Source organism: Shimia sagamensis (assembly GCF_900182745.1).
Classification (GTDB): domain Bacteria; phylum Pseudomonadota; class Alphaproteobacteria; order Rhodobacterales; family Rhodobacteraceae; genus Shimia; species Shimia sagamensis.
Genome location: NZ_FXTY01000002.1, coordinates 452,169 through 506,906, shown reverse-complemented (window position 1 = coordinate 506,906; position 54,738 = coordinate 452,169). Strand labels below are relative to the sequence as shown.

At 57.2% G+C, this 54,738-nt stretch carries 60 protein-coding genes and 1 tRNA gene (2 of these 61 running past the window's edge); 27 read left to right on the top strand and 34 right to left on the bottom strand.

What is annotated here, in order from left to right; translation table 11 throughout:
- From QOL67_RS06955 to QOL67_RS06925, 6 genes are all read right to left on the bottom strand, one after another.
- Positions 1-433 carry the 5' portion of a DUF4167 domain-containing protein gene (locus QOL67_RS06955; protein WP_283425238.1) on the bottom strand. It extends 236 nt beyond the left edge of the window, so the window shows 433 of its 669 coding nt (coding positions 1-433); its start codon is at positions 431-433; the stop codon falls past the left edge of the window.
- A gap of 222 nt (positions 434-655) precedes the next feature.
- The gene (gene prmC / locus QOL67_RS06950; protein ID WP_283425237.1) at positions 656-1,489 is read right to left on the bottom strand and encodes a peptide chain release factor N(5)-glutamine methyltransferase; all 834 of its coding nucleotides are present in this window, start codon (positions 1,487-1,489) and stop codon (positions 656-658) included.
- Positions 1,486-2,535 carry a peptide chain release factor 1 gene (gene prfA / locus QOL67_RS06945; RefSeq protein WP_283425236.1) on the bottom strand — a complete coding sequence of 350 codons (1,050 nt, stop codon included), beginning with the start codon at positions 2,533-2,535 and terminating at the stop codon, positions 1,486-1,488. The genes prmC and prfA overlap by 4 nt, the downstream gene beginning before the upstream one ends.
- A 304-nt stretch (positions 2,536-2,839) precedes the next feature.
- Positions 2,840-3,235, bottom strand: coding sequence for a DUF1499 domain-containing protein (locus QOL67_RS06935; RefSeq protein ID WP_283425234.1), 396 nt, complete (start codon positions 3,233-3,235; stop codon positions 2,840-2,842).
- A gap of 98 nt (positions 3,236-3,333) precedes the next feature.
- Positions 3,334-4,293, bottom strand: a complete 960-nt coding sequence (gene speB, locus QOL67_RS06930; RefSeq protein ID WP_283425233.1) for an agmatinase — start codon at positions 4,291-4,293, stop codon at positions 3,334-3,336.
- Between the two features lie 110 nt (positions 4,294-4,403).
- A complete protein-coding gene (locus QOL67_RS06925) occupies positions 4,404-5,564 on the bottom strand; it encodes a M20 aminoacylase family protein (RefSeq protein WP_283425232.1) in 1,161 nt (386 codons plus the stop codon).
- A gap of 63 nt (positions 5,565-5,627) precedes the next feature.
- Between QOL67_RS06925 and mazG the strand changes: the two genes are divergently transcribed.
- Together mazG and QOL67_RS06915 are read left to right on the top strand one after the other, a co-directional pair.
- Positions 5,628-6,461 carry a nucleoside triphosphate pyrophosphohydrolase gene (gene mazG / locus QOL67_RS06920; RefSeq protein ID WP_283425231.1) on the top strand — a complete coding sequence of 278 codons (834 nt, stop codon included), beginning with the start codon at positions 5,628-5,630 and terminating at the stop codon, positions 6,459-6,461.
- Positions 6,462-6,538: 77 nt separating this feature from the next.
- Positions 6,539-7,552: a Fe(3+) ABC transporter substrate-binding protein gene (locus QOL67_RS06915; RefSeq protein WP_283425230.1), complete on the top strand. Its 1,014-nt coding sequence runs from the start codon at positions 6,539-6,541 to the stop codon at positions 7,550-7,552.
- Positions 7,553-7,708: 156 nt separating this feature from the next.
- On the opposite strand, the gene QOL67_RS06910 is transcribed toward QOL67_RS06915, so the two are convergent.
- Positions 7,709-8,254, bottom strand: coding sequence for a hypothetical protein (locus QOL67_RS06910; protein WP_283425229.1), 546 nt, complete (start codon positions 8,252-8,254; stop codon positions 7,709-7,711).
- Positions 8,255-8,525: 271 nt separating this feature from the next.
- Positions 8,526-9,713, bottom strand: coding sequence for a dipeptidase (locus QOL67_RS06905; RefSeq protein WP_283425228.1), 1,188 nt, complete (start codon positions 9,711-9,713; stop codon positions 8,526-8,528).
- A 168-nt stretch (positions 9,714-9,881) separates the two neighbouring features.
- On the opposite strand from QOL67_RS06905, the gene QOL67_RS06900 reads away from it, so the two are divergent.
- Positions 9,882-10,247, top strand: coding sequence for a hypothetical protein (locus tag QOL67_RS06900; protein WP_283425227.1), 366 nt, complete (start codon positions 9,882-9,884; stop codon positions 10,245-10,247).
- Positions 10,248-10,265: 18 nt separating this feature from the next.
- Here QOL67_RS06900 and QOL67_RS06895 read toward each other — a convergent pair whose 3' ends face one another.
- Positions 10,266-10,706: a DUF2147 domain-containing protein gene (locus QOL67_RS06895; RefSeq protein ID WP_283425226.1), complete on the bottom strand. Its 441-nt coding sequence runs from the start codon at positions 10,704-10,706 to the stop codon at positions 10,266-10,268.
- Positions 10,707-10,863: 157 nt separating this feature from the next.
- Between QOL67_RS06895 and QOL67_RS06890 the strand changes: the two genes are divergently transcribed.
- Entirely contained in the window at positions 10,864-11,349 is a 486-nt protein-coding gene (locus QOL67_RS06890; protein ID WP_283425225.1) for a flavodoxin family protein, read from the top strand.
- A 3-nt stretch (positions 11,350-11,352) separates the two neighbouring features.
- Here QOL67_RS06890 and QOL67_RS06885 read toward each other — a convergent pair whose 3' ends face one another.
- The gene (locus QOL67_RS06885; RefSeq protein ID WP_283425224.1) at positions 11,353-11,925 is read right to left on the bottom strand and encodes an MAPEG family protein; all 573 of its coding nucleotides are present in this window, start codon (positions 11,923-11,925) and stop codon (positions 11,353-11,355) included.
- 88 nt (positions 11,926-12,013) lie between these two features.
- Positions 12,014-12,436, bottom strand: coding sequence for a winged helix-turn-helix transcriptional regulator (locus tag QOL67_RS06880; protein WP_283425223.1), 423 nt, complete (start codon positions 12,434-12,436; stop codon positions 12,014-12,016).
- A gap of 83 nt (positions 12,437-12,519) precedes the next feature.
- On the opposite strand from QOL67_RS06880, the gene QOL67_RS06875 reads away from it, so the two are divergent.
- A complete protein-coding gene (locus QOL67_RS06875) occupies positions 12,520-13,419 on the top strand; it encodes an SDR family oxidoreductase (RefSeq protein ID WP_283425222.1) in 900 nt (299 codons plus the stop codon).
- A 59-nt stretch (positions 13,420-13,478) separates the two neighbouring features.
- On the opposite strand, the gene QOL67_RS06870 is transcribed toward QOL67_RS06875, so the two are convergent.
- Positions 13,479-15,308 (bottom strand): M3 family oligoendopeptidase, encoded by a 1,830-nt coding sequence (locus tag QOL67_RS06870; RefSeq protein ID WP_283425221.1) that lies wholly within the window; start codon positions 15,306-15,308, stop codon positions 13,479-13,481.
- Between the two features lie 127 nt (positions 15,309-15,435).
- Between QOL67_RS06870 and QOL67_RS06865 the strand changes: the two genes are divergently transcribed.
- The gene (locus QOL67_RS06865) at positions 15,436-16,266 is read left to right on the top strand and encodes a fumarylacetoacetate hydrolase family protein (RefSeq protein WP_283425470.1); all 831 of its coding nucleotides are present in this window, start codon (positions 15,436-15,438) and stop codon (positions 16,264-16,266) included.
- Between the two features lie 70 nt (positions 16,267-16,336).
- On the opposite strand, the gene QOL67_RS06860 is transcribed toward QOL67_RS06865, so the two are convergent.
- Positions 16,337-17,290, bottom strand: coding sequence for an alpha/beta hydrolase (locus QOL67_RS06860; protein ID WP_283425220.1), 954 nt, complete (start codon positions 17,288-17,290; stop codon positions 16,337-16,339).
- Positions 17,290-17,580, bottom strand: a complete 291-nt coding sequence (locus QOL67_RS06855) for an SCP2 sterol-binding domain-containing protein (RefSeq protein WP_164641874.1) — start codon at positions 17,578-17,580, stop codon at positions 17,290-17,292. The genes QOL67_RS06860 and QOL67_RS06855 overlap by 1 nt, the downstream gene beginning before the upstream one ends.
- 70 nt (positions 17,581-17,650) lie before the next feature.
- Here QOL67_RS06855 and QOL67_RS06850 point away from each other — a divergent pair, with 70 nt between their 5' ends.
- From QOL67_RS06850 to QOL67_RS06825, 6 genes are all read left to right on the top strand, one after another.
- Entirely contained in the window at positions 17,651-18,244 is a 594-nt protein-coding gene (locus QOL67_RS06850; protein ID WP_283425219.1) for a tetratricopeptide repeat protein, read from the top strand.
- Positions 18,245-18,275: 31 nt separating this feature from the next.
- Positions 18,276-21,146: a helicase-related protein gene (locus tag QOL67_RS06845; protein ID WP_283425218.1), complete on the top strand. Its 2,871-nt coding sequence runs from the start codon at positions 18,276-18,278 to the stop codon at positions 21,144-21,146.
- Positions 21,147-21,150: 4 nt separating this feature from the next.
- Complete coding sequence (locus QOL67_RS06840; RefSeq protein ID WP_283425217.1) at positions 21,151-21,543, top strand: RNA-binding S4 domain-containing protein; 393 nt, start codon at positions 21,151-21,153, stop codon at positions 21,541-21,543.
- Between the two features lie 50 nt (positions 21,544-21,593).
- Complete coding sequence (gene fdxA, locus QOL67_RS06835; protein ID WP_164641880.1) at positions 21,594-21,932, top strand: ferredoxin FdxA; 339 nt, start codon at positions 21,594-21,596, stop codon at positions 21,930-21,932.
- A 297-nt stretch (positions 21,933-22,229) separates the two neighbouring features.
- Positions 22,230-22,748 (top strand): CarD family transcriptional regulator, encoded by a 519-nt coding sequence (locus tag QOL67_RS06830; protein WP_283425216.1) that lies wholly within the window; start codon positions 22,230-22,232, stop codon positions 22,746-22,748.
- A 119-nt stretch (positions 22,749-22,867) separates the two neighbouring features.
- Positions 22,868-23,638 (top strand): potassium channel family protein, encoded by a 771-nt coding sequence (locus QOL67_RS06825; protein WP_283425215.1) that lies wholly within the window; start codon positions 22,868-22,870, stop codon positions 23,636-23,638.
- On the opposite strand, the gene cobS is transcribed toward QOL67_RS06825, so the two are convergent.
- Positions 23,635-24,399, bottom strand: a complete 765-nt coding sequence (gene cobS, locus QOL67_RS06820) for an adenosylcobinamide-GDP ribazoletransferase (RefSeq protein ID WP_283425214.1) — start codon at positions 24,397-24,399, stop codon at positions 23,635-23,637. The two genes, QOL67_RS06825 and cobS, sit on opposite strands and share 4 nt — an antisense overlap.
- Positions 24,400-24,482: 83 nt before the next feature.
- On the opposite strand from cobS, the gene cobT reads away from it, so the two are divergent.
- Entirely contained in the window at positions 24,483-25,493 is a 1,011-nt protein-coding gene (gene cobT, locus QOL67_RS06815) for a nicotinate-nucleotide--dimethylbenzimidazole phosphoribosyltransferase (RefSeq protein WP_283425213.1), read from the top strand.
- A gap of 21 nt (positions 25,494-25,514) precedes the next feature.
- Here the strand turns inward: cobT and QOL67_RS06810 are convergent, their stop codons facing one another.
- Positions 25,515-27,395 carry a cation:proton antiporter domain-containing protein gene (locus QOL67_RS06810; protein WP_283425212.1) on the bottom strand — a complete coding sequence of 627 codons (1,881 nt, stop codon included), beginning with the start codon at positions 27,393-27,395 and terminating at the stop codon, positions 25,515-25,517.
- A 29-nt stretch (positions 27,396-27,424) separates the two neighbouring features.
- Positions 27,425-27,880, bottom strand: a complete 456-nt coding sequence (locus QOL67_RS06805) for an Lrp/AsnC family transcriptional regulator (protein WP_283425211.1) — start codon at positions 27,878-27,880, stop codon at positions 27,425-27,427.
- 155 nt (positions 27,881-28,035) lie between these two features.
- On the opposite strand from QOL67_RS06805, the gene hppD reads away from it, so the two are divergent.
- A complete protein-coding gene (gene hppD, locus QOL67_RS06800) occupies positions 28,036-29,133 on the top strand; it encodes a 4-hydroxyphenylpyruvate dioxygenase (RefSeq protein ID WP_283425210.1) in 1,098 nt (365 codons plus the stop codon).
- 155 nt (positions 29,134-29,288) lie between these two features.
- On the top strand, positions 29,289-31,013 hold the full coding sequence (locus tag QOL67_RS06795; RefSeq protein ID WP_283425209.1) for an amidohydrolase: 1,725 nt from the start codon (positions 29,289-29,291) through the stop codon (positions 31,011-31,013).
- 3 nt (positions 31,014-31,016) lie between these two features.
- Here the strand turns inward: QOL67_RS06795 and QOL67_RS06790 are convergent, their stop codons facing one another.
- The 3 genes from QOL67_RS06790 to QOL67_RS06780 all read right to left on the bottom strand — a co-directional run bounded on the left by QOL67_RS06790 (position 31,017) and on the right by QOL67_RS06780 (position 36,315).
- A complete protein-coding gene (locus QOL67_RS06790) occupies positions 31,017-33,626 on the bottom strand; it encodes a hypothetical protein (protein ID WP_283425208.1) in 2,610 nt (869 codons plus the stop codon).
- Between the two features lie 214 nt (positions 33,627-33,840).
- On the bottom strand, positions 33,841-35,130 hold the full coding sequence (locus QOL67_RS06785) for an O-acetylhomoserine aminocarboxypropyltransferase/cysteine synthase family protein (RefSeq protein WP_283425207.1): 1,290 nt from the start codon (positions 35,128-35,130) through the stop codon (positions 33,841-33,843).
- Between the two features lie 180 nt (positions 35,131-35,310).
- Positions 35,311-36,315: a hypothetical protein gene (locus tag QOL67_RS06780; RefSeq protein ID WP_283425206.1), complete on the bottom strand. Its 1,005-nt coding sequence runs from the start codon at positions 36,313-36,315 to the stop codon at positions 35,311-35,313.
- A gap of 104 nt (positions 36,316-36,419) precedes the next feature.
- Here QOL67_RS06780 and QOL67_RS06775 point away from each other — a divergent pair, with 104 nt between their 5' ends.
- Positions 36,420-36,863: a hypothetical protein gene (locus QOL67_RS06775; protein WP_283425205.1), complete on the top strand. Its 444-nt coding sequence runs from the start codon at positions 36,420-36,422 to the stop codon at positions 36,861-36,863.
- Here QOL67_RS06775 and QOL67_RS06770 read toward each other — a convergent pair.
- The gene (locus QOL67_RS06770; RefSeq protein ID WP_283425204.1) at positions 36,860-37,468 is read right to left on the bottom strand and encodes a TetR/AcrR family transcriptional regulator; all 609 of its coding nucleotides are present in this window, start codon (positions 37,466-37,468) and stop codon (positions 36,860-36,862) included. The two genes, QOL67_RS06775 and QOL67_RS06770, sit on opposite strands and share 4 nt — an antisense overlap.
- Positions 37,469-37,610: 142 nt before the next feature.
- Here QOL67_RS06770 and QOL67_RS06765 point away from each other — a divergent pair, with 142 nt between their 5' ends.
- From QOL67_RS06765 to QOL67_RS06750, 4 genes are read left to right on the top strand one after another with little or no spacing between them, the layout of a single operon-like run.
- Positions 37,611-38,924 (top strand): flavin-containing monooxygenase, encoded by a 1,314-nt coding sequence (locus tag QOL67_RS06765; RefSeq protein WP_283425203.1) that lies wholly within the window; start codon positions 37,611-37,613, stop codon positions 38,922-38,924.
- Positions 38,924-39,832: a bile acid:sodium symporter family protein gene (locus QOL67_RS06760; RefSeq protein ID WP_283425202.1), complete on the top strand. Its 909-nt coding sequence runs from the start codon at positions 38,924-38,926 to the stop codon at positions 39,830-39,832. The genes QOL67_RS06765 and QOL67_RS06760 overlap by 1 nt, the downstream gene beginning before the upstream one ends.
- Positions 39,829-40,767, top strand: a complete 939-nt coding sequence (locus tag QOL67_RS06755; RefSeq protein ID WP_283425201.1) for an SDR family oxidoreductase — start codon at positions 39,829-39,831, stop codon at positions 40,765-40,767. The genes QOL67_RS06760 and QOL67_RS06755 overlap by 4 nt, the downstream gene beginning before the upstream one ends.
- The gene (locus QOL67_RS06750; protein WP_283425200.1) at positions 40,764-41,558 is read left to right on the top strand and encodes an SDR family NAD(P)-dependent oxidoreductase; all 795 of its coding nucleotides are present in this window, start codon (positions 40,764-40,766) and stop codon (positions 41,556-41,558) included. Before QOL67_RS06755 ends, QOL67_RS06750 begins: the two co-directional genes overlap by 4 nt.
- Before the next feature lie 104 nt (positions 41,559-41,662).
- On the opposite strand, the gene QOL67_RS06745 is transcribed toward QOL67_RS06750, so the two are convergent.
- Positions 41,663-41,746: transfer RNA gene (locus QOL67_RS06745), tRNA-Tyr, on the bottom strand.
- Positions 41,747-41,883: 137 nt separating this feature from the next.
- Here QOL67_RS06745 and rlmB point away from each other — a divergent pair.
- From rlmB to QOL67_RS06730, 3 genes are all read left to right on the top strand, one after another.
- A complete protein-coding gene (rlmB, locus tag QOL67_RS06740) occupies positions 41,884-42,669 on the top strand; it encodes a 23S rRNA (guanosine(2251)-2'-O)-methyltransferase RlmB (RefSeq protein ID WP_283425199.1) in 786 nt (261 codons plus the stop codon).
- A 304-nt stretch (positions 42,670-42,973) separates the two neighbouring features.
- Positions 42,974-43,129, top strand: a complete 156-nt coding sequence (locus QOL67_RS06735; protein ID WP_283425198.1) for a hypothetical protein — start codon at positions 42,974-42,976, stop codon at positions 43,127-43,129.
- A 248-nt stretch (positions 43,130-43,377) separates the two neighbouring features.
- Positions 43,378-43,845 carry a CoA-binding protein gene (locus QOL67_RS06730; protein ID WP_283425197.1) on the top strand — a complete coding sequence of 156 codons (468 nt, stop codon included), beginning with the start codon at positions 43,378-43,380 and terminating at the stop codon, positions 43,843-43,845.
- On the opposite strand, the gene QOL67_RS06725 is transcribed toward QOL67_RS06730, so the two are convergent.
- The 7 genes from QOL67_RS06725 to hisA form a co-directional block, all read right to left on the bottom strand.
- Positions 43,842-45,575, bottom strand: a complete 1,734-nt coding sequence (locus QOL67_RS06725) for an ATP-binding protein (RefSeq protein ID WP_283425196.1) — start codon at positions 45,573-45,575, stop codon at positions 43,842-43,844. The two genes, QOL67_RS06730 and QOL67_RS06725, sit on opposite strands and share 4 nt — an antisense overlap.
- A gap of 107 nt (positions 45,576-45,682) precedes the next feature.
- On the bottom strand, positions 45,683-46,219 hold the full coding sequence (locus QOL67_RS06720) for a hypothetical protein (RefSeq protein WP_283425195.1): 537 nt from the start codon (positions 46,217-46,219) through the stop codon (positions 45,683-45,685).
- Positions 46,220-46,286: 67 nt separating this feature from the next.
- On the bottom strand, positions 46,287-46,604 hold the full coding sequence (locus QOL67_RS06715; protein WP_283425194.1) for a phosphoribosyl-ATP diphosphatase: 318 nt from the start codon (positions 46,602-46,604) through the stop codon (positions 46,287-46,289).
- The gene (gene hisF / locus QOL67_RS06710; protein WP_283425193.1) at positions 46,601-47,398 is read right to left on the bottom strand and encodes an imidazole glycerol phosphate synthase subunit HisF; all 798 of its coding nucleotides are present in this window, start codon (positions 47,396-47,398) and stop codon (positions 46,601-46,603) included. Before hisF ends, QOL67_RS06715 begins: the two co-directional genes overlap by 4 nt.
- 77 nt (positions 47,399-47,475) lie before the next feature.
- Entirely contained in the window at positions 47,476-47,943 is a 468-nt protein-coding gene (locus QOL67_RS06705) for a DUF2867 domain-containing protein (RefSeq protein WP_283425192.1), read from the bottom strand.
- A 69-nt stretch (positions 47,944-48,012) separates the two neighbouring features.
- Positions 48,013-48,324 carry a hypothetical protein gene (locus QOL67_RS06700; protein ID WP_283425191.1) on the bottom strand — a complete coding sequence of 104 codons (312 nt, stop codon included), beginning with the start codon at positions 48,322-48,324 and terminating at the stop codon, positions 48,013-48,015.
- Entirely contained in the window at positions 48,321-49,043 is a 723-nt protein-coding gene (gene hisA / locus QOL67_RS06695) for a 1-(5-phosphoribosyl)-5-[(5-phosphoribosylamino)methylideneamino]imidazole-4-carboxamide isomerase (protein ID WP_283425190.1), read from the bottom strand. Before hisA ends, QOL67_RS06700 begins: the two co-directional genes overlap by 4 nt.
- 171 nt (positions 49,044-49,214) lie before the next feature.
- Here hisA and QOL67_RS06690 point away from each other — a divergent pair, with 171 nt between their 5' ends.
- Positions 49,215-49,607, top strand: a complete 393-nt coding sequence (locus tag QOL67_RS06690) for a DUF2147 domain-containing protein (protein WP_283425189.1) — start codon at positions 49,215-49,217, stop codon at positions 49,605-49,607.
- A 71-nt stretch (positions 49,608-49,678) separates the two neighbouring features.
- Here the strand turns inward: QOL67_RS06690 and QOL67_RS06685 are convergent, their stop codons facing one another.
- Entirely contained in the window at positions 49,679-50,215 is a 537-nt protein-coding gene (locus QOL67_RS06685) for a peroxiredoxin-like family protein (RefSeq protein WP_283425188.1), read from the bottom strand.
- Between the two features lie 93 nt (positions 50,216-50,308).
- Here QOL67_RS06685 and QOL67_RS06680 point away from each other — a divergent pair, with 93 nt between their 5' ends.
- On the top strand, positions 50,309-51,034 hold the full coding sequence (locus tag QOL67_RS06680) for an AraC family transcriptional regulator (RefSeq protein ID WP_283425187.1): 726 nt from the start codon (positions 50,309-50,311) through the stop codon (positions 51,032-51,034).
- Positions 51,035-51,116: 82 nt separating this feature from the next.
- Here QOL67_RS06680 and hisH read toward each other — a convergent pair whose 3' ends face one another.
- Together hisH and QOL67_RS06670 are read right to left on the bottom strand one after the other, a co-directional pair.
- Positions 51,117-51,755 (bottom strand): imidazole glycerol phosphate synthase subunit HisH, encoded by a 639-nt coding sequence (gene hisH, locus QOL67_RS06675; protein WP_283425186.1) that lies wholly within the window; start codon positions 51,753-51,755, stop codon positions 51,117-51,119.
- Positions 51,756-51,838: 83 nt separating this feature from the next.
- Entirely contained in the window at positions 51,839-52,444 is a 606-nt protein-coding gene (locus QOL67_RS06670; RefSeq protein ID WP_283425185.1) for a TetR/AcrR family transcriptional regulator, read from the bottom strand.
- Positions 52,445-52,541: 97 nt separating this feature from the next.
- On the opposite strand from QOL67_RS06670, the gene QOL67_RS06665 reads away from it, so the two are divergent.
- Entirely contained in the window at positions 52,542-53,174 is a 633-nt protein-coding gene (locus QOL67_RS06665) for a DUF2306 domain-containing protein (RefSeq protein ID WP_283425184.1), read from the top strand.
- A gap of 54 nt (positions 53,175-53,228) precedes the next feature.
- Here the strand turns inward: QOL67_RS06665 and hisB are convergent, their stop codons facing one another.
- Positions 53,229-53,816, bottom strand: coding sequence for an imidazoleglycerol-phosphate dehydratase HisB (gene hisB / locus QOL67_RS06660; RefSeq protein WP_283425183.1), 588 nt, complete (start codon positions 53,814-53,816; stop codon positions 53,229-53,231).
- Positions 53,817-53,947: 131 nt separating this feature from the next.
- Between hisB and QOL67_RS06655 the strand changes: the two genes are divergently transcribed.
- Complete coding sequence (locus tag QOL67_RS06655; protein ID WP_164641951.1) at positions 53,948-54,187, top strand: Lrp/AsnC ligand binding domain-containing protein; 240 nt, start codon at positions 53,948-53,950, stop codon at positions 54,185-54,187.
- 6 nt (positions 54,188-54,193) lie between these two features.
- On the opposite strand, the gene guaD is transcribed toward QOL67_RS06655, so the two are convergent.
- A protein-coding gene (gene guaD / locus QOL67_RS06650) for a guanine deaminase (RefSeq protein WP_283425182.1) crosses the window boundary here: on the bottom strand, positions 54,194-54,738 show its final stretch. The gene runs 742 nt beyond the window's last position; only the last 545 of its 1,287 coding nucleotides appear in the window; its start codon lies beyond the right edge, outside the window — the gene reads right to left on this strand; it ends in the stop codon at positions 54,194-54,196.

Genomic DNA, 54,738 nt, shown 5'->3' with positions numbered 1-54,738 from the left:
GATCCGCCTCTGAGAGGTCCACTGGCGCATCAGGGGTGTTTTGCGGGGCAGGGGCTTTGTCGCGGTTGCCACCACCACTGTTGCCTTCGCGCTCCTGACGTTCCATGCGTTCGCGACGTTCGCGGTCCCGCTCGGCCTGGCGTTCGCGGTTCTGGCGGTCTTGTTCCTCGCGCCGCGCATCTTGTTCGCGCTGCGCTTCGTTCAACATGCGCTGATAGTGTTCGGCGTGCTGCTGGAAGTTTTCGGTGGCAACGCGGTCATTGCCCAGCTGGCTGTCGCGTGCGAGCTGATTATATTTGTCGATCACCTGTTGAGGGGTGCCGCGCACTTTGCCTTCAGGACCAGAGCTGTCAAACACACGGTTGACAATATTGCCCGATGTTGGGCGATTGCGGTTTGACTTATTCCGCGAGCGTGACTTCGAAGATCTCATTTTATCTGCAATCCAGCCTTAAATAACTGCGGTCGCTCGTCCCGTTTCACGCCTCTTGCGATCAGTATTCCGGGGGCGACAATTTGTGGCTTGATGTCCAGTCGGGACCGCCCGCAGAGCGGGCATCCACCAATAGGACAAGAACTTGATATTGTGCCTTTGGCATTCGCACAAGTGCTATTATCGCGCAAAAGCTTGCAAAAAGGAAAATTTGCGTGGGATTTAGCCCTTTTGGCCAATCACGACACGGTCGCGGTGGTCCAGATCGTCGTGAATGGCGACATTCTGGAAACCGGCCTTGTGGAAGAGGGATTCTACAGCCGGTCCTTGTTTCCAGCCAATTTCAACCATCAACCAGCCATCTGAGCTGAGATGAGCCGCGGCGCCGTCGATGATTGTACGGTAGGCGGACAGGCCGTCACCTTCATCGGTGAGCGCCATGCGTGGCTCATAAGACAGTTCACGACCGAGATAAGGCATCTCGTCGAGTGCGATATATGGTGGATTGGACACGATCAGATCAAAAGTGCGGGTGACAGCGGTGTACCAGTCGCTTTCAAGCAGGGTCAGCCGATCGGTCAGGCCAATTTGGTCTGCATTCTGATGGGCGACACCCAACGCGGCGGGGGACAGATCGGTCGCCACGCCTGTTGCCTCAGGCCGTTCAGCAAGCAGGGAAAGGATGATTGCGCCCGTGCCTGTGCCCAAATCGAGCACGGTTGAAAATCGCGCTCCAAGCGCCTGCAGGACAAGCGCCTCTGTGTCGGGGCGCGGGTCCAAGGCATCCGGAGTGACAATAAATTCGTGATTAAAGAAGGCGCGTTTGCCAAGCATATGGGAAACAGGCTCGTGGGCGGTGCGCCGTGTGAGAAGGGTCTCCAGTGCCGCTTCCTGCGCCGCTGTGGCAGCTTCGCGCAACTCCAGCGTCAATCGACCCACGGGAATGCCGGTTGCATGGCTTACCAACAGGCGTGCCTCGCCGACTGGATTGTCGACGGGGATGTCCTGCAACACGGTTACGGCGCGCTTCACCAATGCTGCGATGGTGCCTTTCACCCGTTCATCTCCGCCAGGGCTGTGGCCTGCGCATCCGCAGTGAGCGCGTCGATGATCTCATCAAGGTCACCCTGCATGATCTGATCCAGTTTATAGAGCGTCAGGTTGATGCGGTGGTCGCTCATGCGGCCTTGAGGGAAGTTGTAAGTACGGATGCGTTCGGACCGGTCACCTGAGCCCACTTGGCCGGCGCGGTCGGCGGCGCGTTCATCGTCAATCCGCTGGCGTTCCAGATCAAAAAGGCGGGTTTTCAGAACCTGCATCGCGATCTCGCGGTTGCGGTGTTGGGATTTTTCCGAGCTGACCACAATGATGCCGGTGGGCAAGTGGGTGATGCGCACGGCGGAGTCGGTGGTGTTCACGTGCTGACCGCCGGAGCCTGAGGCGCGCATGGTGTCGATGCGGATGTCACCCGCGTCGATTTTCACGTCCACGTCTTCGGCTTCGGGCAACACAGCCACGGTGGCAGCGGATGTGTGAATGCGCCCGCCGCTTTCGGTGGTGGGCACGCGCTGCACACGATGCACACCGGATTCGTATTTCATGCGAGCAAAGACGTTTTCACCTTTGATATGAGCCACCACCTCTTTGATGCCGCCCAGTTCGGTGGCGTTTTCTTCGAGGATGTCGAGCTTCCAGCCGCGGTTTTCGGCGTAGCGCTGATACATGCGGAGGAGATCACCGGCAAACAGGGCTGCTTCGTCGCCACCCGTGCCGGGGCGGATTTCCAAAATGGCGGGGCGGGCGTCGGCGGCGTCTTTGGGCAACAACGACAGCTGCAAGGCGTGTTCCGCTTCGGGCAGAGCCGCGCGCAACTCTGGCAGCTCTTCTTCGGCCAAATCTTTCATGTCCGGGTCGGACAGCATTTCTTCGGCGTCTTCGATGTCACTCAGAAGCCTTTGATAGGCGAGAACCTGCTCCACCACAGGCTTGAGGTCGGAGTATTCCTTGGCGAGCGCAGCAATGTCGCCGCTGCCTTCGGCCATTTGTGCCTCAAGGAACTCAAAACGTTGGGTGATCTGATGCAGTCGTTCTATTGGTACCATGCTGCTAAGTGAGACAATACGCGGGTTTGGTCAAGGGCGCGGTTTGCGCTATACTAGGGCCATGCGACACCTAACCTTGATATTTGCTCTGATTGCATCCTCAGCGGCGGCTGATGGGATGATGAATGGCGTGCCTGTGGATTGTTATTGCACCGACAAACAAGGCCAGCGCATTGAGGTGGGTGAGACCATCTGTTTGCAGGTCGATGGGCGCATGTTCATGGCGCAGTGCCAGATGTCGCTGAATGTGCCGATGTGGCGAGAGGTCTCGCCTGGTTGCCTGAGTTCCAGCTTGAATGCGCCGTTACAGAGCGTCGATCCAACCATCGACGCGGGCGCCGTTTACACCAAAATCCCTGCGCCCAAATCGTGATCGGCCGTAGACTTTGAGCATGTCTCCGTCCTGATAGGCGGTGGTGTAGTCGGGGTAGGCCATTGTTTTGGAACGCGTCACATAGGTGACCATGCCCGCCTCTACGGAGCCAGCAAGCGCCGTGGTGCGAGGGGTGCCAACGGCCACCTGATGAAAGCGGGCAAGGCCGTCGCGGCCAGACATAACAAGACGGCGTGCGGAGTTTTCGGTGTCGCTGTCATGGGCAATCTGAGGTTCCTTGTGCCAGCGGGCTGGATCGCTGGGTGCCAAACGCACGTAAAGCACAAAGCCGATGGCCAATATTGGAACGAGCCAAAGAAAATTCATTTTCCACACACCTGAAATCATCCGCTAGAGTTCGCCGGAAGATCGCCCGACGCCTGCAACTTATGCGGTGGTTTGGCCATTTTCCAGAGGGGGGCGAACTAACGCCGCGTCCACCCCCACAAACAAATCAATTCCAGGGCAATGTGAGCCCCTGCAATGGCAGTGGCACCGGTGGTGTCAAAGGGTGGGGAGACCTCTACCACGTCACCGCCGACAAGATTGATGCCGGCGATGTCGCGCAGGATGATGCTGGCTTGACCACTGGTGAGACCGCCCCAGACAGGTGTGCCGGTGCCGGCCGCAAAGGCCGGGTCCAGACCGTCGATGTCAAAGGTCAGATAAGTCGGATGATCGCCCAGGATGTCGCGGATTTTCTGCGCCACCGCCACAGGACCGGTCTCATGCACTTCGCGCGCGTCAATGATGTTGAAACCCAGCGTGTCCGGGTTTTCGGTGCGAATGCCAACCTGAACAGAGCGTTTGGGATCAATCAGACCATCTTTCACGGCCTTATAGAACATGGTGCCATGGTCGATGCGGTTGGGTTCATCGTCAGCCCAGGTGTCTGTGTGGGCGTCAAATTGTAATAGGCTCAGCGGGCCAAACTTCTCAGCATATGCTTTGAGGATCGGGTAGGTGATATAGTGATCGCCGCCCAGAGCGATGCTGGCTGCACCACCGGCAAGAATGCTGCGAATGTGGTTGGTCAGTGCTTCGGGAAAGTCAGCCACGCGCGCATAGTCAAAGGCAACGTCACCATAATCCACAATACTGAATTCGCTCATGGGATCGTAGCCCCAGCCATAGGGCGGATCAAACGCCTGAATGGCACTGGCCTCGCGGATGGCGCGGGGGCCAAGGCGGGTGCCGGGGCGGTTGGTCACGGCCTGATCAAAGGGGATGCCGGTGACGGCGATGTCCACGCCGGTGAGATCCTTGGAATAGCGGCGGCGCAGGAAAGAGGTGGCCCCGCCAAAGGTGTTTTCAAAGCTCAAACCGCGTGGGTTGTCACGGGTGAAGGCCATATCAACTTGGGTTTTTGCGTCTTCTAGAGCCACGGGTACGTTCCTTCCTGTAGAATTTGATCAAATTTCGCAAATCCCACAGAAAGGTCAAGCCTGAAGACGACATGCGGGCGATCTGTTTTGTCAGACCGCCCGAAATGTGCTTACAGCGGTTGGGCCGTTTCCACCAAACGCGCAAAGAATGAGGCGCCGATGGGTGAGATGTCGTCGTTAAAATCAAACGCAGGGTGGTGCAGACCTGCGCCTTCGCCCGCGCCCAAGAACAGGTAGGCGCCGGGGCGCGCCTCCAACATGTAGGAGAAGTCTTCCGCCCCCATTTCCATGCCTTGATCTGCGTTCACTGCCACGTCGCCGGCAATGTCACGCGCCACATCAGCAGCAAAGGCGGTTTGTGTCTCGTGGTTTATTGTGGCGGGATAGCCGATGTCGATGTCGAGGTCTGCGGTGAGGCCATAGGCGGCGGCTGTGCCGGTGGTGATCTCTTTCAAACGTTGGTGGATCATGGCCTGCACGTCTTTGTCAAAGGTGCGGATGGTGCCGTTGATGAAGCCGCCATCGGGGATCACGTTGTCGGCCGAGCCGGCGTGAATTTGCGTGACAGAGACAACACATTCGTTGCGGGTGTCGTGGTTGCGGCTGACGATGGTTTGGATGGCGTTGACCATGGCGACCGCGGCCACCACCGGGTCGACGGTGTCCTGCGGGTAGGCACCGTGGCCACCTTTGCCCTGTAGCTTAATCGTAAAGCTGTCCACGGCGGCCATGATCGGACCAGGCGTCGTGTGAAACTCGCCAAGTGGCAGGCCGGGGACGTTGTGGATGGCGTAGATGTCTTTCACGTCAAAGCGCTCCATCGCCCCTTCTTCGACCATCACACCTGCGCCGCCGCCGTCTTCTTCGGCGGGCTGGAAGAACAGCGCGACACGGCCGGAAAACTTGCGGGTCTCAGCGAGGTATTTGGCGGCGCCAAGCAGCATGGTGGTGTGGCCGTCATGCCCACAGGCGTGCATCTTGCCGTCTACGGTGCTGGCGTGGTCCAGTCCGGTGATTTCGTCCATTGGCAATGCGTCCATATCGGCGCGCAGGCCCATGGTGGGGCCGTCGCCCTGACCGGTGATGATCGCGACAACACCGGATGTGGCGATGCCCTCGTGGATTTCATCCACGCCAAACTCTTTCAGACGCTGCACAACAAAGGCGGCGGTCTCGTGGCAATTGAACTCCAACTCCGGGTTGGCGTGCAGGTGACGCCGCCAGCCCTTCATTTCGTCGGCAAAATCGGCAATACGGTTTACAACAGGCATGGGTGGACACCTTTCTGAATATTTGTTCACCGCCATCCAAAGCAAATTCCGGAGCACGACGCAATGGCCGAAGATCCCCTTATCCTCAATCCCAACGGCGGATTGCCGCGTCTTTTGGAGATCATGCGGCGTCTGCGCGATCCGGAGACTGGCTGTCCCTGGGATATTGAGCAGGATTTTGCCACCATCGCGCCATATACCATCGAAGAGGCCTATGAGGTGGCCGATGCCATTGAGCGGGAAGCTTGGGATGAGTTGAAAGGCGAGTTGGGCGATTTGCTGTTTCAGTCGGTGTTTCACGCGCAGATGGCCTCCGAGCGGGGCTTGTTCACCTTTGACGAGGTGGCAGACACCATGTCGGACAAAATGGTGGCGCGGCATCCGCATGTGTTTGGCGATGAAAGCCGGGACAAATCCGCAGAGCAGCAAACCCGCGATTGGGAAGCCGTGAAAGCGGCGGAACGGGCAGGGAAGGCGCAGCAAGGCACGCTGGATGGCGTGGCTTTGGGATTGCCAGCGTTGTTGCGGGCAGTGAAGCTGCAAAACCGCGCCGCGCGCGTGGGGTTTGACTGGCCGGACATTTCGCAGGTGGTGGACAAGATTGTCGAAGAGGCGGGCGAGCTGGCCGAGGCCCGAGACAAGCTGACGCAGGCAGAGGTTGAGGAAGAGTTCGGCGACATGCTGTTTGTGATTGCCAATTTGGCGCGGCATCTCAAGATCGAACCCGAAGCGGCACTGCGGGCCACAAACGCCAAGTTTGTCAGGCGCTTTGAGGGGGTCGAAGCAAAACTCAAGCAACGCGGAAAGACCCCAAACGAGAGTAATCTGGAAGAGATGGATGCACTGTGGGATGAGGTGAAAGTTGAGGAAAAAGCACGGAAAGATAATCCTGAATAAATCATTCAGGTATTGACCTGATTAAAAAACTCGGATTAAAGCGGCGTCATCGAAACCGTTCCACCGTGAGTGATGACATGACCAAATTTCTTTCCACGTCGATCTTCTTTGCCGCCGCTGCAGCCGTTGCTGCGCCTGTTCTGGCTGACGAAGTCAACGTATACTCCTATCGCCAGCCTGAGCTGATCAAGCCGCTGACCGATGCATTCACCGCCGAAACCGGCATCAAAGTGAACGTGGCTTACCTGAAAAAAGGTATGATCGAGCGTTTGGAAGCGGAAGGCGACCGTTCCCCTGCAGACATGGTTCTGACCGTGGACATCTCCCGTCTGGCCGGTGTTGTGAACGCAGGCCTGACCCAACCGGTTGTCAGCGACAGCATCAATGAAAACGTGCCTGCACAGTACCGCGACCCAGAGAACCACTGGTTTGGCCTGACCACCCGTGCGCGCATTGTATACGCCTCCAAAGACCGTGTGGCAGACGGTGAAGTCACCACCTACGAAGATCTGGCTGACCCTAAGTGGAAAGGCCGTATCTGCACCCGTTCCGGCACCAACGCATATAACGTGGCACTGACCTCCGCCATGATCGAGCACCACGGTGAAGAAGGCGCAAAAACTTGGCTGGAAGGCGTGAAAGCCAACCTCGCACGCAAGCCACAGGGCAATGACCGCGCACAGGTAAAAGCGATCTGGGCTGGCGAATGTGACATCTCCGTAGGCAACACCTACTACATGGGCAAAATGCTGTCTGACGAAGAGCAGAAAGAATGGGCGGACAGCGTGCGCATCGTGTTCCCAACCTTTGAAAACGCAGGCACCCACGTGAACGTGTCTGGTGTGGCGCTGACCAAAGCCGCCCCGAACAAAGAAAACGCTATCAAGATGATGGAGTTCCTGACCTCGCCAAAAGCACAGGAAATCTATGCCAAAGCCAACTTCGAGTACCCCGTTGCTCCGGGCACCGAAGCCGACGCTTTGGTGTCTGGTTGGGGTGAATTCACAGCGGACGACGTGAACCTGATGACGCTGGCAGGCAACCGCTCCCAAGCGCTGAAAATCACCGAGCAGGTTGATTTCGACGGCTAAACTGGCTGTTGAGAGAGACGAAGAAGGCGGCCTTTGGGCCGCCTTTTTTTGTGAGAGAAGGCCGCGGGAAAGGCTTGAGCGAAAATGTCTGAGACCGCACGACATTGCACTTTGCTTGCGCAGGTCCAAGTCATTGAGTTCCCGAAAATACTGTAATTACTCGGAGCGAGAATGTCTGGGGAAGTCGATTATGATGCCGAGACTCTCACGTGCTGAATTCTTGCAGCTCGGACAGATGGTGTGACTTTTCGGGAAGAAGGCTTCTTCGGGGGTGGCGAAAGGATCTATCCATTCGTTTCCGACCTTGAAGTGACAGCACATGGAGCAACGGTTGAAGCAGCGATGGTGCTCAAGTACCGCGAGTTTCCCCGCTGGTTGTGGCTCAAACTGCCGCAACAGTTCGTGATCTACTCTGACGCCTCCATCTGCGATCGGGCTTACCGCCATTGAGAACAGGCGTTGACTGTCGCTGCTATCACATCGGTATTTTGTTTCGAACATAGCACCTGATCGTCGAACAAAGAAAAAGACCGCATTTAGGAAACTCTGAACTTCAAAGCCAACCGTGAAGTTCCAAATTGAATGTCCAACGACCTTGTCCTCTATTGCTTCCGCTCCATCGTTTTGCAACGCAAATTCATCCCACGGACCTTCAGTCCGGCAAATTTGGTTTTCTGGGTTCAGTATGTATGCCGTCTGCATTCTGGGAACCTTGGGAGAACCTTTAGAAATCCTGGCGTGGCTAGTTTCAAAACGACTAGAGTAAGAAGGTATGCTCTAGAATTATCTTGATTTTGGCTTCAAAAGTCCACTTTTTCTTGGTGCTCACAATGCCTTGGCAGTCGCCGCGAACGTCAGCCCTCAAAAAGAGCTTCGCTTTCGTAGCTTGATGTGCACCGCAGCGGTGTGGGAGGAAACCTGTTGCCGAAACACTTTGGAAGGGTTCCGACAACATTGGGTGGCAATTTTTCAATCACTCCAACCGCGCCCGCAGTACCCTCAACATATTCTCGCCCATGACCTTGCGGATTTGCGTCTCGCTCAATTCCGCGTCCATCAGCGCTTGCGTCAAAGCCGCCAGTTCTGAGGTGTCAAACGCTGTACCAACGGAGCCGTCAAAATCAGAGCCCAGCGACACGTGGTTTTCCCCCAGCAGGTCCACCGCCGCTTTCACGGTTTTGGCCACGCCTGTCGGGCTGTCGTCACAGGTCACATCGGACCAATAGCCGATGCCAACCACGCCGCCGCCTTGGCCCATGCCGTTCTGCACAATCGCCTGCATCAGCGCGTCTTCGTAGTTCCGCTTCACCGGGCAGTTTCCGTAGATGCCGGTGTGGCTGACGATCATCGGCATGTTGGTCATGTCGATCACGTCACGCGCGACCTGCGGACTGGAGTGGGCCACGTCGATCACCAGATTGCGCGCTTCTACCGCTTTCACCACCTCGCGGCCAAACTCGGTCAGGCCTTTGTTGCCAATGCCATGCAGCGAGCCGCCAAGTGCGTTGTCAAAGAAGTGTTGTAGGCCGATCACGCGGTAGCCGACGTCTTGCAGCTTTTGCAAGTTGTCGAGGTTGCCTTCCAGCGGATGCGCACCTTCGATGCCCAACATACCCGCCACCACGGTTTTGCCTGCGGCGCGGTCTGCCAGCACGGCGTCCAACTCGGCCTTATTACGCACGATGCGCAGTTTGCCATCAGACTCCGCTACGGCCTTGTGCAGGCGTTCGGCTTGATAGACAGCGCGTTCAAAAATCGAATTCCAGGTGCGGGGTGGCCACATCTGGCCCACTGCCAGCAATGTGATGTTGTCGCGCGCGTCCGCCGTGTTGCTGTCGTAGTTCTGGCCCGCCGGGGATTTGGTCACGGCGGTGAAAACCTGCACCGCGACGTTGCCCTCGATCAGGCGGGGCAGATCGACCTGGCCGCGATTGGCGAATTCCAGTGGGTCACGTTTCCACAGCAGCGTGTCGGCGTGCCAGTCGCCCACGATCAAGCTGGCGTGCAAATCTTGAGCTGCATCGCTGACCTCATAGGGGGCGTGGTCTTTCACTGTGTTGCGTGATTTTTCCACGTGTCCCGGCGCGACAATCAAAAAGGCCGCCACGGCGACCCCAACAATCAGCAGCAACCGGCCCAGCCATTTTCCCAAGGTGCGCATGTTCTCTCCCCTAAAACGTGTGTTTGGCCGCAGCCTAGGCGGGGAGATGGGTTTGTCAAAGCCTGACGTGACGAAAGCGGAATGTCGCAACCTTCTCAAACGGTGCTTTGAGGATGGCAAACCCCGTGGCACAGTGTTGGACATTGCACCCCGTTGAGAGGACAAAAGATGATTTTTAGAAGCGTTTTGGCAGCAACACTGGCATTGTCTGTGGGGCTGTTTGTGGCTGATGGAGCCTTGGCAAAAGACAAAGGTGGTCAAGGCAACAGCAAGAAAGTGAAGATCGACAAGCCGGGTAAAGGCAATGGCAATGGCAAAGCCATCCCGCCGGGACAGATCAAACGCTACACCCGAGGCGCCAAGCTGCCGACCGATTTGGACTGGGACGACATTGGCGATTTGGACAACTGGAACCTGAAGGCTCCGGGCAAAGGCAATCGCTATATCCGTGTGGATGATGAGATTTTGGAGGTCTCTGATGACCTGTCCACCGTAGTAGATGCGGTGGGCATTGTTGGCGATCTGATGAAGTAATCTTTTGGCTGCGTGGGCTTACATGCGCACGCAGTTGATCGGCGCCTTGTCGGCCGAGAGGATCATGTAGTTTTCAGAGGTGAACGTCACTTTGGCGCTGGCATCGCTGCCTTCTAGTAGGGCCTGACGCAGGGTTTCCGCGTGTTCGCTGCGACGGGCATCTTGGCCGTCAATGGTCAGTTTGCTGACATAGGCGGAGACTGGTGTATCGCTGAGCAAGCCGTCGTCTAGTTGGAAATCAGAGCGGTAGCGGGCCTGTGCCGCGACCACTTGGTCCAGACCCAAGAAGTCAATGTTCACCAGCGCATCCAGCCGCCCGTTTTCTGAGAATGTGACGTTGGACACCGCATCATTGTCCGCTGTGCTGCGTGCACATGTCCAGGTGCCAAGGATGGACTGAGCTGAGGCCCAGGGCGCGGTGCTTAATACAAGAGCTGCGGCGGTAAAGACGGCTTTCATAGTGGGTCTCCCTTGGGACTAATACGCGCAGGATCAACGCAGAGACGTTGGAGGAAGCGTAGTGCAGGCTGTGGCGCGCTTCAATCGTTGAGTGTGATTGTTTTGATGGTCGTTGCGCGGGTATGGTGGGGGCGAAGACACGGCCAAGGGGCAAAAATTGGCACAGGTTTTGATTGTGTATCACTCCCGCACAGGCGGCAGTCGGCAGATGGCGGAGGCGGCCTTTGCGGCGGCGCAGGCTGAGGGAGAGGCGCGGCTGTTGCGTGCTGAAGAGGCGCAACCTGCGGATGTTCTGGCAGCGGACGGCTATTTGTTCTGCGGACCGGAGAACCTTGCCGCGCTGTCAGGCGCGATGAAGGAGTTCTTTGACCGCTGTTATTATCCTGTTTTGGGGCAGATCGAGGGGCGGCCTTATGCGCAGTTGATCTGTGCCGGGTCAGATGGTGAAGGTGCTGCGCGGCAGTTGGCACGGATTGCGACAGGGTGGCGGCTCAAGGAGGTGCAACCGCCGGTGATTGTCTGCACCCACGCGCAGACACAGGAGGAAATTCTGGCGGAAAAGGGGATTGGCGCGGCGGATTTGACGCGCTGCGCAGAGCTTGGCGCAGCGCTGGGTGCAGGGCTGTCGATGGGGGTGTTTTGAGCCTTAGGTCAACAAAGCAAGCGCCACATAGCTCGCCATGCCAAACAAGGACACCAGGCTGACGCTCATAAAGATGCCACGCAGGCCGTCTTTGCCACTGAGATAGGCATAGGCGTGGCCAAGGCGGCCCAAAGCAAATCCAATCATCCAAATGAAGGCAAGAATTTCTGTGGGTGAAATCAGCATCATCGCCGGAGCAAGGATCGCGAAGTAGAGCGTGTTTTCGGAGGCGTTGTTGTGGGCGTCGTGGTGGCGTTTTACTTCGCGCACACCCGTTGGGTCTGCCTCGGTTTCAACTTTACCTGCTTTGGCCCATTCTTCAGGCGTGGCCTGTAATCCGTGCTTGAGGCGGGTGAGCTCGGTGCTGGTCATCAGCCAAATATGGTTGGCCAGCAGCAGCAGTCCGCTGACAGTGAAGGCAATCAGGATGGGCTTGGAGGGCACAGCTGGCACCGCAGACATGACGCCAATCAGCAGGTTCAGAATGATGGCCGCCGCAATCAGCGCAAAGGGGTAGACGATGATGATGCGGCGCACGCGCCGCACGCGATTGGGGTCTATTCCTGTCTCGGTCACGCTACAATCCTCCCATTCTCATCTCTGAGTGGTAGAACACATGGTCACGTTCAATCCAGATAACAAGTGCGGGGCGAGGTCGCGGCGATCAGTCATGTTTGTGGGAATATGCCGCCTGCGCCTGTGCAATGTCTGCCTCATGCTCCACAGCCCAGTTTGCCAAGCCTGTGATGTGGCCCAACAGCGAGTGCCCCAAAGGGGTGAGGCTGTACTCCACGGAGGGCGGTCGGGTGTCGAAGACTTCGCGGTGCACAAGACCATCGCGCTCCAGCCCGCGTAATGTCACCGTCAACATGCGTTGGGAAATGCCCGCCACTGCGCGCAGGAGCGCACGGAACCGTTCCGGCCCGCGCCCCAGACGCAGCACCACCAGCACGCTCCATTTGTCCCCAACCCGATCCAGAACATCACGCACCGGGCAAGTGCCGCTGAAGTCATTTGCCACCCATGTATCCACACCGTCATTCATCTCCTGAATGTCGGAGGGGGTTACTTCTGTGTGCCTATCCAATGAATTAGTGCCTCCTTTTGCGCTCAAACCAAGTCTCTTAAGTGTGGTTCTCAACAGTAACCACCGTATCACGGAGAACCACTATGAACCAGACCGTTGCAATTTTTGGCGCCACCGGTGCGCAAGGCGCCCCCGTTGTGCAGGAAGCACTTGCCAAAGGATTGACTGTGCGCGCTGTGGCGCGCGACGTTGCCAAGATTTCCGACATGCACAGTGAAGCACATGCCTTTGCCGCCACTTTGGATGATGTTGACGCCATTGCACGTGCATTAGACGGGGTTGATGCCGCGTTTCTGCATCTGCCTGCGCCGGCCACACCTGAAGACCCGCAGACGTGGATGACCGCGTTTTTCACTGCCGCTCATCAGGTGGGATTGCCCTTGCTTGTCTTCACCACCGGAGGCACGTCCGGAGCGCGTTACCCGTCCTCGATGATGATCGACGCCACCACGGGTGGCATGATGGCTGTATTGAACAGCGGCATTCCCTCGATTGTGTTGCAGCCGACCATTTATCTGGAAAACCTGCTGCCCGGGTTCCTGACACCGCAGCTGAAAACCGAAGGTGTTTTGAACTATCCACCGCTGCCAGACACAATGAAGGTCACTTGGACCTCGCATTTTGACCAAGCCCGAGTGGCTGTGGCGGCGTTGTCCCGCCCTGATCTGGCAGGGCAGCACTTTGAAATTGGCACGCCTGCGCCGCTCACCGGCGGGCAATTGGCGGAGCTGTTGTCAGGCTGGGTGGAGCGCCCAGTGTCCTTTGCTCCACAGTCTCCGGCAGAATTGGGGGCGCAGGTGGCGGAAGCTTTTGGCAATCCGGGCATGGGGCACATGCTGACAGACATGTACGGCGCTCTGGCCAAAATGGGCGATGACGACATGTGCATTGACACGCAGAAGGTTGAAGAGACCTTTGATGTCACCCTGTCCACCGTTGTGGAGCATATCAAAAGCTGGGGCAAAGCTGCGGCGGCTGCCTAAGAAAAAAGGACCGGAGAATTTGCTCCGGCCCTTCATCATTCGCAATACGGCTTGAGGCGTTATTCCATCGCCTCAAGCTCGTCGATCATCGACGAAATCATGCTCAGGCCTTTGTCCCAGAACTTCGGATCAGAGGCATCCAGACCAAACGGTGCCAGCAGTTCGGAGTGGTGCTTGGAACCACCCGCCTTGAGCATTTCGAAGTATTTGTCCTCAAAGCCTTCGTCGCCCTCGGCGTAAACGGCATAGAGCGCATTTACGAGGCCGTCGCCAAAGGCATAGGCGTAGACGTAGAACGGCGAATGTACGAAGTGCGGGATGTAGGCCCAGAAGGTTTCATAGCCATCCATATACTCAAAGGCGTCGCCAAGGCTTTCGGCCTGCACCGACATCCACAACGCGTTGATGTCTTCTGGGGTCAGCTCGCTTTCACGGCGGGCGGCATGCAGTTTGCACTCAAAATCGTAGAAGGCGATCTGGCGCACCACGGTGTTGATCATGTCCTCAACCTTGCCCGCCAGCAGGATTTTGCGCTGCTCCTGAGTTTCGGCTTTGTCCAGCATCGCGCGGAAGGTCAGCATTTCGCCAAACACAGACGCGGTTTCCGCCAGCGTGAGCGGGGTGGAGGACAGCATCTCGCCTTGGTCTGCGGCCAGCACCTGGTGCACGCCGTGGCCCAACTCATGCGCCAAGGTCATCACATCGCGTGGTTTGCCAAGGTAATTTAGCATCACATAGGGGTGCACGTTGGTCACAGTGGGGTGGGCAAAAGCGCCGGGGGCCTTGCCGGGTTTCACGCCCGCGTCGATCCAGCCTTTGCTAAAGAACGGCTCTGCCAACTCGCCCATACGTGGATCAAAGGCGGTGTAGGCGTCCATCACGGTTTTCTGGGCGGTGTCCCAATCCACAGTGGTGGGATCTTCCATCGGCAGCGGCGCGTTGCGGTCCCAGACCTGCATCACGTCCAGGCCAAGCCATTTGCGTTTCAGCTCGTAGTAGCGGTGGCTGAGCTTTGGGTAGGCGGCAACCACGGCGTCGCGTAATGCCTCGACCACCTCGGGTTCCACATCGTTGGACAGGTGACGGCCGGTTTGCGCGGTCGGCATGTTGCGCCAGCGATCAACCACTTCTTTTTCTTTGGCGGCAGTGTTGTGCACGCGGGAGAAGATCTTCACGTTTTCGCCCAGCACCCGCGCCACTTCGCGCGCGGCCGTTTCGCGTTTGGCGCGGTCCGGATCGGTCAGGAAGTTGAGCGTGCCTTCGATGTTGAGCTCTTCGCCTTCAATGTCAAAAGTCAGTCCCGCGATGGTCTCGTCAAACAGGCGCTCCCACGCATCGCCAACCACGCCAAGATCGTGCAGGAACTTCTCCAGCTCATCCGACAGCTGGTGTGGTTTCATTGCGCGAATGCGGCGGAAGACTGGCTCGTAGCGGGCCAGATCGATGTTTTCTGCAAAGGCTGCGGTCAGTTTGTCATCTTCGAGGCGGTTGAGTTCCAGTGTGAAGAACACCAGTGGCGTGGAGAAATTGGTCAGTTTCTCCTGCATATTCGCCATGAACTGCGCGCGTTCGGCGTCGGTGGTGAGCTGGTAGTAGCGTAGACCGGCGTAAGACATGATGCGGCCGGACACCTGAGAGATTTTCTCATTGCGCTGTACGCATCTCAGCAGGTCGGCGGCAGACAGATTCGCCAGTTTTCCCTCGTAATCGTTTGCAAAGGCGGCACATTCGCCTTCGAGCCATTCCAGGTCGGCTTTCAGTTCAGGTGCATCGTCGCCGGTATAGAGATCGCTCAGGTCCCACTCTGGCAGGTCGCCAAAGGCGTTGGCACCGGAAGAGGCGTTGGCGTCGCGTAGTAGATCAGTGGCGGGGAAGGGAAGGTTCAGCATGGAAGCGGCCTTTGTTCAGAAATCTGTTGCAGATCAGATAGGCAGAGGCGGGGTGGAGGTTCAAGAGGGGGTTGCACTTCCTGTGCCTGCGCGGGAGCATGGCGGCAAGTCAAAGACGGAGGATCAGATGCGGTTTGTGCGGTATGGCGAGCGCGGTGCGGAAAAGCCCGGCGTTTTGGATAAGGCAGGTCAGGTGCGGGATTTGTCCAGCGTGGTGACGGATTTGGCCGGAGACGTGCTGGCGGACTTGCCGGAGGTGGATCCGGAAAGCCTGCCTCTGGCGGAAGGCGACCTGCGGTTGGGCGCACCGGTCGGGCAAGTGGGCAAATACCTGTGTATTGGACTGAACTATTCTGACCACGCCGAAGAGGCGGGCATGGACATTCCCAAAGAGCCCATTCTGTTTATGAAAGCCACCAGCGCCATTGTCGGCCCGGATGACCCGGTGATCCTGCCGCGCGGGTCCGAGAAAGGCGACTGGGAGGTGGAGTTGGCCGTGGTGATTGGCAAGGCGGCCAAATATGTCTCCAAGGAAGACGCTCTTAGCCATGTGGCGGGTTACACCATTGCCAATGACGTGTCCGAGCGTAGCCTGCAGATCGAGCGTGGCGGGCAGTGGACCAAAGGCAAAAGCTGCGACAGTTTTGGGCCTCTGGGGCCGTGGCTGGTGACGCTGGATGAGGTGGGGGATGTGCAGGATCTCGCATTGACGCTGGATGTGAATGGCGCGCGGGTGCAGACTGGCAATACGGCGTCGATGGTGTTTGGTGTGGCAGAGATCATTTCATATCTGAGCCAGATGATGACCCTGCATCCGGGTGATGTGATTGCCACCGGCACACCGCCTGGTGTCGGAATGGGCTTCAAGCCGCCGCGTTACTTGCAGGCGGGGGATGTGATGGAGTTGAGCATCGAAGGCTTGGGCAAGCAGCGTCAACGCGTGATGCGCGACGGGTGAGTTTGAGTAACCAGATGGTTCTGAGGGGCCAGCCCCTCAGACACCCCAGGGTATTTCAGGAAAATGAATGTCAGGTGTTGTGGCTGTTATAAAACGCGGCACAGGCGTCAAAGATGTGGGTGCGGGTCTTTGGCACCTCCATCATCACTTCATGTTCGCCAGCATCAATGAGGTCCAAGGTGCCATTTTGCCAGCGCGCCATCCGGTCATGGACTGCGCCGGTGTGCACAATGCGTTCGTCGCTGCCGAGGAAGGTCAGGCAGGGGATGTTTGGTGAAGGCAGGGCGCGTAGGTCTCGGCATTCTTTCAAAGCTTCGTAAACCCAGTTGATTGCAGGGCCAGCCAGAGCCAAGTCAGGCTGTTCGGTCATTTGGCGCTGCATATAGGCGTACATGTCCGGGTCTTTGGTCAGCGTGTTGTCGTCAAACGGTTGATCCAACACCAAGGTCACTGGAGAGGTCATGGGAGACAGTCGCCCACCGAACCCGAGTGGTTTGCTCAATGCGCCAATTGTCCAGGCGGCGGCGCGCAGGTGCGGAGCAAGGCCAATGCCCCACATTGGGGCGGAGAAAGACGCGGTTTTGACCGGCAGACCTTCGTTCAGGGCGCGCAGGCCGATGCAGCCGCCCATGGAGTGGCCAAGCAAGTGCCAGGGTTGCGGAAGGTCCAACGTGCCAAGTGCTGTCAGGACAGCCGCTACATCGCGTTGGAAGTCAGAAAAAGCTTCAACATAGCCCACGTAGCGGGGCTCTACCATGCGATCTGCCAACCCTTGGCCGCGCCAATCGATGGCAATCATGGCGTAACCGCGCGCCGCAAAATCTGCGGCAGCGCGGCCATATTTTTCCACATATTCCGTGCGGCCAGGAAACAGCAACACGGTCCCCTTAGCCGGGCCTTTGGCGTTTTTTAAAGGCCAATGGGCAAAACGCAGGCGCACCCCGTCATCCGCCGTAACCCAGTAAGCCTGTGCCTCTGGGCCTTCGGCAACGTCGTGATAAAAAGGCGCGCGCTGCAAGGTCATCAGGCCAGCACGCCGCCGAGCTTCATCGCCGCGCCCATGTCACCGTCAATTGCCAGTTTGCCAGACATAAACGCCGCAGTTGGATTCAACTCACCGTCGAGAATCGACTGAAAGGTGTCTGCGTCTGCGGTCATGGTCACGTCGGTTTCGTCGTCGCCAGCGCGGACGCCGTCTGCGTCGATGATGATTGCGCCTTCGCCTTCGATGGCAAATTTGGCAGAGCCATCAAAGGCTTCGCCGCCAAGTTTCTCGGTCAGGGCTGCCACTGCGGCGGAAATGATATCGCTCATCTGCTTGATCCTTCAAATTCTTGTGCACATGTTGGGAATCACACGCACACGGGCTACATTGATTTACGTTATGGTCAACTTACGACATCTTCTCAAACCTACCGTTGCGGCATTTGTGCTGTGTGTCACGGCATTTCAACCATCAGTTGCGATTTCTCAGCAAAACGACGCGGCTGAGATTGTGGCGGACAGCGAATTGTCGCGCATGATGGCGGAGCTGGCGGTGGCGGATGCCGCGCGGGCTGAACAATTGGCCGGGCAAATTCGTCACCTATGGGATGCCTCTGGGTCTGCCTCTGCGGACTTCCTGCTGCGGCGCACGCGCAAAGCCATCGAGGTCTCTGAGATGGAGGCTGCGGTGGAGCACGCCACGGCGCTGGTGGATCACGCGCCGGAGTTTGCCCAGGGTTGGGCGGAGCGCGCACGGGCCTATTATGCATTGGACCTGTATGGACCGGCTTTGAGTGATCTGGAGCAGGTGATCGCACTGAACCCGAGACATTTTGATGCGGTCATGGGCTTGGCCATCATGCTGGACGAAATTGGCAAGCCCAAAGACGCCTATGAAGCCTATCAGCAGGTGCAGGCTATACATCCCCATCAGGCAGGCCTAACAGAAGCTTTGGAGCGACTCGCGCCATTGGTGCGCGGGCAGGATCTCTGAGCCATAACTTTTAGCCAGGCGGGGCGAACAGATGGCCGACTATCGGCAGATCACGGCAGTGTTGGGCCCCACCAACACAGGCAAAACGCATTATGCCATCGAACGGATGCTGGGCTATCGCTCCGGGGTGATTGGCCTGCCGCTGCGGCTTTTGGCGCGTGAGGTTTATGATCGCATTGTGGCGGCGCGTGGACCCTCTGTTGTGGCCCTGGTTACCGGTGAAGAGCGCATTGTGCCACCTCGCGCGCAATATTGGGTGGCGACGGTTGAAGCCATGCCCGAGGGGCTGGGCACGGATTTTGTCGCAATTGACGAAATTCAGCTCTGTGCCGACCCCGAGCGCGGCCATGTATTCACCGACCGGCTTTTGCGGATGCGCGGCACACATGAGACATTGTTTTTGGGCAGTGACACCATGCGGAGTACCATCGCGGAACTGGTGCCAGAGGCGCAGTTTATGCGGCGCGAGCGCATGTCGACGCTGAGCTACTCTGGCAGTCGCAAGATCAGCCGTATGCAGCCGCGCTCTGCGATTGTTGGGTTCTCGGTGGACAACGTTTATGCCATTGCCGAGTTGATCCGCCGTCAAAAAGGCGGCGCGGCGGTGGTGATGGGGGCGCTGAGCCCGCGCACCCGCAATGCGCAGGTGGAGCTCTATCAGAACGGCGACGTGGATTACCTTGTGGCGACAGACGCCATTGGTATGGGGCTCAATCTCGACATTGATCACGTTGCGTTTGCTTCAACCACCAAGTTTGACGGGCGGCGCATGCGGCCTTTGGCGCCCAACGAGTTGGCACAGATTGCTGGGCGGGCCGGGCGCGGCATGAGCCATGGCACTTTTGGTGTGACCGGCGAAGCGCCGCCGATGGATGAAGGTGTGGCGGAGGCGATCATGGAGCACCGCTTTACGCCGGTGCGTAAATTGAACTGGCGTAATCCAGCGCTGCAGTTTGGCACTGTCGATGCCTTGATCCGCTCGCTTGAGGTGGGCTCAGAGGACGCGCTGCTGATGAAAGCGCGGGAGGCCGACGATCTGCGGGCGTTAAAAACCGTGGCCAATGAAGCGGAAGTTGCCGCGCGGGCCAGTGATGGCGCGTCTGTGAAGCTGCTGTGGGATGTGTGTCGCATTCCGGATTTCCGGGGCATCAGCCACGCGGAACACGCCCAGCTGATCGAAAACATCTTTGGGTACTTGCATCAAGGTGGGCGTGTGCCGGATGATTGGCTGGCACGGCAGGTGAAGCGGCTGGATCGGGCGGATGGCGACATTGACACATTGTCGAAACGTCTGGCGTTTATCCGCACGTGGACATATGTCGCACAACGTAAAAACTGGGTTAGTGACGAAAACCATTGGCGTGGGGAAACCCGCGCGGTAGAAGATCGCCTATCAGATGCTTTGCATGAGCGTCTAACTCAAAGATTTGTGGATCGGCGCACATCGGTTTTGATGCGCCGGCTCAAACAGAAGGAGGCCCTTTTGGCCGAAGTGAATGATAAAGGTGAGGTGACCGTCGAAGGTGAATTCGTCGGTCGTCTTGAAGGGTTCCGTTTTAGTGCGGACAAAGAAGCCAGCGGACAGGAAGCCAAGACGCTGAAGGCAGCGAGCTTGCAGGCGTTGGCGCCGCAGTTCCATTTGCGCGCGGATCGGTTTTACAACGCGCCGGATACGGAAATCGACTTTACCGAACAGGGCGGCCTCATGTGGGGCGAGTACGCGGTGGGTAAATTGGTTGCCGGGGCCGAGCCTCTCAAGCCAATGATCGATGTCTTTGTCGACGAAGAGGCTGGCGAAGAAGTGTCGCAGAAGGTGGCACGCCGCCTTCAGCACTTTATCGACCGCAAGATTGCAGCTTTGTTTGAGCCACTGTTGAACCTGAGCAAAGATGAAGAGCTGAACGGTCTTGCCCGTGGCTTTGCGTTCCGCATGGTTGAAAACCTTGGCATCATTCCGCGTGGCGATGTGGCCACCGAAGTGAAAGAGCTGGATCAGGACGCCCGAGGCTCCCTGCGCAAGCACGGCATCCGATTTGGTCAGTTCACCATCTTTATGCCTCTGCTGCTGAAACCCGCGCCAACCCGCTTGCGTTTGGTGTTGTGGTCCTTGGCGCAAGGCTTGCAGGACTTCCCTGAATCGCCGCCTCCCGGTCTGGTGACTGTGCCAACCATCAAGGAAGCCCCTCGTGGTTACTACGCCATGTCAGGCTACCGGGCTGCGGGTGAGCGCGCGATCCGTATCGATATGCTGGAACGTCTGGCCGATATGCTGCGCGCCGAAGACAGCCGTGGTGGCTTTGAGGCCAAAGCGGACATGCTTTCGATCACCGGCATGACGCTGGAGCAGTTTGCTGATCTGATGCAGGGCCTCGGCTATGCAGCGGTCAAAGCTGAGCGGGCGAAGGTGAAAGCCGCGCCTGAGGCGACCCCGGCGGAAGAATCGGCAGCTGCGGAAGCGCCTGCTGAGGCTGAGTCGACAGACACGGCTGCGTCAGAAGAAGCAGCCCCTGAAGCGGAAGCAGCACCAGAAGCACCCGCCGAAGAAGCGCCTGTTGAAGACACCCCTGTTGAAGAGGCATTGGCCGAGGTTGCACCAGCCACTGAAGCTGCTGCGGAACCTGAAGTGGAAGTGTTCTACACCTTCACCTGGTCCGGCCGTCAGGGTGGCAATCGTAACCAACAGCGTCGGGGTGGTGGTCAAGGCCAAGCTCATGGCGGCCAAGGCCGTAATGACCGTCAAGGCGACAAGCCGCGCGGCAAGGGTGGCAAGCCAAAAGGCAAAGGCCCACGTCGCGACAACGGTCCAAAACAATTCCAGGCCCGTCCTCCGAAAAAGGAGAAGGCGATTGACCCGGACAACCCCTTTGCTGCGGCACTCATGGGGCTGAAAGACAAAGGCTGAGCGCGTGAGCGCTCTGTCTTCCAACACTCCGTCGCCCAAACTTCGGGCTGACAAATGGCTTTGGCAGGCACGGTTCTTTAAGACCCGTGGCCTGTCGGCCAAAGTCATCACCGGCGGACATCTTCGGGTAAATGGACAAAAGATTGCCAAAGCCAGTCACGGTGTGACAATTGGTGACGTTTTGACGTTTCCTCAGGCCAAGCGTGTGCGGGTGATCAAAGTGACCGCCCTTGGGGAACGACGCGGTCCAGCGCCTGAAGCCCAAACATTATATGACGATTTGACGCCTGAGGAGAAACCTGTTCCCAAGAGTCCCGGCTCTGACGGAAAAGGGCGTCCAACCAAGCGGGATCGCCGCAATCTCGATCTTATGAAGTCTTCGCGGCTTGAAGATTAAGCCGCTCTGTTTTAGGCAGTTCGTCAAAGCTGATGTGAAAGACCTGAGCCATGACCTACGTCGTTACTGAAAACTGCGTCGCCTGCAAATACACCGACTGTGTCGAAGTCTGCCCGGTGGACTGTTTCTATGAAGGCGAAAACTTCCTAGTGATCCATCCTGATGAGTGCATCGACTGCGGTGTCTGTGAGCCGGAATGCCCTGCGGATGCGATCCGTCCGGACACCGAGCCGGATATGGAGAAGTGGGTCGAGTTTAACCGGAAGTATTCCGAGCTGTGGCCGGTCATCATCACCAAGAAAGACCAATTGCCCGAAGCCGAAGAGCGGGATGGCGAAAGTGGCAAAATGGAGAAATATTTCTCCGAAGCACCAGGCGAAGGCGGCTAAGCTCTCTGCACAGGCTGATTCGGCCTGAAAATGGGACATGACTGCTGTCCAAGCTGTACATTTCAGTCTTAAGGGACTGAAAACTGAACACAAAATACCTTTTGAGGCCTCCTGCGCTTTAAAGGGGGCGGTTTTTGTGTTATATTGTTGTCACAGAGGACATAACTGCCTGAGAGCCATCCCCGCATTTGCTGAGGGTGGCTTTTTCTACCAGAGGACATTTCGCATCGGGAAACATCCTTTCCCGAGCGAAAATTTGTCGTCTGGCATGATGGGGGCTCACAAAGGAAGTACTGCATGAGCAAATCCAAGAAAAACGAGTTCAGCCCGAACGAATTTGTTGTCTATCCGGCACATGGCGTGGGGCAGATCATTTCCATCGAAGAGCAGGAAGTTGCAGGCATGCAGCTGGAGCTTTTTGTGATCTCGTTTGAAAAAGACAAGATGACCCTGCGGGTGCCAACCAACAAAGCCACCGAGATTGGCATGCGTGGTTTGAGCAGCCCGGACGTGATTGAACAGGCGATGCGAACCCTAAAGGGCAAAGCTAAGGTCAAGCGCGCCATGTGGTCCCGCCGTGCGCAGGAGTATGAGCAGAAGATCAACTCTGGTGATCTGATTGCCATTGCCGAAGTTGTGCGTGATCTGCACCGCACCGATGATCAGCGCGAGCAGAGCTACTCTGAGCGTCAGCTTTACGAAGCCGCGCTGGAGCGTTTGACCCGCGAAGTGGCTGCTGTGGCTGATGGCGACGAAGCTGCTGCCGCCAAAAAAGTCGACGACGTTCTGGTCTCACGCGCACCTGCCGCAGCCTAATCGTTTTGCATGTTTCTAGAAGGGATCGTACCGAAAGGTGCGGTCCCTTTTTTGTGGCCTATCAAACAGTTGCCTGAAAAGCTTTGTTGGCGTTTACTGCCGGTAAGGGAGGCAGATGCATGGAAAAACTCAAAGCGACAGTTGAGCGGCTCTACACGGCGCACACGCCAGACGCGGTGAAATTTCGTTATGCGCTGATCATCTTTGATTTTGTCACTATCCTGTTCTTCATCGCCACCGCGCATGTGCCTTATGGACCAGGATTGATCCTCGCCAGCCGTGTCACTGGGGTGATCATCTGCCTTGATTTGGTGGCGCGTTGGTGGGTGGCGGAGGATCGCCGATTTTTCCTCACACGTATCTACACGATTGCCGATGTGGTGGTGATTGGGTCGCTGTTCATCGACCCTTGGCTCTCTGGCGATTTGGCGTTTTTGCGGGTGTTGCGTGGGCTGCGCCTGATCCACTCCTACCACTTGCTGTATGATCTGCGCCGCGACAGCCGCTGGTTCCGCACCCACGAGGACGCGGTGATTGCGACCATCAATCTGTTTGTGTTTGTCATGGTCACGTCGGCTTCGTCTTTGGTGTTTTTCATCGATAGAGAAGCCACGGCCACGCCTTTTATTGACGCGATGTACTTCACCGTGGCGACCTTGACGACCACCGGCTACGGCGACATCACCTTGAACAGTCCGGGCGGGAAGTTGTTTTCCATCTGCATTATGGTGGGGGGGGTGGCGCTGTTTGTGCAGTTGGCACAGGCGATCATCAGGCCGCAGAAAGTGCGTCACAAATGTGAGAGTTGCGGTTTGCTGCGCCACGATCCGGACGCGGTGCATTGCAAACATTGTGGCGCAACAATCTGTATCGAGACCGATGGTGCCTAGAAGTAGTGCGCCAGTATCACCAGGGTGAACAGCAGTGTGATCTCGGTGATCTGCTGCGTCGCCCCTAAGACGTCGCCAGTCTGACCGCCAATTTTCACCCGGGCCGTGGCGGAGCACAGCGCTGCCATCACAAAGGCCACGCCGGTGAGGATCACCCCCGGTACACCCACACATCCAAAGGCGGTCACACCCGCCAACGCAAAACCTGTGAGCGCGCCGGTGCGTGGCGCACGGCCTTGCGAATGGCTTAAGCCATCGCTGCGGGCATGCGGCAGGGCGGCCATCACCAACGTCATGTTGGCACGTGACAGCATGGCCACGGCCAGTAATCCAAACATCCAGACGTCTGCTTCCAGCAAGATCGCAATGGCGCCCCAGCGCGCGGCAATCGATAAACACAGCGCAATCACGCCATAGGCACCAATGTGGCTATCGCGCATGATCTCTAAGCGCCGCGCCTTGTCCCAGCCGCCCCAGAACCCATCCGCCGTGTCGGCCAACCCGTCTTCGTGCATCGCACCACTCATCACCACCATGGCGGTGAGCCAGACCAAAGCTGCCAATACGGGGGGTAGACCGATAAAGAGCAAGGCCGCTGTTGGCAGGGCGGCGAGCAGGGCCAGAGCGGCACCCGCAATGCTGTAGGCCCAGGCCGCACGTGCGCCGCGTGAAAAGTCTGCTTTCACCGGCAGACGTGTCAAAAGCGCCAAAGCGGTGTTGATGTCGCGGGGGCGAAACGGTGACGTGTCGGAACTGGCCATACCTGCGTCTTTTTCCTCACTTGCCGGGGGCTGGATATGAGGTAAACAGCGCTAACGTTAAAAATTCAACAGGAGCCCGGCCAATGTCCGCAGAATTCACCACTTTGGCAGAGTTTAAAACACTTTTGGCGGCTGCACCCGGTGTGGATCAGAAAGCGCTGGACGGAGCCGAAGAGCGCAATGGCCAGCTGACCAAGCCGCCGGGCGCCTTGGGCCGACTGGAAGACATGGCGATCTGGTATGCTGGGTGGCGTGGCAATCCTCGCCCCAGCATTGAGGCACCCCAAGTGATTATCTTCGCGGGCAACCACGGTGTGACCGCGCAAGGCGTGTCAGCTTTCCCTACGGAAGTGACCGAACAGATGGTGCTGAATTTTCAGCACGGTGGGGCGGCAATCAACCAGCTAAGCAAAGCGGCTGGTGCCGATTTGGATGTGATTGCGTTGGATCTGGATACGCCGACTGCGGATTTCACCCAAGGCCCGGCGATGACCGAGGCTGAGGTTGTGGCGGCGCTGCTGTCAGGCTGGACTGCGGTCAAAGACTCCACCGACCTTTTGGTTGTGGGCGAAATGGGCATTGGCAACACCACCAGCGCGGCGGCGATTGCACATGCGCTTTATGCCGGAGAGGCGGAAGAGTGGGTTGGCCGTGGCACTGGTGTGGATGAGGCCGGATTGGCCACCAAAGCGCGCGTGGTGCGTGAAGGTGTGGCGGCGAACAACACGCCCAAAGGACTGGAAGCGCTGCGCTGCCTTGGCGGGCGTGAGTTGGCCGGCATGGTTGGTGCAATGGCACGGGCGCGCGTGCTGCGCATTCCGGTGATCCTGGATGGCTTTATTGCGACGGCCGCAGCCGCAACGATTGGCGAAGAGGTCGACGATGCGCTGGATCACATGATCGCAGGCCATGTGAGCGCAGAGAGCGCACACCCGGCGCTTTTGGCGCAGCTTGGGAAAGAGCCGATTTTGAGCCTCAACATGCGGTTGGGGGAAGGCTCTGGCGCGGCGGTGGCGATCAGCATTCTGAAGGCGGCTGTGGCTTGCCATTCGGGCATGGCCACCTTTGCCGAAGCTGGTGTGTCGGGCAGCTAGGCTCGACGGTTTGGAGCGCGTTTAGGCGCGCTCCTCTGGGTCGCTGTCGAGTTGGGCGAGCAACACATCCTGAAGCTCTTTCTCCAGTGACCGTGCGCGTTTTTTATACGCCTCATTTTTGGACAGAGGAACGTCCTCGCTCCAGAGCTGCGCCAACTCCTGCATGGCAAAGCGGTCGTGTTTATAAAACGCCTGTTCCGCATGCGCCGCCTCATACTCGCTGAGGCCGATATTTTCCAAAACATAACGTCCGGCCCGCAGCGAGCTGTCAAACATCTCCCGCACAATGTCGTCCGCACCTGCTTTATATAGTCGATACACGTTACCGCGGTCCCGCGCGCGGGCGATGATATGCAGGTCGGGCCGTTCGCGCCGTGCAAAGGCCACAAGTTTGACCGAGGCCTCCATATTGTCCAAAGCCACCACCAGGACCCGCGCCTCGCGCAGGCCAGCGGCATGTAAGATTTCAGGGCGGGTTGGGTCGCCAAAGAAGCCTTTCACGCCAAAGCTGCGCATGTTCTCGATGGCTTTCATGTCGTTATCAAGAACCACGGTTTGATAGCCCGAGGAACGCACCAGACGGTTCACGATCTGCCCAAATCGCCCAATGCCCGCAATGATGACGGGGCCGGTCTCGTCGACTTGATCCGGTTCGTGTGCCTGATCGCCATCGTGGTGGTCGCCAAAATGCTTGGACAGAACGTCATGCAAAATGAACAGCAGCGGCGTGATCAGCATGGTAAGGGCGACCACCAACAGGTACTTTTCGGCCGCCCAGGCGGGCAACACATGTTGCTGCTCGGAAAAGGTGATCAGCACAAAGCCAAATTCACCTGCCTGGGCTAAGCCCAGCGTGAAAAGCCACAGATTGCGGCGGCGCAGGCCAAAGGCCCGTCCGATGACAAACAGTACAGCTGCCTTGATGGCAATGAGGCCAAGAGTGAACCCAATAATCTGGCCCGGAGCACGGGCAAAGACATGGAAATTGATCTGGGCGCCCACGGTGATGAAAAACAGCCCCAACAGCAGCCCTTTGAAGGGGGCGATGTCACTCTCCAGCTCGTGGCGGAACTCCGAGTTTGCCAAAAGCACACCCGCAAGGAAGGTGCCGAGGGCAGGGGACAGTCCTACCAATTCCATCAGCAGCGCAATGCCGACCACAATCAGCAGCGCCAACGCGGTGTACATTTCCGGCAGATGGGCGGCGTGAATAAAGCGGAAAACAGGCCGCATCAAAAACAGACCACCAAATACAATTGCCCCCACCGCGCCTAGGGTCACCAAGGTGACGCCCCAAGCTGGCAGACCATCCACGAGCGACAATTGGTGCGAAGCCTCTGTGATGTCATCTACAATTGATCCGTCTTGGGCAATTTCCAGGGTTCCGGAGATTGCCAGAAGCGGCAACAGTGCCAACATCGGGATCACTGCGATGTCCTGTGACAGCAGAACAGAAAAGGTAGATCGCCCGCCGCTGGTCTGCATCAGGCCCTTTTCTGTCAAGGTTTGCAAGACGATAGCGGTCGAACTCAGAGAGAATATCAGACCGGTTGCAATCGCCATGTTCAGCGGGATGCCCAGAAACAAGGCGGCCGTGGCCACCGCGCCTGTGGTCAGGCCAATCTGCAGTCCCCCCAGCCCAACCAGCTTATCCTTCATCGCCCAAAGCGCGCGGGGGTCCAGTTCCAGACCAATGATAAACAGCATCATTACCACGCCAAACTCGGCGTAGTGCAGAAGCTCATCTGCCTCATGCGTGCCAACCAGCCCCAACACCGGCCCGATAATAATACCCGCCGCCAAGTAGCCCAGCACTGAGCCCAACCCGAGGCGGGACGAAATCGGCACGGCGATCACTGCCGTGATCAAGAAAATGGTGGCAGTATAAAGGGCGTCTTCCATACGTCCTGTGTCCTATTCTGTCGCGGCGCTCAGGTCGGCAGCGGGGCGTCTCGTTTGAGTTGGTCCATGACAATCTGACTTTGCACACGGCTTACGGCGGCATGTGGGAGCAAAACCTCATGAATCAAGCGGTTCAGCGCATTGAGATCCTCACAATAGGCCCGCAGCAAATAGTCTGCATCACCGGTCAATGTCCATGCGCTGACAATTTCGGCGCGGGTGCTGATCAACGTGGCAAAGCTTTGCGAGTTTTCCGGTCCGTGTGTGCCCAGTTGCACCTGAATGAACGCTTGCACCGACAGGCCCAGCTTTTGCGGGCTTAACCGGGCGTTGTAGCCTTCAATATAGCCTTCTGCTTCCAGTCGTTGCCGCCGCCGCCCCGCCTGGCTGGGTGATAGGTTGAGGATCTCCCCCAATTCCAATGCGGTGAGATGCGCGTTTTTTTGCAGCGCGGAGAGCAGGCGCATGTCGATGGTATCTAGCATGTGCGTATCTTTCGCGTGAAATGTAAACTTTGTGCGTAGACTACGCGGATTTTTATCAGATTGCACGTCAGTTCGCGGCGTTTCCGCATGATTGGCGGCGTAATCTTGCCTCAGCGAACATCACTAATCCAAAATTCCCCAAAAGGAGACGCGACATGGGTCCTTTCCCACATGATGCGCCACGCGCAGAAATTTCTGATTTTAACCCTGCAGGCACCGACGGCTTTGAGTTTGTTGAATTTGCCCATCCTGAGCCGCAGGAGCTGCGCGATCTCTTTGTCAAAATGGGCTACGTGCATGTCGCCAACCACAAGTCCAAAGCCATTGAGCTGTGGCAGCAGGGTGATGTCACCTACATTCTCAACAATGAACCAGGCAGCTTTGGCCTGCGGTTTGTTGAAGAGCACGGTCCTTGCGCACCGTCCATGGGCTGGCGTGTTGTTGATGCACAGAAGGCGTATGAACATGCGGTGTCCAAAGGTGCAGAGGCCTATGACGCGGACGACAAGACGCTGAACTGGCCCGCGATCAGAGGTATTGGCGGTTCATTGATTTACTTCACTGACCAGTATTTTGACACCTCGCCATTTAACGAAGAATTTGACTGGATCGTAACGTCTAAGCCCGAAGGTGACGGCTTCTACTACCTCGACCACCTGACCCACAACGTGTTCACAGGCAACATGGACAAGTGGTTCAAGTTCTACGGCGACCTGTTCAATTTCCGTGAAATCCGCTTCTTTGATATCGAAGGCAAGTTCACCGGTCTTCGGTCCCGCGCGCTGACTTCGCCTTGCGGCAAAATCCGCATCCCGATCAACGAAGATCGCGGCGAAACCGGTCAGATTGTTGCGTACCTTAAAAAGTACAACGGCGAGGGCATCCAGCATATCGCTGTGGGCACCGATGACATCTACGGCTCCACAGATGCGATTGCGGACAAGGGCATCAAGTTCATGCCTGGTCCAAATACAGCTTATTACGAGCTTTCAAAAGATCGGGTTGTGGGTCATGACGAGCCGCTTGACCGGATGCAGAAACACGGCATCCTGATTGACGGCGAAGGTGTGGACGATGGTGGCGAGACCAAAATCCTGCTGCAAATTTTCTCCAAAACCGTGATTGGCCCCATCTTCTTTGAGTTTATCCAGCGCAAGGGTGACGATGGCTTTGGCGAAGGCAATTTCAAAGCGCTGTTTGAAAGCATCGAACGCGAGCAAATCGAAAGCGGTGAAATTGAAGCCGCCGAATAATCTGCCAAAAAACAACCTTCCGACCTAGGTTGGAGCGAGGGAAGCGTCGTCCATTTATACGGTGGGCGGCGCTTTTTATTTGTCAAAAGCGTATTGTTTAGTTCGACTACACTTCTAAGCTGATTACAGAAGTCTTTTTTCAGAAGAGTGGTTCCATGTTGAAATTTACCCTTGGCGCTATGGGTGCGCTGCTTGTTTCGACGGCTTCATTTGCAGCCGACATTACGGTCTATACGGCCCAAAAAATTATTACGATGGAAACCAACATACCGGAGGCCTCGGCGGTGGCCGTGATGGACGGGCGTATTGTTTCAGTCGGCAGTCTTGAGACGTTGAAGGACTACGTTGAGACTCAAGGTACTGTGATCGACACCCAATTTGCCGACAAAGTGCTGATGCCTGGCTTCATCGACCCCCACATCCACCCCTCCTTGCCGGCGGTTCTGACGCAGTTTCCATTTTTAGCTCCGGACGACTGGCATCTGCCAACGGGTGACTTCCCGGGCGCGAAAACCCATGACGACTACATTGCCAGCCTGAAGGAACTGGTCGCCGCGCATGAGGCGTCCGAGCACGACGAGACAGTGCCCTTTATCGCCTGGGGCTACCACCAGCTGTGGCACGGAGATGTGACGCGGGCAGTGCTCAATGAATTGTTCCCTGACACGCCTGTGATGGCCTGGCATCGCAGCTTTCACGAAGTGATCGGCAACGATGCAGCCTTTGATCTGCTAGGAGTGACTGAGGTTGATGCTCAGGTTTATCCCGACCAAGCCAATTGGGAGGACGGGCATTTCTGGGAAAACGGCGCTAAGGTTCTGGTATCAAAAATGCCGTTTTTGTTTGCGCCGGATCGCTTTGGCAAAGGCATGGAGAATTTCTATGAGATGCTACACCAAGCGGGGGTGACAACTGCACTGGATATGGGCACCGGGGTTTTTGGCGACCCTGTTGGGGAAATTGCTCTGATCCGTGGCACCGCAGACCGGGTGCAACCGCCGACTCGGCTGGTGCTGACACCGCTGATCACAGATTTTCTGGCACGTAAAAAGACTCCGGACGAGGCCCTGGCTGAGATCGAAAGCTGGCGTGAAGGCAATACGGATTTGGTTGCAGTTAAGAACCACTTCAAGATCATGATGGACGGTGCGATTTTCTCCGGGCTCTCGCAATACGGTTTTCCCGGCTACAAAGACGGCCACGAAGGCATCTGGATGGCGCCACTAAGTGAGACCGAGAAATGGGCGCGGTTTTTCTGGAACCAAGGATTCCAAATCCACGCCCACACCAATGGTGATAAATCTGCGGAAGCTCTGATTGGGATTGTGCAGCGGGCACAGGCGGAAACGCCGCGCTTTGATCACCGGACAACACTTGAGCACTTTGCCTTTGCCCATGAAGAGCAGCTGCGCCAGATGGGCGCGCTTGGCATGGCGGTGTCGGCCAACCCTTATTACCAGTACATTCTGGCGGACGCCTATGCGCAGAACTGGCTGGGCGAGGATATTGCCCGTTACATGGTGCCTTTAGGCGCTGCACGGCGCCAGAACGTGACCGTGGCGTTGCACTCGGACAATCCTATGGCGCCATTAAGCCCGTTGGTGCTGGCGGACGCCGCAGTCAATCGCACCACAATTAATGGGTTGCAGAATGCCCAGATCGAAGCGTTGACCGTGCACGAAGCTATGCGCGCGATCACCATCGACGCGGCGTGGGTTATGAAACGCGAACAGGATTTGGGCTCGATCCGAGCTGGCAAACGCGCGGATTTTGTGGTGCTGGAAGACAACCCTTATGAGGTGCCCACTGCAGAGATCAAAGACATTGAGATCTGGGGCACGGTCTTTGAGGGCAAAGTGCATCCAGTGGTCAAAAACTAGGCCTCAACCTTTCGGCATTTTCAAGACAACGTTGCGCTTGCCTTTGGTGTAGTGCAGCTCGTCTTCGCTGATGGCGGACACACGGCCGCCGTCAACGCGGTCGCCCACTTGAACTTTTTTGTAACGGCCGCTGGACAGACGCACCAAAGCCCGGCGGTTGGAAGAGGTCCCATAAACGCCAATCAGGTTCACTTTGTTGAGGTTGATGGCGTTTTTGATGGTGGCCTGACGCGCCACGGAGGCTGTGGTTGGAATATCCGGCACCACAGATGCCGCAGCGGGGACAGCCACCGCGGCGGCGGTCGCTTTCTCAGGGGCAGCCCGGGCCGCCAGCTGCGCAATATTGGCAGGTTTCAGGCGCGGGCGCGGGGAGGCTTTGACAGCGTATTGGGTTGGCGTCGTGTCTTTTTCATCCGCCAGCTTGGCGTTTTGTGGACGCAGCTTGGGACGGATGGTTGCCAATTCCTCAAGCGTCAAACCGCCAAAGGTGGCGCGCTCGTTTTGCTCCAACAAATCGCCAGGGCGCAATTTGGGGCGCACGGTTGCAAGGCGGGTGTTGTCGGCTGCGCTGATGTGCGGTTCATCACCCACCTTGATGCGTTTTGGGTAGGCGGCAGGCACCACAGGCGGGCGCCCGGCAAAAACCATCACCCCTTCGGGGTTGAGTGCGCCGTCAGCGGTGGCCACCACCAAACCGCGCTCATCCAGATCAAACGTTGTGTCAGCGGCCACCGGGCTGACTTGCGCACGGGCCGGAGTGTCGGTGTCCAGTGCTTCAGGCGCAACCAAGGCCACGGCGTCAAAACCTATGGTGTCGCGATCTACCGAGGCGATGTAAATGTCGTCGCTGCTGTCAGACACCAATTCCAAGGGCTGTTCCGGTGCGCGCTGCCAGATGCCAGTTACCGCGTAGCGCGCCTCCGCTTTCACTGGATCGACATTGCCATCGCTGACTTCATCCATCATCGCTTCGATTTCGGCACTGTCGGTGATGCTTTCGGGAATAAGTGGTTCCAACAGGGCCGTTTGCGCATCGTCGTTTGGGCTTGGCGTCATGCCGTCTGGCACAGTCACCACCATCGGTGCGTCTACGGGTGGTAGGCTGGGGGCGACTTCAGGCGCTGGTGCCACGGTGGCGACAACATCGGTCTCAGGTGCTGGTGCCGCCGCGATGACCGCGCCTTCTGCTGCCGACTCCGCTGCGGGTGCGTCAGCCACTCGCACGGCCTCTGACTCATCTGCGCCAAACAGCCCGGCCAAGCCCTCTTCGGTGGCAAAAGACGCCCACAGCGCGACAATCGCCATCAACACCAAAAGCAAAGTGGTTAGGATCAGCCCCAGATGCCTTGGTTTGCCGCGGACCTCTTGAGCGCCCGCGCCAAACATTGCCGCTTTCTGTTTCTCTTTGTCGGAAGCGTTTTGGGCAGCCTGTTTTGTTCCTTTTCCAGCCTTGGGTGCAGGGCCGGCCACTTTGGTTTTGCTGCGTGCACTGGCAAACGTGGCGGCCTCCGTGTCCGTACCGGAGGGGGCCGTGTCTTTGCTGGTTTTGAGTCCCACAACCGCCTTGGCTGGATCAAACCGTAAGGGAGGCGTTTTGTTGTCGCCTGAGTCCGTGGGAATGCTCGGTGCGTTGGTGCCAGAGACTTTGCGGGTGACACCGCTTAACTCAGGAGCGGATTTGGTCTCTTCCGGTGCTTTCTGAGCACGGATCGAGGCAAACGCGGCAGCGGGTTCTTCGGCAGGTTTCTCGGCCTTTTGGTCGGGCGTGGATTGGGGTGCTGCCTTGGTGTTCGGTGGGGGGGGAGGCTGTGTGCCGACGGCCGCTTTTGATGGTGCGCCTGTCTTGGAAACCACTGGTTTGGGCGCGGCGGCTTCCGGTTTGGGTTCCGGTGTCGCTGCTTTTGGCACAGGGGCAGAAGGTTGGTCTTGAGTGACGTTGGTTTCACCAGCCTCCAGTTTCGTCGCAGATGCCAGAGGCTTTGCACCAGACACCTTCTCTGGCGTGTCTGCAATCGGCTCAACCGGAGCCGCTGGCACGTCTACAACAGGCTCGGGGAACTCTTTTGGCAGAGGTCCGGAGCCTACAACCACAATCGCGGTTTTTTCGGCGGTGACCTTGATGCCAGCTGCACGGGCGCGGGCTGTGTCGCCAAAATCCGGCGCACTGGCAAAACTGTCCTCAGACGGCATCGCAGAGAACCCAACCGGGTTGAAAGCGTGTTCCACGGCGAAGGCTTCTGCCTCATCTAGCGTGTCACGTGCCACAGCGGCCACCTGTGGTGCGCGGCCCTGTACGGCAATGTCAAACACCAGCTGATCGGCACGGTAGGGGGTTTCAACCTCCAGCGCGTCTTCGGCTTGCTGGCGGCGCTTTTTCTCACTCATCCGGCCGGTCGGCAGGGTCAGGTATTTGATCTGATCATTGGGCAAAACCAGCGTGGTGGTAAAATCGTCGCCCTCAACCGCAACGGCTTGTGCGCGCAGCTTCGCCAGATCAGCAGCCAGATCCGGACTGTCCAGCCCCACTTCGCCCAACAAATGCCAGCCGCCCGGCACGCGGGTCAAAAGGCCAATGCCCTCAAAAGAAAGTGTAAGCGCAAGATTTGCGGTCATGCATCAAGCCCTAGCATGCAGTGATTGGCAAAGCGTGGCCTTGCCCAGAATTGTAGGATTTATAGCAAGTTATCGCCGAAGGGGAAGAAAAAGCCGCTCTGATTTGATGGCTTGTCGGCGGTTTGCGGCCACAAAGTGACCCAATGGTAAACAAAGACCGCCCCAATCCCAAGATTGGAGCGGTCTGTTGTCTTTTGTTCGAAAGCCTTGCGACTTAGCTGTGAGCCTTCTTCAGCGCCTGATCCAGATCGGCCATTAGGTCCGCGCTGGTCTCTGTGCCAATCGAAATGCGCACCACATTTGGTCCTGCACCTGCCGCCTCCTGCTGCTCTGGAGTCAACTGGCGGTGGGTGGTGGAGGCGGAGTGGATCACCAAGCTGCGGGTGTCACCTAGGTTGGCGACGTGGGAGAAAATCTCCAGACTGTCGACAAACTTCACGCAGGCGTCATAGCCCCCTTTGAGCGCCACAGTGAACAGGCCACCAGCGCCTTTTGGGCAGATCCGCTCAACCCGATCATGATAGGGTGAGGAGGGCAGACCAGCGTAGGTCACATAGTCGACGTGATCATGCCCTTCGAGCCAACCGGCGACGGTTTTGGCGTTCTCCACATGGCGCTCCATACGCAACGACAGCGTCTCAATGCCCATCAGCGTGTAATGCGCAGCTTGTGGGTTCATGGTCATGCCAAGATCACGCAGACCAATGGCGATGCCGTGGAAGGTGAAGGCCAGCGGGCCAAAGGTCTCGTGAAAACGCAACCCGTGGTAGGCCGGTTCCGGCTGGCTCAACGATGGAAACTTGTCGCTGGCGGACCAGTCAAACTTGCCGCTGTCGACAATACAGCCGCCGGTCACAGTGCCGTTGCCGGTCAGATATTTGGTGGTGGAATGCACAACCAAAGAAGCCCCCAAAGAAATGGGGTTACACAGGTACGGCGTGGCCGAGGTGTTATCGACAATCAGCGGAATGCCAGCCGCGTCGCTGATTTTGGCCAGCGCTTCGATGTCAGTGATGTAGCCGCCTGGGTTGGCGATGGATTCACAGAACACCGCGCGGGTGTTTTCATCAATCGCCGCCGCCACGGCATCCAGATCATCTGTGTCCACAAACGTCGCGGACCAGCCAAAGCGTTTGATGGTCTGGCTGAATTGCGTGATGGTGCCGCCATACAAGCGGGACGAAGCCACCACGTTGCAGCCCGGTTGCATCAGTGGGAACAGCGCCATGATCTGTGCCGCGTGACCGGAGGAGCAGCACACTGCGCCCACGCCACCCTCAAGCGTCGCAATGCGCTCTTGCAGAACAGCCACGGTTGGGTTGGTCAGGCGGGAGTAGATGTAGCCCACTTCTTGTAGGTTGAAGAGCGCAGCGGCGTGTTCGGCATCGCGGAACACATAAGCTGTGGATTGGTAAATTGGCGTCTGGCGTGCACCTGTGGCCGGATCTGGGCGCGCGCCCGCGTGAATTTGCAATGTGTCAAAACCGTATGTCGCTTCAGACATCGTTGTTCTCCCTAAAATTATCGCGCCAAGTGTTAGGCACAGCATGCGCAGCACGCAACCGGTGTTGCATGCGGAAACGACCGCAAAGTCGGATTTCCTAAAAATGCTGCCGCGCCGGGACGCGGTGTCAGCAAAATGGTCGTGAAAGCGAAAGCCGTTCGCTAATAAATTGGATATAGTTTAGCGCAGCCAATAACCGTTTTTCTTCAGCATATTGCGAATGGCCTGTTCTTTGCGCGGCAGGTGAGCCTGATCAAACAACGCGCGGGCTTTATGGCCGCGGTTCTGATAAATCATGCGCTTAAACGGGTCATATTGCTTCAGTACCTTTTTGATTTTATTGGGCGCGGCCACCTCTTCGAGCACCTGCATCACGGCGTCGCTTTCGCGAGCATAAAGCAGAGGCATCAGGCGGTAATGGCAACTCACAGACCCATCCAAATATCCGGCTGGTAAGGCGTCCCGTCCACCACCCAAGCCGTGGATCACCAAAGGCAACACAATTTGGTCGAGCCAGGGGTAAATTGCCTGACAGGCCAGCTCGTCTAGGGGATTGTCGCTGACGCTGCGGGCGTACTCAAGGAACAGCTCACCAAACACTTTGGGGCAGCGATAATAAAAGAAACCCGCGTTGAAATACGAATATCGCCGCCAGTATTCATCTGGTTGGCTCAGATCGAGCGAGCTTTCAAAATCCAATCCAAACCGATCATAGAGGGACTTCCAGATGCCGGTGTATTGCGGGCCGTACAAAGGTGGGATCGGCCAAGTGCCTTCCACCCGCAGCGAGGCGGATGGTTTGTCAAAGTCAAACGGCACCTTGCTTAACTCATCCAGAATGAGTGTGTCGGTGTCAAAAAATACAAACGGTTCACCCGCGGGCAGGGCAGAGAGCAGCTCAATCTTGTTGCCATAAGCGTAAGGCTCGCCAAACACCGGTGTCTCAAACGGCAAAATCTCGGCGCCAAGGTCTTCCAGCAGCGCCCGTACCTCCGGATTGCCGATGCGCGGATCTTTCTCCCAGCGTGGTCCCGGGGCGGGTTCCGCCACATAAAGCTTGCCCGTGAAGTTTGGGGATTTGGCTTTGAGCGAGGCCGCAAACAGTGCCGCCTCATATTGCAAACGGCCATTTTGGCCCACCACAACAACGTTGAATGCCTGCGATTTCAGCGCTTTACTTGTCATTTTCTATTGCCCTGCACGATGCTTGCGCCGACTATACGCCCCATAGGCCCGTGGCAAAAGCGGGCATTACACTTTTTGAAGAAATCATAGAAAGGAGTTTGCTTATGCAACTTCATCACATTGCCGCTCTCGGTTTCTTTGCGCTGGCCGCACCCGTATTGGCGGAAGATCGTGTGGCCGAAGACCAAACCCCAACCGGCAAGTTTTTGACCGCGGGCGAGGTGCGCCCCATCCTAGATGCCACCAAAACCAGTTGGATCGGCGTGCGGGAATTTGACGGCCAGGATCTGGTCTATTTCACCCACCTGCTGGCCTGGCGCTGTGGGCTTTATGAGGTGCAGTATTCCATCAACGACGGTGCGGCGGAGGTCTTTCCAATCCCGGAATGTCCGCCGGACATTGAGAATGCCATGGCCATTCCCGAAGACACGCAGATTTTTGTCACACAGCCGCTTGGCTCTGTGGAAACAGTTGATGTGACGTTGTTGTATGACGATCTGGGCACAGATGTGGTGCAATACAAACGCGCCGCCGTGTTGATGCCTTAAGCGTCAGTCTCATTTGCCAGCGCACGGTGCGTAGCGGCTTCAATCCCAGCTGTGCAAAAGGCGATCAGCTCGTCCAAATGGTTGGCGGCAATTGGGGTTGTGTCGCCAAGGGCCTCCATGCGCCACTGAGATGTGATCAGTGCCAACATGCCCGCAACGGAGTAGACAAAGCCACTGGCGACCGCCGCGCGGGCTGTGGCCGGGTAGAGCGCCGCAATCTCCTCGACAAAGCGGTTTGCCGTGGGATCAAAACAGATTGCGGCCAGGTCTTTCCACCGCGAGTCCGCAGACACAAAAGCCACGATCCGCGCGTAGGCCACCCACTGTGGCCCGCCCACATCGATTTGCTCAAAAAATGGCCCAAAGAAGCATTCCAAGACCGCGGGCAGCGACAGCGCGCTTTGCGCCTTTCGCGCTTCTAGGGCCGTTATGCGGGCCTCTGCCAAAATATCCGCCCGCCGCGCCACAACCCGCCAAAACAATTCTTCTTTGCTGCCGCCGTGATGATTGACCAATGCGCCTTGTACCTCAGCTTCTGCGGCGATGATACGAATCGAGGCTGCATCGTAGCCGTCTCGGGCAAACACCCGTTCTGCCGCATCCATAATCCGGTCTCGCGTTTCCAAGGCCCGCTTGGATGGCGCTCTTTGTCGTTGTTTTTCTTGAGGAATGTTCTTCAGCATAAAAAGAGCTTGCCTTATTTTTAACGACTGTTCAATTTAAAAGTCACGAGGGACGGGGATAGATATGGACACGCGCGACAAATATGCTCTGATCGGGGCTGGACCCATGGGGTTGGCAATGGCCAAGGTGCTACAGGAGCAGGGCATCGCTTTTGATGGCTTTGAGTTGCATAGCGATGTTGGCGGTCTCTGGGACATTGATGCGCCGCGTTCCACAATGTATGAAAGCGCGCATCTGATTTCGTCGAAAACAATGACGGAGTTTGCTGACTACCGGATGAAGGAGGAGGTCGCCGAATACCCATCTCATCGGGAAATGGCGCAGTATTTCCGCGACTTTGCCGAGCATTTTGAACTTCGCGCGCACTACCAGTTCAACACGGAAGTGGTGCAGGTGTCCCCATTGGGCGATAGCGGAGACGGCTGGCGGGTGATCACCCGTCAGGATGGACAGCAGAAAGAGGCGATCTATGCCGGTGTACTGATCGCCAACGGCACGTTGAGCGAACCTAACATGCCGCATTTTCCAGGGCAGTTTGACGGCGATCTGATCCACGCATCGCGGTACCGTCATCCAGAGCAGTTCGCCGGAAAACGGGTGCTGATTGTTGGGGCGGGCAATTCGGGCTGTGACATCGCTGTGGATGCCGTGCATCACGGGGCAAGCTGTGACATCTCCATGCGACGCGGGTACTATTTCGTGCCCAAATATGTTTTTGGCAAGCCGGCAGACACCATGGGGGGCGCCATCAAATTGCCGATGTGGCTCAAACGCCCAATCGACAGTCTTATCCTCAAATGGTTTGTCGGAGATCCTCAGAAATACGGTTTCCCCAAACCTGACTACAAACTCTATGAAAGCCATCCCGTGGTGAACTCGCTGGTGCTCTATCACGCGGGCCATGGCGACATCAGCATTCGTGGCGATATTGCCGAGATGTCAGGCCACACGGTCACTTTCAAAGACGGAAGTGCAACAGACTACGATATGATCCTCGCCGCCACCGGCTACAAACTGCACTATCCGTTTATCGACAATACACTACTCAATTGGCGTGGAGATGCGCCACATTTGTATCTGAACGCCTTCCATCCGGCGCGCGATGATCTCTTTGTGCTTGGCATGGTGGAGGCCACGGGTCTTGGTTGGCAAGGCCGTCATGAACAAGCTGAGCTTGTCGCCCGGTACATCTCCGGTCTGCGCAAAGGTCACAAGGTGGCGCAAAAACTCCAGCAAGAGAAAGCAGCCAGCTATGATCGCGCGACGGGAGGAATGGATTACCTCAATCTTCCTCGAATGGCGTATTATGTCGACAAAGCCACTTATCGCGGGGCGGTGATGGGGTGGATCAAGTCGTTGCAAGCGGGGCAAGGCTGATGGACAGCACAGGACTGGACAGCGTGGTGCTGAATTTCAGCGCGACCTCCATGACCGTGCTCAACATGGTGTTGGCGGTCGTGATGTTCTCCATTGCAATTGACCTCACACCCAGTGATTTCCGCAGACTGCTTTATACGCCGCGCGCTCTTCTGACGGGTCTTGCCAGCCAATTTCTGCTGCTACCTGCGTTGACTTTTTTGTTGGTGCTGGCCACCCAACCACAGCCTTCAATTGCGTTGGGGCTTATTCTTGTTGCGGCGTGTCCTGGCGGTAATATCTCCAACTTCATCACCCACCGCGCGGGCGGTAATGCGGCGCTCTCTGTGTCGATGACCGCCTTTGCCACTGTGGGGGCCATTGTGCTCACGCCGCTCAATATCGCATTTTGGGGCGGGCTTTACGGGCCAACGCGTGACATTCTTCGGGCCACAGAGATCGATCCGGTGTCCGTGGCAATCACTGTGGGGTTTATGTTGGTGTTGCCGCTCATCCTCGGCGTCACCCTCAGAGGAGCAAAGCCTGCGCTGGCCGCCCGCTTGCGCGGGCCGCTGCAAACACTCTCCATGGTCATATTCCTGACTTTCATTGTCTTGGCGCTGGCAAGCAACTGGCAGAATTTCAAACTGTTCGCAGGCGCAGTTGCCCTGTTGGTTTTTTTACACAACGCATTGGCCTTGGCCGGAGGCTATGGCCTCGCGACGCTGGCCCGGCTGTCGCCATTTGACCGGCGCGCGGTGACAATTGAGACCGGCATTCAAAACTCCGGCCTTGGATTGATCCTGATCTTTGGATTTTTTGGCGGTTTGGGGGGCATGGCCGTGGTCGCCGCCTTTTGGGGGTTTTGGCATGCGGTCACCGGATTAGGTTTGGCCGCCTTGATGAACCGCACAAAGGCAAACCGATGACTCGTATCCTGATCACAGGGGCCGCCGGGATGGTGGGCCGCAGTTTCTTGGCTGAGCTGTCCAACACCCCACATGATGTCATCGCGTGTGACGTGGTGGTGCCCAAATGCCTGCCGGACAATGCGCGGTTCTGCCCGATGGACGTGACCACCGACGCGCCCCTGCGGGTGATAACACGTCATCAACCGGATGTGATCGTGCATCTGGCTTCTATCGTGACCCCTCCAGACAGCAGCGGCCGTGATTTTGCTTATGGTGTTGATGTTACTGGGACAAAAAATGTGGTCACAGCCGCTCTGGCGGCCGGCACCAAACGGCTGGTGGTGACATCCTCAGGCGCAGCCTATGGCTACCATGCTGACAATCCCGTGCCCCTCAAAGAGACGAACGCCTTGCGTGGCAACGCGGCATTTCCCTATGCCCATCACAAACGTCTTGTTGAGGACTTCCTGACCGAAACGCGCAGCAACGCGCCACAATTGGAACAGGTGGTGTTGCGGGTGGGAACGGTGTTGGGGGCCCAAACCAACAACCAAATCACGGATCTTTTTCACAAGCCGCGTCTTTTGGCCATCCGGGGGAGCGACAGCCCATTTGTGTTTGTTTGGACCCGCGATTTGGCACGTATATTGGTGCGTGCTGCCACAGATGGCCCCACAGGCATTTACAACGTAGCGGGGGACGGAGCCCTTGGCGTGCAGGCGCTTGCAGACATTCTGGATAAGCCCATTTTGCGTTTGCCTGCATGGACCGTCAAAGCAGCGCTTGCCATTGCACGGCCTCTTGGACTGTCTCGCTACGGCCCAGAACAGGTGCGCTTCTTGCAGTACCGACCTGTCTTAAGCAATGACGCCCTCAAGCGTGCCTTTGGCTATACTCCGGAAAAAACCAGCCGTGAGGTGTTTGAACACTGGCTTAAGGCGCAAGAGTCATGAGCATGTCCCTGAAATCTCAGTCACAGAAAACCGCCGTGATCTCCGGTGGGGCGGGTGGCTTAGGAACCGCCTTATCCGCGCAGCTGCAAGATGAAGGTTGGCAGGTGGTTTTGCTGGATTTGAATGTGGATCATCTGTCCACAACTGCCACGCAACAGGCCATGAAATGTGACATTACCAATCCGCAAGCGCTGCAAGAGTGTTGCGCCACAATTCTATCCAGTCACCCCAGCATTGATCTGGTGATCTACGGGGCAGGGGTGACCGCGATTGCGCCTATTGAAGACCTTAAAGAGCAAGCCCACCGCCGCCTGTTTGACATAAACTATTTCGCGGCGGTGGCCATGGCGCAAGCCTTTCAACCAGCACTGCGCGCCTCCAAAGGCACGCATTTGGCGATCACCTCCGTTGCGGGTTTTGCCCCGTTGCGGCACCGCGCCAGTTATGTGGCGTCCAAGCACGCTATGACCGGGTTCTTTGCCTCGCTGCGGATTGAGGAAGCGAAATTTGGCGTAAAAACCGTGATTGCGGCGCCGGCTTTTGTGGCGACCAATGTGGGCAACCCAGACGCCGACAAAAACGGGCTGACGCGGCCGGGGGCGGCACAAGACGCGGTGGATGTGGTCACGCCAGAACAAGCGGCCAGTATCATTTTGAGAGGGCTAAAACGGGGTAGATCCGACATATTTGTCGGACGCGTCGCCAGATTGTCGGACGTGATGATGCGATTGTCCCCAAAGCTTTATGGCTGGGTGATGCGACGGACAATACAGTCAAAACCCAAAGAGTGACACTTACGACCAAAAGCTGTGAGCTGTATCCACTTGAAAACAAACGCCAAGCAAGTGGTGCGCTGCTCGGCGGAAATCATAGTTTGTCGTCGGTTTTGAGAAAGTGGTGGGCGACCCTGGAATCGAACCAGGCGTGCGTCTCCGCGAGGGAGTTACAGTCCCCTGCCACACCTTGCGGCCTGTCGCCCACTTTCCTGAGGCGCGCTGGCCTCGGTGTGAGGGGTATTTATTGGCATGGGCTGGGGTCGTCAACCACAAAATACCTTGCAGAGGCCGCTTCTTTTCCGCATTGGTGAACCCTCTTTATTTTGAAGGTGTCAGAGCGATGAAAAAACCCAAATGGGTCGTGCAAAAAGAACAGCAGAAACGCAAAGATGCGGCGGAAACCGTCTGGTTGTTTGGCCTGCATGCGGTGCGCGATGCTTTGGCGAATCCCAAGCGGGAAAAACTGCGACTCATCGTGACCAAAAATGCCGCCAACAAGCTGGCGGACGCCATTGCTGAGTCCGGGATGACGCCTGAGGAAGTGGATCCGCGGAAGTTCAGCGCGCCGCTTGATCCGCAATCCGTGCACCAGGGCGCGGCCTTGGAGGTGAAGCCGCTGAACTGGGGCAAATTGACGGACGTGGCGATTGCGGACGATGATCGCCCTCAGCGCCTGATCCTGCTGGACCGGGTCACCGACCCGCACAACGTTGGCGCCATTCTGCGCTCCGCCGAAGTCTTTGGCGCTTTGGCAGTGATTGGCACCCGCCACAACTCCGCCCCGGAAACTGGCGCCTTGGCCAAAACTGCAAGTGGCGCGTTGGAGCGCCAGCCGTATCTGCGCCTGCGCAACCTGGCCGACACAATCACTGAGCTGCAAAGCATCGGCTACCTTGTATTGGGTCTGGATGGCGAAGCTGAGACAACGATTGAAACTGCGTTGGCAGACCGTCACGATGCGCCGATCGCACTGGTGCTGGGGGCCGAGGGGCCGGGCTTGCGCCAAAAAACCAAAGAGACAGTGGATCAATTGGTGAAAATTGACTTTGCGGATGCCTTTGGCTCCTTGAATGTGTCCAATGCAGCCGCCGTGGCGCTTTATGCGTCTTTGCCACGCAAAAACTGATCCCATTCACTTTCTGATAAAAATCCCCTCCGGAGGCTCCCAACAGAGCCTCCGCATGCCTAGATGGGATTGGGCAGAGCTATAGCTGAGGGAGAGCGTCATTCCACATCCATCCAAAATCGCCACCTGCTGTTATTGTGGTGCCCGTGCTGCGTTGGTGCTGGCTGGCGACACCCGCCATGAGTTGGCCTGCAGCAAGTGTGGTGCGCCTCTGCACAATCTTAAACAAATGCCGCGCCCGGCGTCTGGAAAGGATACGGCGCATTTTGCGCATCCCATCCGTACTCCAAAGTCCAAAGGTAAAATGGCGCATAAGTCGGACAAACGTGCCGCCAACGCCAAGCCACATTGGAAAGATACACCCAACCCCAAGAAGAAAAAATCCAAGAAGAAACGCGGGAAATGGGCCAAAGATCTGTTTGAAGATGTGTTTGACGTGATTGAAGATATCTTTGATTGAGCGGAATTCTGCCCAATCTGTTAACCACTTGTTCATGAGAATCTCGCACGGTCTTTACATCCAATTCTGCGAACATACGTAGTGATGTAAGAGACACGGACTACGGAGCTTCCGTGTTTCCCTTCACTGTCCCTCGTTCCGAACTTGCGCCCAAGGTCCCTCTTGGGCGCTTTTTTTTGGCTTTTTTTCTGGGAGTGTCTCTGTAGGGTGGCGGTGAAATCACACCTCTCAGCACAAGACACATTATCATGACATATCCCGACCCTTTTTTGCGTGACATTCTGAAGCGCAGCAAAACAATTGCCGTGGTTGGCGTGTCGATGAACCCGGTGCGGCCGAGCTACTACGTGGCGCGGTATTTGTCCCTCAAAGGCTACACGGTCATTCCTGTGAATCCCGGACACGCAGGCAAGGAGCTGTTTGGTGCCACCATACACCCAAGCTTAAGCACCATTCAGGAACCTGTGGATATGGTCGATATTTTTCGCCGGTCAGAGGCAGTGCCGGCGATTGTGGAGGAAGCATTGGACCAGTTTCCAGCACTACAGACAATCTGGATGCAAATTGGCGTAGAGCACGCAGAGGCAGCAGCAGTTGCTGAGGCGCGTGGTGTGGATGTGGTGCAAAACCGCTGCCCGAAAATTGAATATCAACGGCTGTTTGGGGAGCTGCGCATGGGCGGCTTCAATACCGGTGTGATTTCGTCAAAGCTCTAGGCCGCGGGCTCGCTGGCATTTTTGGATTTGACCAATTCACCCATCACTTTCGCGAGCTCGTCTTTGCGGAACGGTTTGCCCAGACATGCGTTCATGCCAGCTTTCAGGTAACTGTTGGTTTGCTCTGGTAAGATGTTTGCAGAGAGAGCCACGATGGGCGTGTGTTGATTGGGACCGGGATGCGTCCGAAGAATTTCGGTGGCCTCCACGCCATCCATGTCCAACAGCTGAATATCCATAAGGATCAGATCATAGCGTTTGGCCGCACAGTGTTGCAGGGCAGGGCGCCCATCCTCCACCATGTCTACGTCAACCCCCATGCTCTCCAGAAAACGCCGCACAATCATTTGGTTGGTGCGGTTGTCCTCTACCACCAACGCCTGGACACCACCAAAACTTGTGATGGTCGGTGCGCTGGCCTGCTGCGGTGTTTCTTTTGGGGCGTCGACGGCCACAAGTGGAACTGTGAACCAGAAGGTGCTGCCTTTGAAGGGAGCGCTCTCCACGCCAATTTCCCCGCCCATCAGCTCCACCAGCTCCTTGGAGATCGACAGGCCCAGTCCTGTGCCGCCGTACCGCCGGTTGGTGGCAGAACTGGCTTGCTCAAATTTGTTGAATACACGCGCTTGGGCTTCTTGGGTGAGGCCAATGCCTTCATCCCGCACGGCGATATGCAGCAGCGCACCTTGTACCGATACAATCAATGTCACCGCACCGTTTTGAGAAAACTTGATTGCGTTGCCAACCAAATTGGTGATCACCTGATTAAGGCGCGTCGGATCGGCGGAAATCCAGGCTGGCACATCAGCGGCAATTTGGATGTCCAACGCGAGTTCTTTGGCTTTGGCCGCTCCGGATTGTGCAGCCGAAATGCCGGTCAACATTTCTCGGGTCGCAAACGGAATGTTTTCGATGCTCACGCCGTGTGCGGCAATCTTGGAATAGTCCAACACATCGTTGATCAAGGTCATCAGGCTGCGACCAGAGCTGCGCCCGGTGGCCACCAGAGATTTCTGGTCTTCGGTCATCTCTGTTTCGTCCAGAAGTTGAAGAATGCCGGATAACCCATTGAGAGGTGTGCGAATTTCATGACTCATCTTCGCCAGGAACTCACTTTTTTCCCGATCCGCCCGCTGCGCTTCATCACGCAATTCAATCAATCGGGCCTCTTTGCGGCGGATCTCGTTGTGAAACATGGTGAGTCCGACCATGAGAGTTGCGATAACCAGGGCGGTTGCCAAGGCCGCGCTGAGCGGCAAGGCTTCGAGCAGGAAGGCCGCCGCGACGAGATTGAGCGTGACCACAATCGCGGTGCCCCAGGCCGCGCGTTGTCCAATCAAAAGTAGGGTTAGAACTGGGGGGCCGATCAAGAAGATCTCTTGACGCCACAAGTAGTCGGAATCTTTGAACATCAAAAGGTTGGTGTGGGAAAAGTACACAAGCTCCAGAGCCAAAGTGCTCAACACCATGCTCTTGGTTTTGTGCCAAATCAAAGGTGTCAGAAAGTATCCCAGCACAAAAACGATCGATGCGGTTGCCAATAGCACGTCGTACTGTGGGTCAGTGGTGTGCAGGTACATATTGTAAAGGGCAGCAACGACGCCCAAAATGCCGGAGAACCCGCACAAGAGCTTTGCACGGGTGGCCTGAAATCCGTGGCTTTGAAGCTGCTGCGGCCAGAAGTAGTTTCTGATCGCGGCGCCAAAACCTCTGGAACCGTCGGTAGTCATGACATCTGCAGTCTTGTTGCCTAGGTTTCTTTGATGACGCGTAGAATCTTAAATTTACCTAAAGTTCGCTTGCCAGGTGCGGAACTTGGACCGAAAAACCCTTCTTTTTATCGTTTGCGCCCCGCTTGTACGACGTGGCGCTCCTCCCAGTTGTACCGGCTGTCTTCCAGTACCGGCGACCAGAACAGATACCCGCCATACCGCCAGGGGTCGAGCACGATGCCTTCGCGCATTTTTCCGCCACGGGCGCTCATCACAACTGTGCTGTGCTCGATCAGAATGGTGTCGTGGTTGGCAATGGCGCGGTGCATGTCCAGGGTTTCAAACTCTTCTTGGCGCAGGCGGGTTTGCAGGTCATCCGCCCAATGCCAGCACAGCCCTCGCGGGCGCCGTCCTTGGTTGACCTTGGCGTTGTGCATCAGCGCACTATCGGTGACGTTGTAGTCACGGCGTAGCACCAGCGAATAATTGTAGGATATCTCTGCCGCACGTGCGGCCTCGGCTGGGTCCACGGTGGGATCAAGAGAGATCAGCGCTTGAGCCAACCCACCCACATCCGCTGGGGCTTTCTCTTGCGGCGCACCACACGCCATCAAAACCACTGTCACCAAAAGCGACAGTCCCACCCGTAAATTTGCAATCATCAACTCGATGCCTCTTTGGACTTTTGCGTGACTATAGGCTGCCGCACAAAAATGCCAAAGCTTTTGCTCAGCTTGTGGGGCGCGCCGCTTTTTCCGCCACGCCGCTGAGGCCCTGACGCCGCGCCAGCTCTGCCAGTACATCGTCCAGTGCCACGTCGCGCGCCTCCAGCATCACCAGCAGGTGATAGAGCACATCCGCCGCCTCGTAGGTCAGCTTCTCGCGGTCGCCTTTGACAGCCTCAATTACGGCTTCGATGGCTTCTTCGCCAAACTTCTCCGCGCATTTCTCTGGCCCTTTGGCCAGAAGCTTCGCCGTCCAGCTGCTTTCCGGGTCTGCTTTGGCACGCTCAGCAATGGTCGCGGCAAGGTCGTTTAGAACACTCATGTCAGCCTCATTGGAATACCGGCGTCGTGCATATGCTGTTTGGCTTCCTGCACGGTGTATTCGCCAAAGTGGAAGATCGATGCCGCCAAAACTGCGCTTGCGCCGCCTTCGGTCACGCCCTCAACCAGGTGATCGAGCGTTCCGACGCCGCCGGAGGCAATTACCGGCACATTAACCGCGTCGCTGATGGCCTTGGTCAGCGGTAGGTTGAAGCCCGCCTTGGTGCCGTCGCGGTCCATGGAGGTCAGCAGGATTTCACCTGCACCTTTGGCCACCACCAGCTTGGCAAATTCCACCGCATCAATGGGGTTGCCGTCTTTGTCCAAGGCCTCTTTGCGCCCACCATGGGTGAAGATACCCCATTTGTTGGGCACGCCATTTTCATCATGGCCAATGGTCTTGGCATCAATTGCGCAGACAATGCACTGGCTGCCAAATTGCGCGGCGGCTTCGGCAATCACATCCGGGTTGGCGACGGCAGCAGAATTGAAGCTCACTTTATCCGCACCCGCCAGCAAAAGCTTGCGCACATCGGCCACGGTTCGCACGCCGCCACCAACGGTCAGCGGAACAAAACACTGTTCTGCGGTGCGCTGTACCATATCAATCATCACACCGCGGTTGTCGTGCGTGGCATGGATGTCCAGAAAACAGATCTCATCTGCACCAGCCGCGTCATAGGCACGGGCTGCCTCTACGGGGTCACCGGCATCGCGCAGGCCAACAAAGTTCACACCTTTGACCACACGGCCATCAGCGACATCCAGACAGGGAATGATACGGGTTTTCAGCATATCGGAGCTTTCTCAAAGCGTTGCGCCCCTCCTTAGCGTGGCAGGGCGCAACGTGCAATCTGCTCAGGTTGGCCAGTTTAGGTTGCCCGCGCCACCCGCACCAATGACTCCCGCGCAATCAGGATGTGAAACGGCATGATGGTGGCCAAGTACATCCGGCCAAACAGATTGTTGCGATGCACCCAAGTGGCGACAAACACCTTGCCGCCTTCAGACAACACTGAAACTCGGAAATTCAGATGGCTGTCGTCAAATCCGGCAATGACTTCGGTGTCACTTTCGCTCTCGACCGGGAAAATCCCAACACAGTCCTGATCTTTGGGTGCCTCGGTGCGCAGCCCAAAAGGTCTCACCAAAACGGTGCGCAAGTTGGCCAGCATCTGCGCCCAACCAGGAAAGTTGGTGACAATTTCCGCCGCTTGGCGTGGCGGCATGTCGCTGTCGATGCAGTAACAATCCAGAAAATCCTCCGGTGTAATACGGGCGTGCAACTGGCTGTTTTCGGGCAAGGGTGCGGCGGTGACATCAAAGAATGAAACGGACATGTGCGTCTCCTGATTTGTTCGCGCTGTCACGCTGCGGTAAAATCACGGAAACGCCAAGGCGTCAGAAAGTCACGCCTTCTCCACCTTGGCGTCGCTGCGCCGCTTCAGGTCCTTGCTCATCATCACAATCAGGGTGAGCACAATTACAAAGCCCACCGGCATGGTCAGGATCACCAAACCAGCATTGGAATACGCCGAATTGAGCTGTGCCCCGATGTTTTCACCATTCACCAAACAGCCGTCAGTGTGCATTGCCATGCCAAATGTGCAGCCGTGAGCCTCCGCTGTACGCTGCGCCCACCACACCAGATAGGCTGGCCACACACAGGCAGCCAGCACCAGCGTCAGGATCACATAGGCAATCTTGCGCCGCAGTCTCACGCTTTTAGAACTTTCAAGGCTTCGCCCAAATCAATTGCACCATCATACAGCGCGCGACCGGAAATCGCGCCGTTGAGCGCTGCACCACAGTTTTTTAGAGCTTTGAGATCGTCCACCGAGCTCACACCGCCGCTGGCGATCACTGGAATTGACACAGCTTTGGCCAATGCAGCGGTTGCGTCCACGTTGGGGCCCTTCATTGCGCCGTCACGCAGGATGTCGGTGTAAATGATCGCACAAACTCCGTCGTCCTCAAACGATTTGGCCAAATCAATCACATCCACATCGGTCTCTTCGGCCCACCCTTTGGTGGCCACTTTGCCGTCGCGTGCATCAATGCCCACGGCCACTTTGCCGGGAAACTCTTTGGCGGCTTCGCGCACCAGGTCCGGATTTTCCACTGCAACTGTGCCAAGGATCACACGCGATAGACCTTTGCCAATCCAACGCTCGATGGTTGCCATGTCGCGAATGCCACCACCCAGCTGTGCCGGAACGTTGGTCTGCTTGAGAATTTCCTCAACCGGAGTGGCGTTGATCGGAATCCCTGCAAACGCACCGTTCAAGTCCACCAGATGCAGCCATTCACAGCCTGCTTCGACAAACTCCAACGCCTGCGCGGCGGGGTTTTCGTTGAACACGGTTTCCTTGTCCATGTCACCATGCAGCAGACGCACGGCATTGCCATCTTTGAGGTCAATCGCGGGATAAAGGATCATGGGGCAGGGGCCTTTTTGTCGTGTCGCGCCGAAACCGGCTGTTAAGATTGGTTTTGCATGGTGCCGCAAAAATTGCAACGCGGCGGGATCGTGCCACCTGACCCAAAGTCAGGGTTGATGCGACTCACTGGCTTGCCGCAGAGTTTTGAGCAAATACTCGGGAGGAAAAAGATGAAGAAAACCTTACTGGCTGCGGCCATGACCCTGATTGGAGCCACATCGGCCATTGCGGACCCCATTTTTGGCACCTGGAAGACCATTCCGGATGACAACGGCAATTATGGCCTGATCAATGTGACCGCCTGCGGCAGCACCATTTGCGGCACTTTGGCCAAATCGTTCAACCCGGATGGCAGTGCGCTCGACAGCCCCAACAATGGTCGCAAGATCATTTGGGACATGAAGTCAGACGGCGGTGGTGCCTACAGTGGCGGCAAAGTTTACTCGCCGGACCGCGACAAGACCTACAAAGGCAAGCTGGTGCTCTCTGGCAATTCCTTGGCGGTGAGCGGCTGTGTGTTGGGCATCTGCCGCAGTGGTGGATCCTGGACCCGTGTGAAGTAACGCGTCTCTGCTGAAACACAAAAAGGCGCGGTTTTCCCGCGCCTTTTTTTAATGCTGGACGGGTCCGAAGATTACACCGCGCCGGTGTATTCGCCGCGTGCCGGATAGTCGTTCTTGATGGCAAAATCCAAGGCGCCGAGCAGCTCGCTGAAATGCGGACGCACAAACGGCATTGTCTGTACTGAGCCATAGTACAGGGCTTGCTCTGGGCTCACCATAAACAGACCTGGCTCACTGAACAGCGCAGGCTCTTCAATGCCGATCGAGGTCTTGCCACGTGAGGTGGAGATATACAGACCCCAGTCTTTGGCCACATTCAACGGCAGATCATAGGCCACGCGCAGGCCGGTGGCGGTAACCTTCTCCGCCATGTCTTTGGCGCGCTCTTCGCCGTCGCTGCTCACTGCCACACAAGTCACGCCGCGTTCGGCAAAGGCTGCGACAAGCTTTTCCAGCTCTTTCAGGTAGGTGGCGCAAATCGGGCAGTGCAGGCCGCGATAGAAGCACACCACTGTGCCTCGCTCAGATCTTTCAGCGGAGAGATCAAAGGTGCCGCCCCCCACAAGCGGCAGCGTCAGGTTTGGGGTTTTTTGACGGGGGATCAGCATTTGATTGTCCTCTTTTTTGTGCTTCCTGGACTTATGGTCGGGCTTCATGTCAAATAAATCCGATTGATCGTGCTGAAACTCCGAAAGCCCCAAATGGACCGTCTGACCACGCTTGTTGAAAAATTCCACCTCTCCGTGCAGCCTGCCACGCTGTCTGAGGCCAATCTGATTGCCAAAGCCGGGAACGATGGCACACCGGCGCGGGTGGTGTTTTTCACGCGCGGCGCCTGCACGACCATTTGCGCGGGTGAAGTCCTGTTTGCCGCCCATGTGGATTGGATGGGGCTGTCCAACCCTTTGATGGCGGCCCTGCCGGAAGAGGTGCACTACGATCTCAGTGGCGAGGATGACAGCCGGGCTTTGGTGCGTCTGATGGCGGAAGAGACCAATGCAAACCGTTGTGGGGCGCAATCGGTGATCAACCGCTTGGGCGAAGCATTGATGGTGCGGCTGCTGCGCGACCAAATCTCCCAAGGCACCACCGATGTTGGCCTGCTGGCTGGTCTGGCGGATCCACGGCTAAGCCGCGCCATTGTTGCCATGCATGATTTCCCCGGCCGCGTCTGGAGCAACGCTGACCTTGCGCAAGAGGCGGGGCTGTCGCTGTCACGTTTTTCCGAACTCTTTGCCCAAACCGTCGGGGAAACCCCGATGGGTTACCTGCGCCGCTGGCGACTTATACTGGCGCACCAAGACATCACGCGCGGCGACCGCGTGGACGCTGTCGCCCGCCGCTATGCCTACCGTAGCCCGGAAAGCTTCACACGCGCCTTCCGCAAGGCCCATGGGGTTGCCCCCACATCCCTGCGTGCGGCATAACTCTTCAGGTTCTCATTCCGAAAATATCCCGGGGTGAATTGCGCATCAGCGCAAGAGGGGCTGGCCCCTCCCGCGTCGGCTTTTAGGGCGCCCACTTCAGGAAGTTGCCAATCATGCGTAAGCCAATGTCCTGGCTCTTTTCCGGGTGGAACTGCATGCCCACCATGGTGTCACGCCCAATGATGGCGGTCACGTCGCCGCCATAGTCCACATGTGCCAGACGCTCTTCCGGTTTGGTCACGTGGAATTGGTAGGAGTGCACAAAATATGTGTGATCGCCGCTTTTGATGCCATCCAGCAGCGCGTGCGGATGGTCAATCACCAGATTGTTCCAGCCCATATGCGGCACTTTCAGGCTGACATCACTTGGGGCAATTTTCTCAACGTCACCCTCAATCCAACCCAGCCCTTGGGTGAGCTCATATTCATGCCCGCGTGACGCCATAAGCTGCATGCCCACGCAGATGCCCAAAAACGGTCGTCCTTTGACTTCCACCGCTTCGACCATCGCGTCGTAAATGCCTTTGTGGCCACGTAGCTCGGCGGCACAGGCCGGAAACGCGCCATCTCCGGGCAGAACCAACCGGTCCGCCTTGGCCACCACATCCGCATCCGAAGTCACCACAACCTCGCCGCCATGAACCTCTGCGGCCATCCGTTGAAAGGCTTTTTCGGCAGAGTGCAAGTTGCCGCTTTCATAGTCGATGATCGCCGTGAGCATGATCTTGGTCCTGTCTTTTGGTATCGCTTCCAAGTGAAACGAAACGCCGCGCGGGTCAAGAGGCTGTGGGTCAAGCGGGGCGTTTAGCCAGTGGCCTGTGTGCCAATCCGGTCAATCAGCGCCATGACCGCCTCAAACGGGCTGTCTTCAATGGGCGCGTCGGTACAGCCAAACTCACCCCCAAGGTAGAGCAGGGTGAAGCCATGAATCAGTGACCAGACCTGCGCCTCCACGATATGAGGGTCTTCGCCTTCTGGCACAAACGGCGCGCAGACCCCGCGCAAAATGAGGTAAGCTTCGGCCTCTTCGCGGTTGTCGCTGCGCGGCGCATGGACGCCCAACCCATGTTCCCCAAACATCACTTTGAGCAAGCCACTGTGGCTTAAGCCAAACTGCAAATACCCTCGGCAGATACCACGCAACCGTTCCCGGTCAGTCTGCTCGCCCGCGTTAATGGCGTCCGTCATGTATTTGGAAAATATGTCAAAACCTTCTTCGGCAATGGCGGTGATCAATCCCGGCAAACCCGCAAAGTGATGTGCGGGTGCTGCATGGGACACGCCAGCACGGGCGGCACATTTGCGCAAACTCAACGCTTCCAATCCGCCTTCTTCCAGCAGATCGATGCCCGCCTGAATCAACGCGCGTTTGAGATCTCCGTGGTGGTGGCGGGTTTTTGCTGTGCTCATGGGCGCACACTACGCCGTGACTTGACAGTGTCAAGCAGTTCTGATTTTTACAGTGTCAAGATTAACTTTACAGTGTCAAAATTGAGTGGAGTCACCCATGTACCCCATCCCCAAACGCCCGTTGTTGCCACGCAGCCTGCCCGTGATCTGGTTCCTCGCCATTGCCATCGCCTTGGCGTCGCTGCGGTTTTTGATTGCGGACATTGCTTTGGTCATGCCGTTTATGCTGCACCATGCCTTGGAACGCCCAATCCTGCTCTACGGACATATCGCTCTGGCCCCTGTGGCGCTGGCCCTGCTGCCCTTGCAATTCAGCACCAAAATGCGCCTGCGTCGCCCAACACTGCATCGTTGGTTAGGCCGGCTTTATGGGGTGGTGATCCTGCTCTCCGGCCTGTCCGGCTTTTTCCTCGCCTTCCAAACCGAGATGGGTCCAATCGCAGCCTCCGGCCTTGCCGCCCTCGCGGTGGCCTGGCTCAGCACCACGGCCGTCGCAATCTACCTTGCTATCCAACGCGACATCCCGGCCCACCGACGGTGGATGATCCGCTCTGCTGCCTTGACCCTCGCAGCCGTGACTTTGCGACTGTACCTGCCCATAGGTGAACTCACCGTCGGGTTTGATACGGCTTATCCGCTGATCTGCTGGGCCTGCTGGGTGCCCAACATGTTTGTGGCGGAATGGCTGGTCCGACGTGAGCTTGCCCCAAGCTCCGCACAACCCGCTTAAGCACAAAAAGCCCGCACAGTGCGGGCTTTTTCACGTCTGAGTCAGTTGGCTGGCTTACAGCGCACCCTTGGTGGACGGGATGGCATCTGCCTTACGCGGGTCCACTTCCACCGCCTCACGCAGTGCGCGGGCCACGGCTTTGAAAGTGGCCTCGGCAATGTGGTGGCTGTTAAACCCGTGGATCTGATCCACATGCAGGGTGATCCCGCCGTGTGTGGCAAACCCCTGGAAGAACTCACGCACCAGTTCGGTGTCAAAGGTGCCAATCTTCTGGGTTGGCATCTCCAGATTCCAGATCAGGAAGGGACGCGCGGACAAGTCGAGGCTCGCCCGCACCTGCGCATCATCCATCGGCAGGTGGCAGGTCGCATAGCGACGGATGCCTTTTTTGTCGCCCAAGGCCTGCGTCAAAGCTTGGCCCAGCGAGATACCCACATCCTCCACCGTGTGGTGATCATCAATGTGGTAATCACCTTCCGCGCGGATGGTCATGTCAATCAGGCTGTGACGCGACAGCTGATCCAGCATGTGGTCAAAGAAGCCCACGCCGGTCTTGTTGTCATACACCCCGGTGCCGTCGAGGTTGATCTCCACGGTGATCTTGGTTTCCGCAGTGCTGCGGGTCACGCTTGCCTGACGCATCTGGTCATCCTTCGCTGATAGTCGGCCACCTTATAGGCAGCCCTCCCGCGCGGGCCAAGGGGGCGCAGTTTGCGATTGTGGTCAGGGTGGCATTTGTGCCAGCTTACCCCCAAACCGACATGAGGGCTTTTATGACCACCTGCGTCTTTATCCAGATCCGCTGCAAACCCGGCACCACCTACCGCGTGGCCGAAGAAATTGCGCTCAAGGAAATCCACTCCGAGCTGCATTCCACCAGTGGCGAGTATGACTTGCTGATGAAACTCTACATCCCCGAAGGAGAGGATGTGGGCAAGTTCATCAACCACCATATGCTGGATATCGCAGACGTCGAACGCACGCTAACCACGCTGACGTTTAAGGCGTTCTGAGCCGGTCTAAACTGCTTTGCCGTTGATCCAGGTGGCCGCGATGGCGCGGTCATCGCCCATCATGATGGTGGGGAACAGCGCTTCCCACAGGTCATTGGCCCGCACGGACCGCTGTGCAATCTCTGGCGTGCTTTCCAAATCCAAAACCACCAGATCAGCTTCCATACCGACGGACAGATTGCCAATCTTGTCTTCCATATGCAGCGCGCGTGCGGAGCCTTGTGTCGCCAGCCACATCAGTTCGGCTGCGTGTATAGGTCTGTGCCGCAGCTGCCCAACTTCATAGGCGCTCGCCATGGTGCGTAACATGGAGAAGCTTGAGCCACCGCCAGTGTCACTGGCAATACCAACCCGTTGACCCGCCGCCATCAGGCCCCCCATGTCAAACAGACCTGAGCCAATGAACGTGTTGGAGGTGGGGCAATGGATCAAACCCGCCCCAACCTCGCGCAACCGATCTTTCTCGCGGTCTTCCAGATGGATCGCGTGACCATAGAGGCCTTTCTCTCCCAAGAGGCCAAATTTCTCGTAGGTGTCCAGATAATCCCGCG

Coding starts and splice junctions, on each gene's coding strand:
- QOL67_RS06735 (WP_283425198.1), top strand. CDS start 42,974: ATGGCGCATAAGTCGGACAAACGTGCCGCCAACGCCAAGCCACATTGG.
- QOL67_RS06795 (WP_283425209.1), top strand. CDS start 29,289: ATGTTGAAATTTACCCTTGGCGCTATGGGTGCGCTGCTTGTTTCGACG.
- hisB (WP_283425183.1), bottom strand. CDS start 53,816: ATGCGTCAGGCAAGCGTGACCCGCAGCACTGCGGAAACCAAGATCACC.
- QOL67_RS06825 (WP_283425215.1), top strand. CDS start 22,868: ATGGAAAAACTCAAAGCGACAGTTGAGCGGCTCTACACGGCGCACACG.
- hisH (WP_283425186.1), bottom strand. CDS start 51,755: ATGCTCACGGCGATCATCGACTATGAAAGCGGCAACTTGCACTCTGCC.
- QOL67_RS06925 (WP_283425232.1), bottom strand. CDS start 5,564: ATGCCTGTTGTAAACCGTATTGCCGATTTTGCCGACGAAATGAAGGGC.
- QOL67_RS06845 (WP_283425218.1), top strand. CDS start 18,276: ATGGCCGACTATCGGCAGATCACGGCAGTGTTGGGCCCCACCAACACA.
- QOL67_RS06775 (WP_283425205.1), top strand. CDS start 36,420: ATGCAACTTCATCACATTGCCGCTCTCGGTTTCTTTGCGCTGGCCGCA.
- QOL67_RS06860 (WP_283425220.1), bottom strand. CDS start 17,290: ATGACCTTGCAGCGCGCGCCTTTTTATCACGACGTTGCCGAAGGCCCA.
- QOL67_RS06905 (WP_283425228.1), bottom strand. CDS start 9,713: ATGCGCACCTTGGGAAAATGGCTGGGCCGGTTGCTGCTGATTGTTGGG.
- cobT (WP_283425213.1), top strand. CDS start 24,483: ATGTCCGCAGAATTCACCACTTTGGCAGAGTTTAAAACACTTTTGGCG.
- fdxA (WP_164641880.1), top strand. CDS start 21,594: ATGACCTACGTCGTTACTGAAAACTGCGTCGCCTGCAAATACACCGAC.
- QOL67_RS06705 (WP_283425192.1), bottom strand. CDS start 47,943: ATGTCCGTTTCATTCTTTGATGTCACCGCCGCACCCTTGCCCGAAAAC.
- hisA (WP_283425190.1), bottom strand. CDS start 49,043: ATGATCCTTTATCCCGCGATTGACCTCAAAGATGGCAATGCCGTGCGT.
- cobS (WP_283425214.1), bottom strand. CDS start 24,399: ATGGCCAGTTCCGACACGTCACCGTTTCGCCCCCGCGACATCAACACC.
- QOL67_RS06750 (WP_283425200.1), top strand. CDS start 40,764: ATGAGCATGTCCCTGAAATCTCAGTCACAGAAAACCGCCGTGATCTCC.
- QOL67_RS06720 (WP_283425195.1), bottom strand. CDS start 46,219: ATGATTGCAAATTTACGGGTGGGACTGTCGCTTTTGGTGACAGTGGTT.
- mazG (WP_283425231.1), top strand. CDS start 5,628: ATGGCCGAAGATCCCCTTATCCTCAATCCCAACGGCGGATTGCCGCGT.
- QOL67_RS06715 (WP_283425194.1), bottom strand. CDS start 46,604: ATGAGTGTTCTAAACGACCTTGCCGCGACCATTGCTGAGCGTGCCAAA.
- QOL67_RS06785 (WP_283425207.1), bottom strand. CDS start 35,130: ATGTCTGAAGCGACATACGGTTTTGACACATTGCAAATTCACGCGGGC.
- QOL67_RS06770 (WP_283425204.1), bottom strand. CDS start 37,468: ATGGATGCGGCAGAACGGGTGTTTGCCCGAGACGGCTACGATGCAGCC.
- QOL67_RS06780 (WP_283425206.1), bottom strand. CDS start 36,315: ATGACAAGTAAAGCGCTGAAATCGCAGGCATTCAACGTTGTTGTGGTG.
- QOL67_RS06805 (WP_283425211.1), bottom strand. CDS start 27,880: ATGCTAGATACCATCGACATGCGCCTGCTCTCCGCGCTGCAAAAAAAC.
- QOL67_RS06850 (WP_283425219.1), top strand. CDS start 17,651: ATGGTCAACTTACGACATCTTCTCAAACCTACCGTTGCGGCATTTGTG.
- rlmB (WP_283425199.1), top strand. CDS start 41,884: ATGAAAAAACCCAAATGGGTCGTGCAAAAAGAACAGCAGAAACGCAAA.
- QOL67_RS06935 (WP_283425234.1), bottom strand. CDS start 3,235: ATGAATTTTCTTTGGCTCGTTCCAATATTGGCCATCGGCTTTGTGCTT.
- QOL67_RS06830 (WP_283425216.1), top strand. CDS start 22,230: ATGAGCAAATCCAAGAAAAACGAGTTCAGCCCGAACGAATTTGTTGTC.
- QOL67_RS06875 (WP_283425222.1), top strand. CDS start 12,520: ATGAACCAGACCGTTGCAATTTTTGGCGCCACCGGTGCGCAAGGCGCC.
- QOL67_RS06895 (WP_283425226.1), bottom strand. CDS start 10,706: ATGAAAGCCGTCTTTACCGCCGCAGCTCTTGTATTAAGCACCGCGCCC.
- QOL67_RS06810 (WP_283425212.1), bottom strand. CDS start 27,395: ATGGAAGACGCCCTTTATACTGCCACCATTTTCTTGATCACGGCAGTG.
- prfA (WP_283425236.1), bottom strand. CDS start 2,535: ATGGTACCAATAGAACGACTGCATCAGATCACCCAACGTTTTGAGTTC.
- QOL67_RS06725 (WP_283425196.1), bottom strand. CDS start 45,575: ATGACTACCGACGGTTCCAGAGGTTTTGGCGCCGCGATCAGAAACTAC.
- QOL67_RS06910 (WP_283425229.1), bottom strand. CDS start 8,254: ATGCAGACGGCATACATACTGAACCCAGAAAACCAAATTTGCCGGACT.
- QOL67_RS06900 (WP_283425227.1), top strand. CDS start 9,882: ATGATTTTTAGAAGCGTTTTGGCAGCAACACTGGCATTGTCTGTGGGG.
- QOL67_RS06690 (WP_283425189.1), top strand. CDS start 49,215: ATGAAGAAAACCTTACTGGCTGCGGCCATGACCCTGATTGGAGCCACA.
- QOL67_RS06680 (WP_283425187.1), top strand. CDS start 50,309: ATGGACCGTCTGACCACGCTTGTTGAAAAATTCCACCTCTCCGTGCAG.
- QOL67_RS06685 (WP_283425188.1), bottom strand. CDS start 50,215: ATGCTGATCCCCCGTCAAAAAACCCCAAACCTGACGCTGCCGCTTGTG.
- QOL67_RS06655 (WP_164641951.1), top strand. CDS start 53,948: ATGACCACCTGCGTCTTTATCCAGATCCGCTGCAAACCCGGCACCACC.
- QOL67_RS06765 (WP_283425203.1), top strand. CDS start 37,611: ATGGACACGCGCGACAAATATGCTCTGATCGGGGCTGGACCCATGGGG.
- QOL67_RS06730 (WP_283425197.1), top strand. CDS start 43,378: ATGACATATCCCGACCCTTTTTTGCGTGACATTCTGAAGCGCAGCAAA.
- QOL67_RS06670 (WP_283425185.1), bottom strand. CDS start 52,444: ATGAGCACAGCAAAAACCCGCCACCACCACGGAGATCTCAAACGCGCG.
- QOL67_RS06665 (WP_283425184.1), top strand. CDS start 52,542: ATGTACCCCATCCCCAAACGCCCGTTGTTGCCACGCAGCCTGCCCGTG.
- QOL67_RS06865 (WP_283425470.1), top strand. CDS start 15,436: ATGCGGTTTGTGCGGTATGGCGAGCGCGGTGCGGAAAAGCCCGGCGTT.
- QOL67_RS06760 (WP_283425202.1), top strand. CDS start 38,924: ATGGACAGCACAGGACTGGACAGCGTGGTGCTGAATTTCAGCGCGACC.
- hisF (WP_283425193.1), bottom strand. CDS start 47,398: ATGCTGAAAACCCGTATCATTCCCTGTCTGGATGTCGCTGATGGCCGT.
- hppD (WP_283425210.1), top strand. CDS start 28,036: ATGGGTCCTTTCCCACATGATGCGCCACGCGCAGAAATTTCTGATTTT.
- QOL67_RS06755 (WP_283425201.1), top strand. CDS start 39,829: ATGACTCGTATCCTGATCACAGGGGCCGCCGGGATGGTGGGCCGCAGT.
- QOL67_RS06870 (WP_283425221.1), bottom strand. CDS start 15,308: ATGCTGAACCTTCCCTTCCCCGCCACTGATCTACTACGCGACGCCAAC.
- QOL67_RS06915 (WP_283425230.1), top strand. CDS start 6,539: ATGACCAAATTTCTTTCCACGTCGATCTTCTTTGCCGCCGCTGCAGCC.
- QOL67_RS06790 (WP_283425208.1), bottom strand. CDS start 33,626: ATGACCGCAAATCTTGCGCTTACACTTTCTTTTGAGGGCATTGGCCTT.
- QOL67_RS06855 (WP_164641874.1), bottom strand. CDS start 17,580: ATGAGCGATATCATTTCCGCCGCAGTGGCAGCCCTGACCGAGAAACTT.